Raw genomic sequence first — 56,826 nt, 5'->3', positions numbered from 1 at the left:
CGTGAGAGCCAAGCCTTGCCAGTACACTTTCCAGCAACTGCAGGAAGGCTTTGACTCTGGCAGGCACATACCTTCGTGTGGGCGTAACGGCCCACACTGACAACTGCTCGGGCTCCGCGTCAACCAGTTCGATCTCGATCAAAACGCCCTCTCGCAACTGTTGGATGACGTCCCAATACGCCAGCTGTGCGATTCCAAGCCCTTGTATAGCGGCGGTCCTGACCGCATCGACACTATTGGTGCTAACGCGTCCATTCATACGGCGATGCTGAAGTTCGCCATCGATCATGAACGGCCACCAGGGCACTGCCATGCAGGATGATACATTGGTGCTCATCCAGATCAGCCAGGTAGGCCGGTCGGCCATGCCACTGCAGGTAAGCTGGCGAAGCACAGATCACCCTGGGGTTAGCGTTGATGCGCAGCTGTGTCGCAACAGCGAACACCACACCCAACAGCGCCATGATAAACGGAAAGACGAAACCGGGATCGATGGACTCGGCAAACGCACCGACACTGTTTATGTGGGGCAACAATGTGTAGGCCAGCAAAGGTCCGCACAGCACGATCAACACCACCGGCAACTGCATGCCCAGCATGATGGTCACTGTTCCCTTGTAGGTGATCTCTGGATACCCGCAGGTGAGGAGACCGGAATGCCCATGTAGTTGGCGATGGCATGAGAAACAATTGTGCCTTCAAACAAAAAGTAAAAGATGAAATTTATTGCGTATATCAATTCAGACATGAACGTGATTGACCAGAAGACCAGAGAGATGACCATATCCAGAAATCGAAAAAACCAGGATCATTCCTCTTTCTCAAGCGCTTATCGACGAACTTTCCCTTTACAGAACCACCTTCGACCTGCCAACAAAAATTCAAAAAAACGAAGGCATCCCTCTATTATTAACGGCCAGCAGTAAGTACAAGAGACTTAGCAGTAGCGCGGTGGTTTATTGTATTTCCGCCGTTATGAAGAAAGCTGGCGCACTCGCTCGGCTTGAGAGGGCTCATCATCTTGCAGGATTGTTAAATCAGGCATCTGCCTATTGGCTTCGTCACACTCACTTGCGAAATCTTGCTGAAGATGGCGGTGAATTCCTATCGATCAATCGGTTCGCTGGACATTCAAACCTAGAAACAACGAAAAATATTTCGACATTGATTAGTGCTAGCTCCTACACCCTAGAAATTACTCCTGGTTATTCTATCGACTGTCTTTGATCAACGAAGCACTCACAAAACTCCACTTAAAGATCATTCGATTATGGTGCGAGCAAAAACGCGCTCGACTGCGTGGTCTCCATTTCAAGTTTTTAGATAATTTGGTCTCCACATCAATAACTTCCTTCAAAAAAAGCGAACGAAATCATTTAGCAAGCCTCATGGCGCGCACTAATAAAAATTTATAACCTATTGTTTTTCTCGGTATAACATTATTTGATTATTTCAAGTTTTTAGTTCGGAGCGCTCTGGCCTCGATCATTCTACTGCAACTCGTGCTTGGACCTCAGCGATGTAACCCAGGACAAACGGATCCTGAGAACCGCGCTCCTTGTAATAGCCGACCACGCTGGCCAGCGTCCACCTCGACAGCCTCATCAGAACCAGGATCGCTTGGAAAAACGTTAACAGGTAGCGCTACGGTGTCGACTTTGTAGGTCTCGCCGGATGTACCTTGATGCTGGTCAGGTACGGAAATAAAGCTCTTGAGCAGGATTTCCATGCCAATCGCGGCACTGACGTTGGGCAACGTGCGGCAGATTCTGCGCGTCCAGAACCTCAGCAGCTTTCAGGTAACTATGGGCGCTTTGAAGCATCCAGTTCGGAAAGTGACTCATTGCTTACTCCCTTAAGGCTGCTGCAGCGATGCCAGCTAATTTTCGCAGGCACGAAAACGGGATGGGAATTGATCATCAACCTCCTATCTCTTTGATAATATTGATAGATAACTACACTAAATGGTTGTTTAGTTTAGTTATTAGTTTGCCTCGCACCGTTTTGCTATTCATACAGTGTTTCTACCCGCCTCTGTTGTGAACTGCCTGAGCTTTCCAGGACACGCCTTGCACGCTGAAGGGGTCGCAACTTAATAAAAACCGATGCCCTTTCTGGTCCCTGTAACTAAAGTCAAAACGACCAGTTACTTCGCTGCCATCGAATCCAACTCTCCGAATATTGACTTCTGCTGCAGTCACCGTGTAAGGCACACCTCCGATTTCACCTAGGTCGAACCACGCATAGGTGTCGCCAGGGTCCGGCGCCAAGTAATAATCAGCAACCTCAAGTTTTCTGCCACGAATGAACAAAAACTGCCTCCCATTACCTCGCGAAGCCTCGATAGAGAAGTAATCATCACGATTAATGAACACAAAATCCGTCATCGTCACCCTATGAAGTACCTCGGTACTAAAATCGAACAGTTTCATTTCCATATATCCTGATGCAGACGAGCGCGCGCGTTTATCTTTCGTGGCAGTGTGACGTTCAATTTGTTCAACATTCATGATAATTACCTGTCTCTAGTAGCACTCAAGATTCCACCCGAAAATAGAATTAAAAAGCGACCACAACAACTAACAACTCTGCTAGCTGGACATAGGTTCTTTTTCAGCAGATTCTCTAGAGTTTTAATGCGCTCGTAAAAATACGAACTGTGCCTGACACGCAGTCATCAACAGGTAGGACCAGCGGGAGTCGGTCGGCGAAAGCATGCAGCCCGATCCCCGCGATACTCATCTTCAAGACGAGCGACAAGCTCAGCGACTGTCGTGACTTGGTCGATGTTCCCTACCCCCTGCCCGGCCGCCCAGATGTCCTTCCAGAGTTTGAATCTGTCATGGCCCCCGGTGCCCACGCCGGGCTTCTCCACTTTCGGCAAATGGTCCGGATCCAACCCGGCGCGGACGATGCTCTCTTTCAGGTAGTTGGCCGGCATGCCGCTGATGTGCCGATATAGCCGAGGTCGGCGCCCATGATTTGTGCGGCAAACAGGTCCTTGCCGCTGGTCAGTGCGCCGGACAGCAGCACAGTGCCTGCATAAAAGCGGCGAATTTCGTTGAAATCGTTCATACGAACTATTTGTGCTCTGCCTGGCAACGCCCTGTCCAACCGAGCGCCCTCAACACCAGACCGGTGTAGTAAACGATCACCTCATCCACTCCCATCCGCCCGTCTTCCCGATACCAGGCGCAGGCCTGGGTCAACATGCCGAAGACAATGCGCGCCATCAGCTTGGGCTCGTCGCAGCGCAAGGAACCTTCGCGAATGCCCTGCTCGAGGATTTTTTGCAACGTGCCCAGGTAAGCGCGACGTGCCTGGGCAACCATGACCAGTTCCTCGTCATCCAGGCTGCGCAGCTCCATGTTGCCCAGCAGCGCCTTGTCCTTGTTGCCCAGATGATGGCGTACATGAAATGCCACGAATGCCTGCACGAGGCTGTCAGTGCCGACGTTCGCCGGGCAGCTCCTGGCCCAGGCGTCCGCCAGTTGTTCGAAGTACTCCAGGACCAGGGTCAGCAGCAGTTCCTGCTTGCCTTTGTAGTAGAGGTACAACACCGAGACATTGACCCCTGCTTCCCTGGCCAACTGGCGAAGGCTCATCGACTCGTAGCCTCCCTGCGCGATCAGCTTGATCGCCGCCAGGCGAATTTTTTGCTCGGTCATGTTCATGGTAATGGCCTGGAGTTTGCTGACAGATGACCAAGCCTAATCAACGGTCACTGCGTTGGCTGTAGATCAAACGAACCAACCGCACAGACCGCCCGGCAACTACGACCATTGGCGGTTCGCCGCTGCCCGGACAAGGCGATATAGTGCCCCGGTGGTCGCATCGGCGCTGGCTTGACCGTCACCCGTGCGGCACACTCGACAGAGCTCGTTAGAATGGAAGTCGCATGAACCTCGACACCGAACGCCAGCCTGGCGTTAAGCCCACAACAAAAATATACAAGGCAAAGCTTCAGCCACCTGTCACGGTCACCCATCATTTGCAGCGCACTCATCTGCTGGAACAAATCCAGCAGGCCGGCGCGCCACGATTGGTGTTGATCAGGGCTGCAGCCGGTTTTGGCAAAACCACGCTGATGCATCAATACCGGACACAATGCCTGGACAACCAGCGCGCTGTGGTCTGGCTAAACCTCGATCTGGCGGACAACGATCTGCAGCGCATGGTGACCCACCTGCGGGCAGCCTTCAGCGACCTGTTGCCTGCGCTGGAGACGGCCACGACCGAGGACAGCAGCGAGCTGGTGTTCGACCTGCTGGAGGCGATTGCCGAGCTGGACCTGCCCTTCTCCATTCTGCTGGACGAGTTCGAGACCATCCAAAGCCCACCGGTACTGGATTTCATCCAGCAATTGATCGAAGCCTTGCCGCCCCACGGCCTGCTGATGATGACCTCGCGAACAGCTCCGGACATCGGCCTGGGGCGTATCAGGGCCCGCGGTCAACTGCTGGAGATCAGGCCGGCTTCCTTGCGATTTTCCCTCGAGGAAGCAACCACCTTCCTTCGCGACAAACACCAACTGCACCTGCGCGACAAGGATATCGCGACCCTGCATCGCTGCACCGAAGGCTGGGTGGCGGCGATCTTCCTCGCCACCCTGTCGTTGCATGGTCGCTCCGATCATGCCGCCTTCGTCGCCTCCTTTTCCGGATCGAATCTGGAGCTGGCCGAGTACCTGACCGATGACATCCTGGTTCATCAAAGTGACGCCTGCCGACAGTTCCTGATGCAGACCAGCGTCCTGCCGCAATTGTCCGCCCCCCTGTGCGATGCCGTCACCGGCCGCCAGGACAGCCAGCAGATGATCGACTTTCTGGAAAAATCCAATCTGTTCCTGTTTCCCCTGGGCGACGAACGCCACTGGTACCGCTACCACAGCCTGTTCGCCAGTTTCCTGCGCGATGCCCTGGAACGACAGCAGCCAGGGCTCGCTCGCCAACTGCAGCGCCGGGCCGCCGACTGGTACCTGGCAGACGGCAAACCGGTCCCCGCCATCGAGCTGTTGTTGAGTGCAGGCGCGGAAACCGAAGCCGTCGCCGAAATCTCGGCCCATGCCAACAGCCTGATGGAGTCGGGCCGGGCACGCCTGATGTCACGCTGGCTGGAGCACATTGATGCGTCCGTGCTGGACGATCACCCGAATCTGATCCTGACCCATGCATGGGCCCTGGCGTTATGCCGGCGCTTCAGCGAAGCCATCGAGGTCGTCAACCGTTTCCTCGAGAGCGGCCCCCAGGACAACCAGCAGCAACGCTGCGCACTGGAAGCCGAATCCATCCGCTGCATGCTGTTCGCGATGACCGGGCAAATCGAAGAATGCTGCAGCGCAGGCCTGCAACTGATAGATCGCCTCTCGGCGCAGCAGTCCTTCCAGTACGGCGTGATCGCCAACTCATTGGCCTACAGCCTGATCTGCACCGACCGCTACGACGAGGCCCGCAGCGTCTTGTCCCGGGCCATACGCGCCACGTCCAGCGATCCGTCGAACTTCATGCGCTGCATCACCGATTGCATCGAAAGCATCATCGACCTGGTCCAGGGCCGCCTGGGCAATGCACTGGCACGCTTGCAGGATTCCCGAGAACGACACTGGGACGGCGCCACCCGCGAAATCGTCGCCGGCAAACCCTCGTTCAACAGCACCCTGGCCCAGGTCCTGTATGAAATCGATGCCACCGGCGATGCCGAACGAATTCTGCTCGAAGCGCTGCCCTACAGTCGCAACAACGGTTCGCCGGACGCGATGATCGCCAACCATTTGCTGATTTCCCGACTGGCGTACATGCACGATGACAAGGAAGGCTGGCAGCGCTATCTCGCGGAGCTGGAGCACAGTGGACGCCAGAGCGGCTCTTCCCGGGCCATTTGTTGCGCCTGGCTTGAGCGTGCCCGTGTCGCCACCCTGGAAGGTCGCCTGGACAATGCCGAACAGGATTTGCGTACGGCCGACCTGCACGGCGACTGGGAACGCCCGGGCGTTTCCATGCACACCACGGACGTCGATACGCCATCAATCGCACGCCTGCGCCTGCGCATCGCCCAAGGTGATTGCGCGGCGGCTGCCCAGGCATTGGCCCAGGCCATTGACCTTGCGCAGGGGCAGCAGCGCTATCGTCGGGTACTCAAGCTGAGGTTGTTGCAGGCCATGGCACTGGACGGCCAGGGCGACGCAAAAGCCGCCTTCGAGGCGCTGACCACGGCGCTGCGTTTTGCCAGTCATGAAGGTTTCCTGCGGACCTTTATCGATGAAGGCCCGAGACTGGCCAACCTGCTGCATCGCTGGAATACGCAGTACCAGGCACGTGGGGCGGCGAATGGTATCGACGGGGGGTTTCTGGTGACGCTGCTGGAGCGCTGCAAACGCTCGGACGATGCAGCCAAGGCCCTGCATGCCGCGGATAGCGACATCGAGATTCTCACGGCCCGTGAGATACAAGTGGTTCAATTGCTGGCGGCCGGGCTGCGTAACCGGGCCATCGCGGAAAAAATGTTTCTTTCCGAATTCACCATCAAGTCGCACTTGCGCAACATCAACGCCAAGCTCGGCGCCCAGGGGCGTACCGAGGCCGTGGCGATCGCGCGGCAGAAGGGTTTTCTCGACTGAGATCGGCATTCGCCGCAGAGCGCGGCCGCAAGGAGCGCGGCCTGCCATTCTCGACCACTCAGTAACGAGCACCAGCCTTGTGGAGGGATTTATCCCCTTGCTACAAGGCAGGTGTTCGTCTGAGGATTTTTCAAGCGCTTAAGCGATGGCGCCACCTGCCCTCAACCGGGCGATGTCACCCTGCCCCAACCCCAGCCCTTGCAGCACGCTGATCGTGTGCTCACCGGTCCGCGGCACTGCCCCCGCCTGCGATGGCGTGCGACTGAAGCGCGGAGCCGGTGCCGGGCACGGGGCGCCATTGACTTCAATGAAATTATTGCGTGCCACATGGTGCCGGTGGCGGGACGCTTCAGCGAAGTCCAGGACCGGCGCGACACAGGCGTCGCTGCCTTCGAGCAACTGCGCCCACTCGTCACGGCTACGGGTGAGAAACAATGCCTCCAGCTTGCTGCGCAACGCCGGCCATTGCTGGCGATTCCATTGCTCGGCGAAATCCGCATCGGTAATCCCGCACAGTTCGAGCATCAGGTGGTAGAACTGCGGCTCCACCGGCCCCACCGACACGAACTTGCCATCGGCGCAGGTGTAGCAACCGTAGAAGTGGGCGCCACCGTCGAGCAGGTTGGCCTCGCGTTCATGCTGCCATTTTCCCGAGGCGAGAAAGGAGTGATACATCGTGGTCAGCAGCGAAGTGCCGTCGCAGATGGCCGCATCGATTACCTGGCCCTTGCCGGACTGACGGGTCTCATGCAAGGCACTGACAATGCCCAGTGCCAGCATCATGGCGCCGCCCCCCATGTCCCCCACCAGGTGCAGCGGCGGTGTCGGAGCCCGGTCGGCGTGGCCCATGGAATGCAGGGCGCCGGTCAGGGCGATGTAGTTGATGTCGTGGCCGGCCGCCAGGGCCAGAGGCCCATCCTGGCCCCAGCCGGTCATGCGGCCGTAGATCAGCCGTGGGTTGCTCGCCAGGCATTGTTCGGGACCCAGCCCCAAGCGCTCCATGACACCGGGCCGAAAGCCTTCGATCAGAATGTCGACGTCCTCGACCAGCTTCAGCAGGACGTTTCTGGCGCCCGGTTTTTTCGGGTCGATGGCGATACTCTTTCGCCCCCGGTCCACCATCGACCCGCCTGGGCCCAGCACGCCCGGAATCAGGCGATCGACGCGGATGACTTCGGCGCCCATATCGGCCAGCAGCATGGCGCAAAAAGGCGCCGGGCCGATGCCGGCCATTTCCAGGACTTTGAGCCCTTGTAAGGGTCCTGCCATTTCAACTCTCCAGTGTTTGTTCTTGTAAGGCCAACAGGCGTTGCGCGTGACTGAGAACCGGGGCATCGATCATCTGCCCGTCCAATTGGAACGCTGCTTGAGTGGATTGCGCGGCCACCAGTACTTTGCGCGCCCACAGCAATTGGCTTTCAGTGGGTGCAAGGGCCTCGTGCACCGTCGATACCTGTTTGGGATGGATGCACAAGGCACCGCCAAACCCCATGTCACGGGCGCGACCGAGCGCCAGGCGCAAACCGTCAAGGTCATCGAACGCCGGGAACACCGTATCCAGTGGTGCGACCAGGCCATTGGCCCGCGAATGCAGCAACACCGCCAGGCGCACCTGGTCGAGCACGCCTTCAGCGACGATGCTGCCTGTGTTCAAGCCAAGGTCGAGCCCCAGGTCCAGGGCACCGAAGGTCAGGCGCTCGACCCCCGCCGACGAAGCAATCTCGCCAAGGGCGAGCAATCCCCTGGCACTCTCGATGATGGGCCAGACCGGTTTGCCGATGGCCGCGACGCGCGCCACTTGATGGGCGCTTTCAGCCTTGGGCAACACAATGCCGGCCACACCGTCGTGGCGCTGGCAGAAACTCAGGTCCGCCTCGTGCTCGGCATGTTCGGCGGAATTGATGCGCACCAGTAACCGAACCTGCGCGGACCTGGCGAGAAACTCGCCGAGCAGCTCACGTGCCTGCCGCTTCAAATGTTCTTCGACGGCATCCTCGAAATCGACGATGACCACATCGGCGCCACAGGCCAGGGCTTTGGAAAAACGCTCGGGCCTGCTGCCCGGCACGAACAGTGCCGAGCGGGCATTTGCAAAAGCCATTGCATGACTCCTCGATAAAGGGGTTAAACAGCACCGGTCCGACGCAGGCGCTCGATGTCGCTGGCGGCATATCCCAACTCGGCCAGCAACCCGTCGGTGTGCTGACCCAGGCCCGGTACGCCATCCATTCGCGGTTCGAATGCGCTGTTGCGCCCCGGCGGCAACAAGGCCGGCAGTTTGCCTGCCGGGCTGTCGATCTCACGCCAGCGGTTGCGCGCCTTGAGCTGCGGATGAGCCCAGACTCCGGCCATGTCATTGACTTGGGCGTTGGCGATCTGGGCGGCGTCCAGGCGGGCGATCACCTGCCCGGCGCTGAGGGGTGCAAAGGCCTCGATGATTGCACCACGCAAGGCTTCGCGATGGCTGACCCGCAGGCTGGTGCTGGTGAAACGCCCATCGTCGAGCAACGCCGGACGCTGCAATACCTGCTGGCAGAACAGCGTCCATTCACGGTCGTTTTGCACGCCGAGCATCACCGTCCCACCGTCGCCGGTGGGAAACGGCCCGTAGGGGTAAATGGTCGCGTGCGCGGCACCGGCGCGTGCCGGTGGCGTGGCGCCTTCGAAGGCGTAGTACATCGGGAAGTTCATCCACTCGACCATGCTTTCCAGCATCGATACATCGATACGGCTGCCCTCCCCGGTCCTGCTGCGCAACAGCAGGGCCGAGAGAATGCCCGTGTAGGCATACATGCCCGCCGAGATGTCGGCGATGGAGCAACCGGCCTTGGCCATCTCCTGCTCTCCCGGCCCGCCGGTCACCGACAGAAAGCCGCTCTCGCTCTGGATCAGCAGGTCGTAGGCCTTCTTGTCCTGGTAGGGGCCACCTTCGCCATAGCCGGAAATATCGCAGACGATCAGTCGCGGAAAGCGTTCGTGCAAGGCGTCGAATCCCAGGCCCATGCGCGCGGCGGCGCCGGGGGCGAGGTTCTGCACCAGCACATCGGCCTGCCCCAACAACTGTTCCAGCACGGCACCGGCCTCTTGCTGCTTGAGGTCCAGGGTCAGGCTTTCTTTCGAGCGATTGGTCCAGACAAAGTGCGAGGCCAGGCCCCGGGTACGTTCATCGTAGCCACGGGCAAAATCCCCCGACCCCGGGCGCTCGACCTTGATCACCCGCGCGCCCATGTCCGCCAACTGGCGGGTGCAGAATGGCGCGGCAATCGCATGCTCCAGGCTGATCACGGTGATGCCGTCCAGCGGCCGTGGTGCGTTAGCCAAATCGTCCATGGGCTTACTCCGTCAAACCGCTGAGGTTGGCGGTCGCGCGAAGCGCCCAGACCCGGTCGATCAACACGCGGGCGCGCCGGGTGTCGGTGTCGCCGGCAAAGGCCAGCAAGCGCTCGAACTTGTCTTCCAGTTCCGGCCGCGACAGGGTGTTGCCCGGGTCGCCCTTGGGCTCGTCGATGGCGGCCGTAAACTCGCGGCCATCGGTGGTGCAAACCTCCACCCGGCCCAGCCAGCGTTGCGGATAGGCGTCGTCGACCTCGGCGTCCAGTTGCATGCGGGTCTTCACACGCACAGCGGCAACATTCGGGTCAGTCAGGGCGAACCGATCGAACTCCGGCAAACCGGCCTTGCCATGCACGGCGATCAGGCCCAGCACCGCCCCCATGGAGAACTTGGCCTGGTGCACGGTTTGCGGGACATCCACGCGCCCCAGTACATCGATTGCCGCCTGATGAACGCGGGTAGTGATGCCGGCGATATGCTCGTGCTTGAGGTTCTCGCGTTGCATCAGGTCCAGCAAAGCGTCGGCGGCCGGGTGGGTATGACGGCAGGACGCATGGAACTTGAACGAGGTTTCCAGCAATGCCCAGCGGCTGCCGAGGCGATCGGACAGGCATGCCGGTCGAGCGTCACTCGACATGCCGGCGGCCATGCCCTGCTCGCCTTCAAGGATATTGCGCGCCCCGGTCAGGCCATCGGCCGTGAGATAGGCCGCCAGCAACCCGTCCGCCGCCGCCTTGGCGGTGTGCAGTTGCTTGGAATCGGCGGCGTCACGCAAAAACTCCCACAAGCCGGCGGCCTGGGTGCCGGCACTGCCCAGCAAGTTGATGAATTGCTCCTGGTCGAAGTTCATCAGCTTGCCCACCGCCACGGCGGCCGCGAGGGTGCCGACGGTGGCCGTGGTGTGAAAAATCCGATAGTGCGAACGGCCCAGGAACTCGCCAATGCGGATGCCAGCCTCGTACCCGGCCACCGAGGCCAGCAACAGTTCCCGGCCAGTCTTGCCCAGATCCTGTGCGGCAGCCAGCACCGCCGGGAACACCACGGTCGCCGGGTGCAGTACGGAACTGTTGTGCAGGTCGTCCTGCTCGACCAGATGGGAGGACGCCGCATTGACCAGGGTCGCGAAACAGGCCGAAGTGCGTTGACCGCTCACCACAATGGTGGACGGTCCGGTGCCAGGCCCCATCAATTCGGCATAACGTTCGAACAACGGGATCGGGTGCGCACCCTGGCTGGCCAGGGCCGAGCCCAACCAGTCAAGGAACAGGTCTTCGGTGCGGGCCAGCACCGCATCAGGCAGATCGTCATAACGCAATTGGGCGAGGAACGCCGCCAGTGCTTGAGTGTGGTTCATCGGTGGGTCCTCAGAAGCTGCGCGGCAGTTCGAGCAAGTGCTCGGCGACATAGGAAAGAATCAGGTTGGTCGAGATCGGCGCCACCTGGTAAAGGCGGGTCTCGCGGAACTTGCGCTCCACGTCGTACTCACAGGCGAAACCGAAGCCGCCGTGGGTTTGCAGGCAGGCGTTGGCCGCTTCCCAGGACGCCTTTGCCGCCAGGTACTTGGCCATGTTGGCGCTGGCCCCGGCATTGCGCCCGGCGTCGTATTCCTCACAGGCGCGCCAGCGCATCAGGTCCGCCGCTTCGATCTCGATATGCGCCTCGGCAATCGGGAACTGCACACCCTGGTTCTGACCGATCGGACGGCCGAACACCACGCGGTCACGGGCATAGGTGCTGGCCTTCTCGATGAACCAGCGGCCATCGCCGATGCATTCGGCGGCGATCAGGGTGCGCTCGGCGTTGAGGCCGTCGAGGATGTATTTGAAGCCCTTGCCTTCCTCACCGATCAGGCTCGAAGCCGGGATCTGCAGGTTGTCGAAGAACAGCTCGTTGGTCTCGTGGTTGACCATGTTGGCAATCGGCTGCACGGTCAGGCCGTTGCCGATGGCTTCGCGCAGGTCGACCAGGAAGATCGACATGCCTTCGGATTTTTTCTTCACCTCGGCCAGCGGCGTGGTGCGCGCCAGCAGGATCATCAGATCCGAATGCTGTATGCGCGAGATCCAGACCTTTTGTCCGTTGATGATGTATCTGTCGCCCTGGCGCACTGCCGAGGTCTTGATCCTGGTGGTGTCGGTGCCGGTGGTCGGCTCGGTCACGCCCATCGATTGCAGACGCAGTTCGCCCGAGGCCAGGCGTGGCAGGTAATTGCGCTTCTGTTCTTCGCTGCCGTGACGCAGCAGCGTAAACATGTTGTACATCTGCCCGTGGACGGTGCCGGAATTGCCGCCGCAGCGGTTCACCTCCTCAAGGATCACCGAGGCTTCGGCCAGGCCAAGGCCGGAACCGCCGTACTCGACCGGGATCATCGCCGACAACCAGCCGGCCTGGGTCATGGCGTCGACGAAAGCCTCCGGGAAGCCCTTCTCTTCATCGATCTTGCGCCAGTAGGCGGCATCGAACTGCGCACACAGGGCGCGTACACCCTCGCGGATGGCCATGATTTCTTGTTCTTGTGTAGAGGACAGCATTGCTTCAACTCCCAACTGCGGCGCAATGGCCAGGTGTGTTCGAGAACTTACTCAAAGTGAATTTCGCTGGATTGGGCCAGCCCGCTTTCGCTACCGGCCCAGGTTTGGGCGATGCCGGTGCCGGTGATCCGACCGCCGACTTCGAAGGCGCGGGGTGCGATCAACGGACGCAAACCGCGGAAAGAGAACTGTCGCAGGCGTGCGTCCGGGTTGGCGCGACAGAACGCGGCCACCGTCAGGGTGGCGATCAGCGGGCCGTGCACCACCAGCCCCGGATAGCCCTCGACCGCCGTGGCGTAGGGTTCGTCGTAATGGATGCGGTGCGCGTTGCAGGTCACCGCCGAGTAACGGAACAGCGTCACTGGCGAGGGCACGAACGTTTCCTGCCAGTCGCCGGCGATCAGCGGCTGATTGCTGCTGAGTTTGGGTGGCGAAGGCTCGCGGTAGACGATGTCCTGCTCTTCGCTGATCGCCAGCCGACCGTCCTGGCGGTAGTCATGCCGCACCGTGACAAACAGCAGCTTGCCTGTGGTACCGGCCTTTTCTTCAGCCTTGACGATGGTCGACCGGCGGGTGGCCTTGATGCCGACACGCAGTGGCTCGAGGAACCGCACCCGGCCCCCGGCCCACATGCGGCTGCGCTTGGCCGGGGGCGGCAGGAACGCGCCGTCGTGCGGGTGCCCGTCTTCACCCAGCCGGGCAGTCTCGATCGGGCACTGGAAAAATGCCCAATGCCACAACGCTGGCAGCGCTTCTGTCGGTTGTATGAGCGGCTGCCCCAGTGTCGCGGCGATGCGCGCCACCTGGCTCGGATCGATCAGGTCGTCGACCTCTTCGGTGCGGCCTGTCCAGGCATCATTGGTCAAGTTATCCATAAACGATTCTCTTGTCGTAGTAGTCAAAGGCGCGGTCAGAGCAACAACCCGAGGGCCTGGGCACGCATCACCGCCAGGGTGCGACCGCTGACGCCCAGCTTGTGGTTGACGCTGCGCGCATGGGTCTTGACGGTGTTGAGTGAAATGAACAGCTGCTTGCCGATTTCCTTGTTGGTCAGGCCTTGCGCCAGCAGCTTGAGGACGGCGGTTTCCCGAAGGGTCAGCAGGGAAGATTCAACGGGCGTCACCATTGCCGGAGGCGAGAGATCGTGTGGCGCGCCCAGCAGCTTCAGCCGTTGTGCCTCCAACGCAGGCTGGAACAGGTGCTCAGGGACATTCCCGCGCTGCATGATTCGCTGGGCGTCGCGCAAGAGCATGGCGGCGCGTTCACTGTCACCACGCCGGGCCGTCAGTTCGGCCTGGATGACCAGAACCCGCAGGATCCAGGGGTCACCGACTTCCATGGCGAGGCGTTCGCTGGCGTGCAGGTTCTCTGCGCATTCATCCAGGCGCCCAGCCAACACATGCAGTTCCGCCCGCAGCAGGTGCAATCGGCCTTTCAGCAAACGGTGCTGGCTCTCCAGGCCACGTGCATGCTCGAAACTGCGCAGCAGCAATGCTTCGGCCTGGGTCATTTCACCCCGCAGCATCAGCAAGCGGATGGCATCGACATCCATCAACAATTCGCAGGTCAGGCTGCCGTTGCGCCGCCCGATTTCGGTGGCCTTGTGCAAGTGATCCTGAGCGGTCGACAGGTCGCCATCCGTCATCGCCATCCGCGCGAGCATCGAGTGACACAGGATCGAGGAGCGCCAGTCCTGCGCCGGCAAATCCGCGATCGCCTCGTGGCAATGGGACCTTGCCGAAGCGGTATCACCACGCAACGCTGCCAGCGCCCCGTACAACGCCTGGACATTGGCAAGCAAGCGCAAATGCCGACCCTTGTCCGGCAAGGGCAAGAACTTGCCCAGGTTATCGATACAGGTTGCCGCTTCATCCAGGCGCCAACTGATCAGCAACGCCCGGGCAAACAGGCATAACAAACGCGGCGTACTGTGCAGCAACTCTTGAGGAATCTGTTCTTTCCAGTTCAGCAGCGCAGCGAGGTTGCATTCGCTGAGCAGCCATTCAAGGCTGATGTGCTCCAGGTAACTGGCGGCGACATCCGGTCTGCCGGCCAGCAGTGCCAGCTCGATTGCCGCATTGGGTTGGCCCAAGGCATGGTAGATGCGGCAGGCACGCAGGCGCAGGAGTTTCTGCGCACTGTTGCCCAGCATGCCCGACAGGGTCTGGGCCACCACGGGCAACAATTGGAACCAGTCACCCTCCCCTTGGGCCGGTAAGAAAAAGGAATGAGCCTTTTGCAGGCGCATGAACAACCGCGCGCCCTGTTGTCCCTCCCAAAGCTGCTCACACAGTTGCGCCGAGCATTTGGGCAGCTGTGCCAATTCGATGAGCGCCGCGCAATCCTGCCCGTCCAGCCGGCTCAGCCATTCGCGCTCCAGATAATCCCTGAGCCACGTGTGCGCGATGTGCCGGTCATCTTCGTCATTTTTTCCAGCGGCCAGAATCAGGCGAGTGCCTGCGCACCAGCCCCGGGTCCGTTGCCACAGGGCTTCGGATTGCGCCAACGATGCCTGTGGCGACAGGCGCAGTTGCAGGCAGCGTTGCTCTTGCGAGGTGAACGCCAATGACCGGGCATCCAGCTCGAGCAGATCGTCGGCCAGCAACAGTCGCGGCAGGTTCCAATCCGGTCGCTGTCGGCTGGTGACATACAGTTGCAACAAGGTCTGGGATGGCCAAGGAGACGGCCGATCAGTGCGTTGAGTGCGTCGCAGGCGTTGACCGGGAAATCATCGAGTACAAGATGCAGTTGCGAACTGCGAAGGCGAATTTGCTCCAGCAACGCCTGTTCACTGTCCACCGCTCCGGGCGCCGAGCCCAGGGCCGTAGAGAGCCGGGCCAGGAACTGATCGACCGACAGTGGTCGTGCGCCCAGTTCCAGCCAGACAACATCATCGACCGTCGACTGGCAGAAGTACTCGGTCAACAACGAACTCTTGCCATAACCCGCTGGCGCCCAGAGCAGGACCAGGCGCTTGGGCTGTGCAGCCAAACGCTCAATCAGCCGGGGGCGTGGCATGTGCGCTGAAGGCAAGTCCGGCGCGGTGGAATACTCGGTAAGGGCTGCGGCCCTGTCGACGTTGATGGATAACATTGCGCAGATCTCTTGCGGGTGATTAACCGCGGGCTGCCAGAACAAGGGTCGCTCGAACCGGCAGTCGGCAGTAGAGATATACGCAAGGGGGAAAAACGATGTAGAGCCGCAGCGGTCATTTACTGATCATCCCCGGCATCACACATCCAGCATCCATGTCGCCTGACAACCCGCCTTCGCGGGCAAGCCCTAATGCCAGTCAGTTAAGGAAATTGTAGGAGCGAGCACGCTCGCGATGGACTGGAGAACGCCGCGGGGTGCCAGGCTTCCAGCGTTATCGTTGACGACCATCGCGAGTGAACTCGCTCCTACAGAGACCTCAATTGCTTAACTGACCGGCGTTAGGGCTTGCCCGCGAAGGGTCCAGTGCCGCAGATGATCAGTTGACTCAGCGAACGCCTGCGTTGCGCAGGGCCGCCGGGGTGAAGTCGGCCATTTTCGGCGTGGTGTTGTAGGCAATGGCTCGCTTGGCTTCGTTGCTCAAGCCCTGGACGATGTAACGCCCGGCCATGAGGTCATACAAGGTGAACCCGGCATAGTTGGCGATACCTTCCTTGTAATCGTTGATCGCGAAGCCCTCGCCTACACGCCACAGCTGGCCGCGACCGTCATAGTGATCGACTTCGACAGCGGTCCAGGTGTCCTCATCGATGTACAGCGTACGCTTGGCATAGACATGCCGCTCACCCGGCTTCAAGGTTGCCTCGACTTGCCACACGCGGTGCAGCTCATAGCGGGTCAGGTCCTGGTTGATATGCCCGGGCTTGATGATGTCGGCGTATTTGAGCGAAGGCGAATACAACTTGTAGTTGTTGTAGGGAATGTACATTTCCTTCTTGCCCACCAACTTCCACTGATAGCGGTCTGGCGAGCCGTTGAACATGTCGGCGTTGTCGGCCGTACGCATGCCGTCGGCGGCGGTACCCGGGCCGTCATAGGCCACTTGCGGTGCGCGTCGCACGCGACGTTGGCCGGCGTTGTACTGCCAGGCCATGCGCGGTTCCTTGACCTGGTCGATGGTCTCGTGCACCAGCAGCACGTTGCCGGCCAGACGTGACGGCGCCGTCACTTCCTGTTTGTAGTAGAACAGGATGTTTTCGCTCTGCGCCCCATCGCCGCCCGGCATGTATTGCGGGAACGCCACATCGTCAGTGACTTCGACGATGGTGAAGTCGCCGTTGGTCTGCGGCACGGCCTGCGCCAGTTCGCGATGCAGGTTTTTGCCGCGATAGCGGGTCATGTGATTCCACACCACCTCGACACCGGACTTGGGGATCGGGAACGCATAGTAGTGCGAGACAAAATTGCTCAGGTCATTGCCGTCGTTTTCTGCCTGGGTGCTGACCGCACTCTTTTTCACCGCCTCGTAGACTTCCTGTGGCGAAGACGCGGTACGGTGGGTCTTGTACACCGGAATCCTGTAGGTATCCGGATAGCGTTTGAACAGGGCCATCTGGCCCTCGCTCAGCTTGTCCCTGTACTGCTCGGCGTTGGCAGCGGTAATGGTGAACAGCGGCTTCTCATCAGCGAACGGGTCACCCAGGAAACCCTTGCTGTCGATGGGGGCCGCATCGGCCTTCAAGCCCCCGGTCCAGGCCGGGATGCTGCCGTCGGCGTTACCCGCCTTCTCACCGCCCAGCGGCGTCAGGGTGGTGCCCAGTTTTGCCGCTTCATCCGGCGACACGGCCGCCAGCACGCTGGTGGTCACAAGTGTCAGCGCCAGGGCACCGACGCGCAGCATTATTGTTGTTTTCATATGCTTGTTCCTCATTTAGAAGTTCACGCCGAAGCTGAGCGCGACGTAGTCACGATCGACGTTGGTGTTGAAGTCGCCGCCGAAGAAGTCCGTGTAACTGAGGCTGGCGGTATAGGTGCTGCGGTAATCGGCATCCAGGCCGACGCTGATGGCCTTGGAGCCCTCTTCGAAGTTCGGACCGTAGCCCTGCACGTCATGGGACCAGGCCAGGTTCGGCGACAGGTTGATGCCGGCGATCACGTTCGGGTAATCGAGCTTGGCGCGGGCGCGGTAGCCCCAGCTGTTACTGGTGTAGAAGCCATCGTCGTTGCACTCTTGCGCCGGGTTGCTGGCGGTCGCAGTGCCCACGGCCGTACCCCGGCAAGCAGCGGCGGCGGCCCCCAGCAGTTCGCCGGAACCAAAGACCGGATTGCGGCCGAAACGCACGCCGCTGCCATCGGCCTTGTCCAGGCCACCGATATGGTTGTAACCCACCTCACCGATCAGGGTCAGACGGTCTGCCCCCATGACCTGGTCGAAAAACCGGGTCGCGGTGACCTGGGCCTGGGTGACGGGCATGCGCTTGTAGCCATTGACTTCGGTGCCCAGGGTGTTGGCGGCGAATCCGGAAGTGATCAGCGGCGAGGTGGCCGTCAGCGTCGCCGCGCCGAGCAGGTCAGTCGTGTTGATTTGCAGTGGCATGTTCGGTCGGTAGCTGACTTCACCTCCCACAGAGGCACCGCCTACGCTCGTCTGAAAGCTCAGGCCATAGAGGTGGATGTCTTCGGGGTAGTCGATGAAGTAGGTGGCGCTGCGTACGCCGGCAAACGGATTGGCAGCCGATGCCCTGACAGTGCTCTGGGTGACACTCAGGTAAGGGTTGCGGCTGTGGTAGTTGATGGCATAGGCGCCCAACTCGGTATCGTTGAGCTCTGGAATGAACCAGCGCAGGGCCACGCCGTACTGACCGCCGTCGCGGGCGTCGTTGTCCTTGCCACGGGGAATGTAGGCATCGTCCAGGCCGGCCGCTACAGCCGCCGCACCGCCTGTATTCTTCGCTACACCCGGCGCCAGGTCCCGGCCTGCGGCGACCAGACGGTCATTGCAGCCTTGGGCGACCGGATCGGAACCGAAGAAAGTCCCGCAGTTGTCGACCACCGATTTGTCCCACTCCAGCTGGTAGAAACCTTCGGCGGTGATGTTTTCGCTCAGGCCTTGGGACAGGTAGAACATGTTGACCGGGATCAGGCCTTCCTTCACCTCGGCACCGGGACGGCGCAACGCCGCCACGTCGATCGGGTTGATGGTGTTGATCGAGTTACCGATGAAGGTACTCTCCCCCCAGCTCACCACCTGCTTGCCCACGCGCACGTTACCGGCGCGCTCGCCAAGGCTGTAGTTGTGGTAGATGAAGGAATCGAGGAACTGGGCGCCCTTGGACCGCGCAGCCTCGTCACGCCCCTTGTCGGAGATGTCGTAGAAATGCTGGTGACCGTCCTCTTGCTCAAAGTCGTACCAGTACTTGCCACGCACGAAGACACCACTTTCGCCGTACTTCAATTCCAGGTCGTGGGTGCCCTTGAAGATGGTCGAAAAGTTCTCGCCGGCACGGAAGTTCAGGCGGTTATCGTCAGAGGTACGCGATGAGCCAGTGGCTCCAGTGACGCCCTGGCTGTTGAAGTTGGAAATGAAGTGCTTGTCCGGATTGGTCGTCGACCAGCTACCACCGATCGACAGCGACGAGTCGAATTGCCCCTCGACTTCCCCCATGTTGAAACCCACGGCCTGAGCCTGACCGGCCAAACCCAAAGCGACGGCGATTGCCAGCGCATGCGGCGGAAACGGCCCGCGTTTTTTTGTTTTTATTGTGGTCATGCGGCTCTCCAGCAGAAACATAAACTTGAGTGGAGTCGCAATCCTATTGAGCGGGTTCGGGATATATCACTGCCCGGATGGGCGATTTTTCGTCTCACCCCTTTGGTGGCCGGTGGTGAATTTGGCGGCCTTTCGAGTGCCGTCTGGAGCAAGCCTGTTACCGCCAGTTACATCGTTATCAATGTCCCTTCTTCAGCAGCCCTGCCCCGCTGTTCCCTGCACAGTTTTTGGCCCCTGAAGCCAAACTCACGGCGGCATTCGCTCCCTATCCTAGGTCGTCCGCTTTCAGGTCACCCATCAAACAACAACAATCAAATCGGAGTCTTCATGTCGATTTCTGCCAAACCGGCTTTGTTACTCAGCCTGCTTGCAGCGCTGGTCGCGCAACAGGTTCATGCCACCGAACAGGCCGTCAGCAAACCCGCCAGCGCCATCACCACGGCGAAGAATGCCGAGGTGCTGAAAAACCTGCCCTTCAGCGACCGTACCGACTATGAGTCCGTCAGCCGTGGCCTGATTGCCCCGTTCACCGGACAGATCAAGAACGCCAGTGGCCAGGTGGTCTGGGACATCGATGCCTACAAGTTCCTGGCCAGGGAAAAGCCGGCCGACTCGGTCAACCCGAGCCTGTGGCGCCTGGCCCAGTTGAACGTACATGCGGGTCTGTTCGAAGTCGCGCCGAAGATTTACCAGCTGCGTGGCATGGACGTGTCGAACATGACCATCATCGAAGGCGATGACGGTCTGTTCATCATCGATCCGTTGACCGTCACCGAAACCGCGCGCGCAGCCCTGGACCTGTACTTCCAGCATCGCCCGAAAAAGCCGGTGGTCGCTGTCGCCTACAGTCATAGCCATGCCGACCATTTCGGTGGGGTGCGCGGTGTGGTCGACGAGGCGGACGTCAAGGCCGGCAAGGTGAAGATCTACGCCCCGGTCGGCTTCATGGAACACGTGGTCAGCGAGAACGTGTTCGCCGGCACTGCCATGGCCCGTCGATCCCAGTACCAGTTCGGTTCGTTCCTGCCACGTAGCGAGCAAGGCCAACTGGAAGCCGGCATGGGCAAGACCGCCCCTACCAACGGTTCGTTGACGATCATTGCGCCCACCGACCTGATCAGCCAGACCTACGAGACGCACAAGGTCGCCGGCTTCGACGTCGAGTTCCAGCTGACACCCGGCACCGAAGCCCCGGCGGAGATGAACTTCTTCCTGCCGCAACTGCGTGCTGTCTGCATGTCGGAAAACACCACGCAGATGATGCACAACATCCTCACCCCGCGCGGCGCCCTGGTGCGTGATGCCAAGGCCTGGAGCGAATACATCGACGCCAGCCTGGCGCGCTACGGTGACAAGGTCGACGTGATGTTCGTTTCGCACAACTGGCCGACCTGGGGTGGCGAACGCATCCGCGGCATGCTCGCCGACCAGCGCGACATGTATGCCTTCCTCAACGACCGTACCCTGCACCTGATCAACCAGGGCAAGTCACCGACAGAAGTGGCGCAGAACATGCAAAAGCTACCGGGTGACCTGGACCAGAAGTGGTACACCCGCGGCTACTACGGCTCGCTCAGCCACAACTCCCGTGCGGTTTACCAGCGTTACATGGGTTTCTACGACGGCAATCCGGCCAACCTTGACCCGCTGCCGCCGGTTGAAGCCGGTCAGCATCTGGTCAACGCCCTGGGTGGCGCCGATGCCGTGATCAAGCTGATGCAAGCTGCCATCGCCAAGGGCGACTACCGTTGGGCCGCGCAACTGGGTAACAATCTGGTGTTCGCTGCCCCTGACAACAAGGAGGCGCGGGACCTGCAAGCCGATGCCCTGGAACAGCTCGGTTACCAGGCCGAGAACGCCCTGTGGCGCAACATCTACCTGACCGGTGCCATGGAGCTGCGCAGTGGTGTACCGCAATACGAAGGCGCCAGGGCCAAGCCTGATCTGGTCAAGGCCATGACTCCGAAAATGTTCTTCGACTACCTCGCCGTGCGCCTGGACAGCGAGAAAGCCGTGGGACACGACATGGTCCTGAACTGGGTGTTCAACGACCTGCAACAACCCTACGCCCTGACCCTGCGCAATGGCGTGCTGACTCACCGCGACGGCATGAAGAACGACCAGGCCGTGCTCACCGTGAGCATGGACAAGACCACCCTGGACAAGATCAGCCTGCGTGAGCTGGATTTCCCGACGGCGATCAAACAAGGCGCGATCAAGCTCGAGGGCGATGGCAAGAAGTTGGGTGAACTCCTGTCGATGCTCGACAGTTTCAACGGGCAGTACAACATCGTCACTCCTTGATCACTGGACGCAAACGATGACGCGGGACACCTGTATACCCGCGTTGTCTGAACGTTTTTTCGCGAGCATGCTCGCTCCTACAGAATTCCTGCCTGACCCTGTAGGAGCGAGCACGCTGGCGATGGACGCCAACGATGACGCGGGACACCTGTATGCCTGCGTTGCCTGAATGCTTTTTTCGCGAGCATGCTCGCTCCTACAGGTTTGGTGGTTTGCATTCCTTCAACTGCCCCGCCGGGATGGCCAACAACAGCACCAACGCGCCGATGCAACTGATCACCGCAATACCTGCCGCCGCTGCCGAAGGAGTCAGGCACAGTGGAAGACCCATCGAGGGCACGCCTGCGATGGGCTTCACAGCGACTCTTACAGGGTTTGTTCCAGTTCAGGCACAGCCTCGAACAGATCGGCCACCAGGCCATAATCGGCGACCTGGAAGATCGGCGCTTCTTCGTCCTTGTTGATCGCAACGATCACCCTTGAATCTTTCATACCGGCCAGATGCTGGATCGCCCCGGAGATACCCACGGCGATGTACAGCTGTGGCGCAACGATCTTGCCGGTCTGGCCGACCTGCATGTCATTGGGAACGAAACCGGCGTCGACCGCCGCGCGGGAAGCGCCGACACCGGCGCCGAGCTTGTCGGCCAGCGAATACAGGTGCTTGAAGTTGTCGCCGTTCTGCATGCCGCGGCCGCCGGAAACGACGATCCGGGCAGCGGTCAACTCGGGACGGTCGGACGTGGCCAGTTCTTCACTGACGAAGGACGATTGACCGGCGTCGTGGACAGCCTCTACCCGTTCAACGGCAGCCGAACCACCTTCGGCTGCCACGGCGTCGAAACCGGTGGCACGCACGGTGATCACTTTCACTGCGGCGTTGGACTGAACGGTAGCGATGGCATTGCCGGCGTAGATCGGACGCTTGAAGGTATCCGGCGATTCAACCGTGATGATCTCGGAGATCTGGTCGACGTCCAGTTGCGCAGCCACCCGTGGCAGGATGTTTTTGCCGTTGGAGGTGGCGGGTGCAAGTACGTGGCTATAGCCTGCCTCATTAACCAGCGCGACGACCAGCGGTGCCGTGTTTTCCGGCAATTGGTTGGCATAGGCCGCGTTGTCGGCGACCAGCACCTTAGCAACACCCGCAATTTTCGTCGCCGCTTCAGCCACGGCGCCAACGTTGGCACCGGCGACGAGGACGTGGATGTCGCCGCCCATTTTCACGGCGGCAGCCACGGTGTTCAGGGTGGCCGAAGCCAAAACCTTGTTGTCGTGTTCAGCGATTACCAGGACGGTCATTCAGATCACCTTCGCTTCGTTTTTCAGTTTTTCGACCAGTTCCGCGACCGACTTGACCTTGATGCCCGCGCTGCGTGCCGTTGGCGCTTCAACCTTCAGGGTCTTGACGGTGGATAGCGTGGATACGCCCAGTGCGTTGGGCGTGACAGTTTCCAGCGGCTTCTTCTTGGCCTTCATGATGTTGGGCAGCGACGCGTAACGCGGCTCGTTCAGACGCAGGTCAGTGGTGACGATGGCCGGCATGCTCAGGGCCACGGTTTGCAGGCCGCCGTCGATTTCGCGGGTGACGGCCACGGTGTTGCCGCTGACCGCCACTTTCGAGGCAAAGGTGCCCTGACCGTAGCCGCTCAATGCGGCGAGCATCTGGCCCGTCTGGTTGTTGTCACTGTCGATGGCCTGTTTGCCGATGATCACCAATTGTGGTTGTTCCTTGTCGACCACAGCCTTGAGCAGCTTGGCCACGGCGAGAGCATTCAACTCGTCATTCGACTCTACGAGAACACCACGGTCGGCACCCAGTGCCAGCGCAGTGCGCAGTTGTTCCTGGGTGGCGGCCGGGCCGATGGACACCACCACGATTTCGCTGGCGATACCCTGCTCTTTCAAACGCACGGCTTCTTCCACGGCAATTTCGCAGAACGGATTCATGGCCATCTTGACGTTGGCCAGATCGACACCGGTGTTGTCCGCCTTGACGCGCACCTTCACGTTGAAGTCGACCACGCGCTTTACAGCGACCAGGACTTTCATAAGAACTCTCCAAAAAAAAGTGGCCCCACAGGAAATACCTCCCCCTGTAGGAGCGAGCACGCTCGCGATGGATCCCCAGACACCGCGGGGCGTCAGGCTGTCAGCGTTATCGTTGACCACCATCGCGAGCGTGCTCGCTCCTACAGGGCTGGCGTTATCCGATTGTGTAGGAGCGAGCATGCTCGCGATGGATCCCCAGACACCGCGGGGCGTCAGGCTGTCAGCGTTATCGTTGACGACCATCGCGAGCGTGCTCGCTCCTACAGGGGGTGGCGTTATCCCATTGTGCAGGAGCGGGCATACTCGCGATGGATTCCCGGACACCGCGGGGTGTCAGGCTGTCAGTGTTAGCGTTGACGACCATCGCGAGCGTGCTCGCTCCTACAGGGGGTGGTGTTATCCCAACGGTTCAGGCGACCTGCATCAATTTGCTGTAGGCCTTGAGGTGGTGGTCGTCGTCGCCGAACTGGTGGCTGATCATCACCAGGTGCTTGGCGTAGTGTGAACCCACGTACTCATCGGTCAGGCCGATGCCTCCGTGCAACTGAATGCTCTGCTCGCAGACAAGACGACCGGCGCGGGTGACGATGAACTTGGCGGCGGCCAGGGTGCGGCTGCGCTCTTCGCTGTCCGGCTGATCAGCCACACAGGCGGCCAGCATGGCCATGGAAGTGGCCTGGTCCAGTTCGGTGCGCATATCGACCATGCGGTGTTGCAGCACCTGGAACTTGCCGATCGGTTGACCGAATTGCTTGCGTTGCTTGAGGTAGTCCAGGGTCAGGTCGCAGGCGGCGGCCATGGCGCCGGTGGCTTCGGCGCACTGGGCCGCGATGGCCCGCCCTTGCTGGTAGCGCAGGGCAGCCAGGGCCTGGCCGTTTTCGCCCAGCAAGGCATTGGCTTCGATAAAGACGTCGTCCAGGTACAGCTCGCAACCCTTGAGGCCATCGGCCGTCGGGTAGACGCGGCGTTTCACGCCCTCGGCTTGCGGGTCGACCAGGAACAGGCTGATACCCTCTTCATCCCGGGCATTGCCCGCCACCCGCGCCGACACCAGGATCAGGCTCGCGCTTTGGCCTCCGATGACCGCCACCTTGCGACCGCACAGCCTGAAACCGCCCTCGACAGCTTCGGCACGGGTCTGCACGTCATTGAGGTGGTAATGACTTTGCGGCTCTTCGAAAGCCACGGCCAGTTGCAGTTCAGCGCTGGCGACCTGCCCCAGCAGGTCATTTTTCTGCGCTTCGCTACCCAGTTGCTGGATCAGACCGCCGGCATAGATCACCGATTGCAGGTAAGGCTCCAGGCACAGGCCACGGCCCAGTTCGGTCATGATCAGCATGGTTTCCACGCCAGTGCCGCCAAATCCGCCGTACTGCTCGGCGAACGGCACCGAGGTCAGGCCCAGCTCGCCCAGGGTCTGCCAGAAGGCCTCGCCATGGCCCAGTTCCGTATGGCGAAATTTCTCCCGCTGCTCGAAGCCATAGGCATCGCGTACCAGCCGTGCAGCGGTGTCCTGCAGCATTTGCTGCTCTTCAGTCAATTTGAAATCCATGATCGGAGCGACCTCATTACAGTTCGAGAATCATCTTGGAAACGATGTTCTTCTGAATTTCGTTGGAGCCGCCGTAGATCGACAGCTTGCGCATGATGAAATACTGGCTGGCGACGGTTGAGCTGTAGTCGGTGTGCAGCTCGTCTTCGCCGAAGGCCTTCTCCAGTTCGTCTTCCAGGAACGGCAACGCGTATGGGCCGACGGCTTTGCGCAACAGGTGGGTAATGGCCTGGCGGATCTCGGTACCCTTGACCTTGAGGATCGAACTTTCCGTACCGGGCACGCCGCCTTCGCTGCTGGTGGCCAGGATGCGCAGGTTGCTCATCTCGGTGGCCATCAGTTGCATTTCCACTTCGGCGATCTGCGCTCGGAACAGCGGGTCTTCAATCAGCGGACGGCCGTCGCACAGCTCGCGACCGGCAATGGCCTTGAGGTGCTTGAGCAAGGCTTTGGACGCGCCGATGCCGGCAAGACCGGTACGCTCGTGGGTCAGCAGGTACTTGGCGCAGGTCCAGCCCTGGTTCTCTTCGCCCACCAGGTTGGCCACCGGCACACGCACGTCGTCGAAGAACACTTCGTTGACTTCATGATCGCCGTCCAGGGTGATGATCGGCCGCACGGTCACGCCCGGCGTCTTCATGTCGATCAGCAGGAAGGAAATGCCACGCTGGGCCTGTGCATCCGGGTCGGTACGTACCAGGCAGAAAATCCAGTCGGCGTGCTGGGCCATGGTGGTCCAGGTCTTCTGGCCATTGACGATGTAGTGGTCGCCATCACGCACCGCGCGGGTTTTCAGCGACGCCAGGTCGGAACCGGCACCCGGCTCCGAATAACCCTGTGCCCACCAGTCGGTGGAGTCGAGGATGCGCGGCAGGTAATGGGCTTTCTGCTGCGGGGTGCCGAACTTGATGATGACCGGCCCGACCATCACCACGCCGAACGGCAGCACACGTGGCGCGCCGTAAGCGGCGCACTCTTCGTCGAAGATGTGTTTGTGCACCACGCTCCAGCCTTTGCCGCCCAGCTCGACCGGCCACATGGGGGCATACCAGCCGCGCTTGTTCAGCGTTTGCATCCAGCTGACGTTATCGGCCTTGGACAGACGCTTGCCAAGCTTGACCTTGGCCGCCACATCGGCCGGCAAGTTCTTGTGCAGAAAATCGCGCACCTCCTCACGGAAGGCGAGCTCATCGGGGGTGAAATGGATGTCCATCAAGACTCCTCGAGCAGTGTGTAGGAACACCTGGCAGGGTGAATGCCAAGGGCTTTGCAGCGGGCATCGAGTATCGGCCTGCCCTTTTTGAAACGCTCTAGATCGTTCGAACCAATTTGCAGGCGCGTGCTGCTCAGGCCTGGCGATACTGCCGGGGCGTGAGGCCATACTGCTTTCGAAACGCCCGGGTGAAATTGCCGGGCTGGCTATAGCCCATCAGGCTGGCGATGTGCTCGATGGGATGGGTGGAGCTTTTCAGCCACAGCCGTGCCTCGGCCAACCCCTGGTCTTCGCAGGCAGAGATCGGTTGCAGCGACTGCCAGTGTTCGAGCATGGTCCGATGGAAGAACTCGTCGGCTTTTACATGGCGCCATTGAAGGGCTTCGAGCGGGACCTCGAAGGCCGGCGAAGACGCGTACTCATAGGCCACCCCCCACTCATCCAGCGCCTCGGTGCATTGCTGTTGCGGTGTGATCCAGACCTTTTGCAGCAATTGCCCGGGTGCCTTGCCCACGCGGCGCGCCAGGTTGCGCAACAACGCCGACAAGGCCGCATCGAGCCAGAAGAAATGGGGGGCCGGCTGCGGTACCCGAAGGGTAAAAACCACCGATTCGGCGGTTTGCCGCATCTCGAGTCGCATGCGTTCGGTGAGCAACGGCAGGAACTGCTCCAGGCAACGCAAGCCTTCGGCCAGGGTCGGCGCCGAATCCATCAGGATGTTCAAGCCGTGCAGGCCGTTGGCGGTCAGGCGGTGGGACATGTCGCAGCCCATGCGCCTGTCGCCGCTGGCGCGCTCGCAGAGCTGGCAAAGCAATTCAAGGTGCTCATGGGGCAACTTGTGCAGTGGGTCCGAAAGCTGGCTGCGGCCGATACCGGCCTCGAGCAACAGTTGCGAGCTGTCCAGGCCCCGGGCAGACGCATGATCGAGCAACAGGCTGATCAGGGTGCTGGAAACGGAGAACGTTTTTGTCATTGTGATCATTCTCTTGTCTAGCGCTTTTGTGGCTTGGCGAACCGCTCGCGCCAGGCGCCAGGGCTGCTGCCATACCAGCGCTGGAAGGCGCGGGAAAAGCTGGAAAGGTCGCGGTAACCGAGCAGGTCGGTCACTTCGATCAGATTCAGGGACGAGCCCTTCAACAAGTCATAGGCCCGGTAACGACGGTATTCATCGAGCAGATCGCTGTACTGTCCGCCCTGGGCCTGCAAACGACGACGGGCGGTTCGCCGCGTGATGTGACGACGGCTGCAGAACGCCTCCAGTGTCGGTCCATTGGACAGCTCAAGGGCGATCTGATCGCAAACTTCGGCCAGCAGTGTGGGCCGGCTGCGCTGGTCGATGTCCGCGATCAACGCCTGCAACCGCGACACCAGTGCTTCGTCGCGACGGGTCACTTCGCGCACGAACAGGTCGCGGTCGAAGTGCAAGGCATGCCAGGGCTGTTCCCAACTGACCGAGGCTTGCAGGGCCGTTGCATGACGTGAAGCCTCGGTCAGCGCACTGTGGGCGAACGACAGGTGCCGCAAGGGCAAGCCGGGCTGACCGCAACTCAACATCTTGCGGCGCACCAGCGCGCACAACCCGGCCATCACGTAGTCGACCATCTGAGGCGCCGCCTTGAGGCTGCCGCAGTCATACAGGCGCACCTGCGCCTCATCCCCGCGAAACACCACTTCGCTGCGAAAATGCCCCTGGAATTCGGCCATGTAACGCACCAGATGCTCGAACCCGCGCTTGAGCGAGGACTCCGCATCAAACAGATAGCTCAAGCCGTTGGGTTGCCTGGACAGCAGGTCCAGTCCCAGTTCGAGGCCAATGCCGGGATCGCCGCTGTATTCGACGGCCAGGTCCCAGAAGCGCCGGGACATGAGGATCGGCACTCGCACCAGCGGCGTCCTGATTTCTTCGAGGCTGCGCTGGAACACCGCTTCGATCCGCTCTACGGCCAGGCCTCGACGCAACAGCCCTTCGATGGCCGGCAACAGGGTGGGCAGGTAGACGGTGTTGGGTGGCACTGCCGGCGATGGTTTGATCTGCGGGTGCATGACGTCGGTCCTGAAAGGCGGACCTTGCAGCAGCGTTGCTCCTGCAAGGAGGGTGTTCGGCTTGACGTCGAGTATCCCGCCCCGCCCGCCCACTGGCTCTAGATCGTTCGAACCAATTTCAGGACCAGCCGGATCAAAGCACCGCTTCACTGCCCAGGAACGCCGTGACCTGACTGGACAGCGTCCCGCCGTTGCCGTGCAGCAACGCGACATCGGCCTTTTTCAACTGCCGTGCGCCGGCGTTGCCACGGATCTGCGTCACCGCCTCGACGATCAGGAACAGCCCGTACATGCCCGGATGCACGCAGGACAATCCGCCACCGTTGGTGTTCACCGCCAGGCCGCCACCCGGTGCGATGTGCCCGCCCTGGACGAAACGCCCACCCTCGCCCTTCGGACAAAAGCCCAGGTCCTCGAGGAACAGGATGGTGTTGATGGTGAACGCATCGTAGAGCATCACCAGGTCGACATCGGCGTGCTTGACCCCGGCCATCTCCATGGCCCGTGGCGCACTTTCCGAAGCGGCAGTGACGGTCAGGTCCGGCATGCAGACCACCGAGCGGTGCCACTGGGCGCCGGCCGCGCCGAGGAAGTACACCGGTTTTTGCGGCAAGTGCCGTGCCCGATCCGAACGCACCAGTACCACCGCCGCGCCGCCGTCGGTGACCAGGCAGCAGTCGGCGGAACTCAACGGATCGCTGACCATGCGACTGGCCATTACGTCTTCGATGGTCAGCGGCCCACGGGCGAACGCCTCGGGGTTGAGGTTGGCCCAGCCACGCGCCGAAACAGCCACCTCGGCGAGCATTTCGCGAGTGGTGCCGTACTGGTGCATGTGCCGGCTGGCCGCCAGCGAGTACGAGGTGATCGGGTGCCGTGGTTTGTAGAACGATTCGTGCCACTGAGGCTCGCTCATCGACACCAGGCGCCCACCCGCCGTACGTTGGTTGGAGCCGTAGCAGACCAGCGCGGCATTGCACAGGCCGGCCTCCAGCGCCAGGGTCGCTTGCAGCAGGTGCATCTCGAAACTGGAACCGCCGACGTTGGTGCCGTCGACGTATCTGGGCTTGATGCCCAGGTATTCAGCCACCGACAGGGTCGGGAAGGCATGGGAACTGGTGGCGGCGAAAATGCCGTCGATGTCCTGCAGCTCGAGGCCAGCATCGGCAATCGCCTTGATCGAGGCCTGGCCCAGCAGTTCGATGGCGCTGAAACCTTTCGCTTCACCGCAACCGGCGGTACCGATGCCGACAATGGCGGTCTTGCCGCGAATCGCTTCATTCATGCTGTGACTCCTTGTTCAATCGGATCGAAGACGACGATGGCCACGCCCTCTTCCTCGACAATGCGTGCGCGGACCCGGCTGCCGATTGGCGCGGTTTCCTGGCCTTCGATGCGCGACATCATGCGCGGGCCTTCGTCCAGGTCGATCAACGCGACGTTATGACTGCCGTGGCGGGCGCGGTTGACGGTGATGGCATACACCGTGCCGGTGCCCTTGGCGGGAACCCACTCCAGATCGGTCTCGCCGGTGCCCGGGATCACCACCCGCGGGTAGAACACATAACGCCCGGTGGAACGGCTGCGCTGGATCATGAAACGGCTCTGGGCGAGGAAGCTCAGGTACTGGGCCTCTGGCCCCATTTCGCCTTCGATGGGCGTGGTCGTGTCGGTCATGCAAGGCTCCTGACTCAAGAAATGGATAAATGCGGATCACGCCTGTCCGTGCAGGGAGCGCGTGCTCTGGATGAAGGTGGCAGTACCGCGCGCCACCAGGCGCTCACCGTCCATCAATGAGCAGCTGGCGTTGCTCAGGCGTCGGCCCAGCTTGTGGATCTGCACATGGGCTTCGATCCAGCTGCCCTCGTGGGCCGGACTGATGTAGTCCAGGTTCAGGTTGATGGTCGCAGGCGGCAATTGGCTTTCCGACATCAAGCGAATGACCGTTCCAAAGGAGGTGTCGGCCAGGGTCGCGAGCATGCCACCGTGGGCAATGCCCAAGGGGTTCAGGTGCTGCGGCAGAATTCGCGCGCCCAGCACCAGGCGCGTGTAATCGACGTACACCGACTCGCACATCTGCACAAAGCCGACGCGCAACCTCATGGGTTCAAAACCGACGGGGACCTTGTGCTCGGCCATCCGCGCCCGCACGTCTTCACTCAGGTGGATAGCATTCATGTCGATCGAATCCTCACTTCAGTTGACCCAGGCCCGGGCCATGTGCAAGCGCTCTCGGCATTCCTCGACCATCCGTTCGATCAGCTCCTGGCAGCTGGGCACATCGCTGATCAGACCGACACATTGGCCGGCGGTGACGATGCCAGCGTCCGGCATGCCCTCCTCCAGCGCGGCGCGGCCACGGGCGCCGGCGACCAGATGGCGGATGTCCTCGAACTGGGCGCCACCGCGTTTCTCGATGCCCACGACTTCCTCGGAAATCGGGTTGCGCAAGACCCGTGCGGTGTTGTGCAGGGTGCGGAAGATCAGGCGGGTGTCACGCTCGCTGGCATTGACCAGCGCCTGCTTGATGTTGTCGTGGATGGGCGCCTCGAGGGTGGCGCAGAAGCGCGTACCCATGTTCACGCCTTCCGCACCCAGGGCCAGGGCCGCCGCCAGGCCGCGGCCGTCGGCGATGCCACCGGAAGCCACCACCGGGATTTGCAATTGGCGGGCCGCCAACGGAATCAACACCAGCCCCGGTACATCGTCTTCACCGGGGTGACCGGCGCATTCGAAGCCGTCGATGGACACCGCGTCCACCCCCAGGCGCTCGGCCGACAAGGCATGACGCACGGCAACGCACTTGTGGATCACCTTGATCCCGGCGGCCTTGGCCCGGGCAATGTGCTCGCCGGGGTTGTTGCCGGCGGTTTCGAGGATTTTCACCCCACTCTCGATGATCACATCCAGGTACTGCGCATAAGGCGGCGGGTTGATCGACGGCAACAGGGTGAGGTTGACCCCGAACGGCTTGTCGGTCATCGACCGGCAGCGCTCGATCTCTGCGGCCAGCGCCTCGGGCGTTGGTTGGGTCAGTGCGGTGAGGATGCCCAGGCCGCCTGCGTTGGAAACGGCGGCGGCCATCTCGGCACGACCCACCCACATCATGCCGCCCTGGATGATGGGGTAACGGATGCCGAACAGTTCTGTGATCCGTGTCTGCATGCTGTTGTCTCTCCAAAAAATGTACGAACGCCCCACCCTGTAGGAGCGAGCACGCTCGCGATGGAGTCATGGACACCGAGGGGTGTCAGGTTTCCCGCGTCATCGTTGACGTCCATCGCGAGCTTGCTCGCTCCTACAGGACAAGGGGTGACGGTTCAGCGTTGAATCAGCGAAGCCACGATCTGCTTGACCTGCTCCACGAACGGCGGGCGCATCAGGTCCGGGCCATCCGCCGGGCGGAACACCGCCCTGGCGTGGCTGAAGGTGCGGAAACCGTCCTGACCGTGATACGCGCCCATGCCGCTGGGGCCGACGCCACCGAACGGCAGGCTCTCGACACCGACATGGCGAATCACATCGTTGAGGGTCACGCCACCGGAGACGGTACGGTTCAGCACGAAGGCTTCCTCGACCGGATCGGTGCCGAAGTAGTACAGGCCCAGCGGACGCGGATGGGCATTGATGTACCTCACCACCTCTTCGATGGATGCGTACGACTTGACCGGCAACAGCGGGCCGAAGATCTCGTCCTGCATGACCGCCAGCTCATCGCCCGGATTGATCAACAACGTCGGGGCGATCTTGTGATGGGCCTGGCCGCTGAAGTCTTCGTTGGCCGGGTTCAGTTCGACCAGTTCGACGCCGGCTTCACGGGCTTCATCGAGGTACGCGTTCAGGCGCTGGAAGTGCCGCGCGTTGATCACCGAGGTGTAATCCGGGTTGGCCAGCAACGTCGGGAAGTAACCGGCCAACACGGCCTTGGCCGCGGCGACGAAATCGGCCAGCGATTCCTCGGGTACGAACACGTAGTCCGGCGACAGGCAGATCTGCCCGGCGTTGTGCATCTTGCCGGTGATGATCTTGCTCACCGCCGCCTTGAAGTCCGCCGAACGGGAAAGAATGGTCGGTGATTTACCGCCCAGCTCCAGGGTCACCGGCACCAGGTTTTCCGCCGCCGCGCGCATCACGTGCTTGCCGACGCTGGTGGCGCCGGTGAACAGCAAATGGTCGAACGGCTGGGCGCAGAACGCCTGGCCGACTTCTGGCCCGCCGAGTATCACGGCGACTTCGTCTTCGGCGTACACCGAGCGCACCATCCGCGCCATCAGTTGGGAAGTCTTGGGGGTGAATTCCGAAGGCTTGATCATCACCCGGTTGCCCGCCGCCAGCGCACCGGCCAGGCCGCCGAACGCGAGGTTCACCGGGAAGTTCCACGGGCTGACGATGCCGACCACACCCAGCGGCTGGTATTGCACCCAGGCTTCGCCGCGCTCGCTATGGCGCGGTTCCGGCTGCATCCAGCCCGCCAGTTGCGCCTTGGTCTGCTTAAGGGTCATCAGTGGCGAGAGCACTTCGGTGACCCGGCTGAAATCGTGACTGCGATGACCGAAGTCGGCAGCAGCCGCTTCGACGATTTCGTCCTGGAAGTCCACCAGCAGGCCGATTGCGCGGTCGATCAGTTCGATACGCTGTTCGGCGCTCCAGGTGCTATTGGCCAGGTGTGCCGCACGCTGGCAGTCCAGGGTGGCACGAATGACTGCGACACTGGGGTTTTCAGGGATGCTCATCATTGAACCTCTACTGGTGAAGGTTGCGGCCATTGGTAGCGCGGCGCTTCCTTGCGGGCAAAACGCGCCGAAGCGTCACGGGTATAGCTGGAGCCGAGCAGCACGGCCTGCGCTGCCGCCTCGGCGTCGAGCTGCGCTGCCAGGTCGTTTTCAAAGGTGCGGCCCAACAGGCGCTTGGTCATGAAAAACGCGGCGGTGGACATGTTGGCCATGCTGCGGGCCAATGCTTCGGCGCGAGCGCGGAAGCGCTCCACCGGGTGCACTTCCAGCGCAATGCCAAGGGCCAGCGCTTCCTGGGCACCGACTTCACGCGCCGAATAGAGCAGTTCCTTGGCCCGCTGCAAGCCGACGACACGCGGCAAGGTGAAGGACGCCCCCAGGTCCGGGCCCAGCCCCACTCGGGCAAAGGCCATGCAGAAGCGTGCCCGCTCGGAGGCGATGACGAAGTCCGCGGCCAGCGCCAGGCTGAAACCGGCGCCGAAGGCCACGCCATCCACCGCCGCAATCAGCGGTTTGTCGAAGTCGGCCATGGCGCTGAGCAAGCGGTTGTTCTCGACCATGCTCGCGCGCACATTCGTCGCCTCGACGGAGCCGCCCATGTTGTTGACATCGCCGCCTGAGCAGAACGCATCGCCGGCACCGGTCAGCAGGACAGCACGAACGTCGGGGTTGCGGCGCAAGTGGAGCAGCGCGTCGAGGAGTTCGGCAAACATCTGCACGGTCAGCGCGTTCTTGCGTTCGGGACGGGACAGGGTCAGCGTTGCCAGGCCGTCATCGATCGTCAGTTCAATGGTAGAAGGTAGAGTCGTCATCGCTTTTCCTCGGGACGGCGCACTTACAGCGTGCGCGCGACCAGCTCCTTCATGATTTCGTTGGAACCGCCGAAGATCTTGGTGACGCGCGAGTTCATGTACATGCGAGCTATCGGGTACTCGACCATGTAGCCGTAGCCGCCGTGCAGCTGCAGGCACTCATCGATGACCTGGCAGTTCTGCTGGGTGCACCACCACTTGGCCATGGCCGCGGTTTCCGGGCTCAGTTCACCCTTGAGTACCTTGACCATGCAGTCGTCGACGAAAGTGCGGGCGATGGTAGCGACGGTCTGGCACTCGGCCAGTTTGAAGCGGGTGTTCTGCAGGTCCAGCAACGACTTGCCGAAGACTTTGCGATCACGGGTGTAGTTGACCGTTTCCTCAATGGCACGCTCCATGGTGGCCAGGGCGCCCAGGGCAATGATCATGCGTTCCTGGGGCAACTGCTGCATCAGCTGGATGAAGCCTTTGCCTTCTTCCGTGCCCAGCAGATGAGCGCACGGCACGCGCACGTCGTCAAAGAACAGCTCGGTGGTGTCCTGGCCGCGCTGGCCGATTTTTTCCAGGAAGCGCCCACGGCGGAAACCTTCCAGGTTCTCGGTTTCCACGACGACGATCGACACGCCCTTGGCGCCCTTCTCCGGATCGGTCTTGACCACCACCAGAATCAGGTCGGCGTGGTAGCCGTTGGTGATGAAGGTCTTGGAGCCATTGATCACGTACTCGTCGCCATCACGCACGGCGCGGGTCTTGATTGCCTGAAGATCGGAACCGGCACCCGGCTCGGACATGGCGATGGCCCCGATCATTTCGCCACGGGCCATTTTCGGCAGCCACTTGAGCTTCTGCTCTTCACTGGCGTAGCGCAGCAGGTAGTGGGCCACGATACCGCTGTGCACGTTGGTGCCCAGGCTGGTGCTGATCGCCCGGCTTTGCTCAAGGGTGATGATCGCATCGTGGGCGAAGGTGCCGCCGGCGCCACCGTACTCTTCCGGAATGCTCGGCAACAACATGCCGAACTCGCCTGCCTTCAGCCAGATTTCACGGTCGACGTGGTGTTGCTGGCCCCAGCGTTCTTCGTGGGGCACCAATTCTTCGGCGATGAAACGGCGGATGGAGTCCTGGAAAATCACCAGGTCATCGGTGATCCACGGGGATTGGTAGGCAGTCATGGGCATTCCTCAGGGGTACGCTGGCGTTGAATTCATGGAGTTATGGCTCGCCTGCACCGCGCAACGCCCTTGGGCGCTGCACGGCAGGCTGGGAGCGGATGCTTAGAAGTTGCTGCCTGGACCGCCACCGCAGTACAGGGTCTGCCCGGACAGGTAGTTCGATTCCGGCAGGCAGAACAGCACGACCGAACCTGCGGCCTCTTCCGGCTTGCCCGGACGGCCCAACGGGATCGCGGTGCTCGCCGCATCCAGGCGAGCCTGTTGCACGCCCACCTTGATTTCCCGGCCTTCGATGTTGACGGTCTTGCTGTCCTCACCGGCCAGGGCCTGGGTCAGACGGGTATCGATCAGGCCGAAGGCCACGGCGTTGACGTTGACCTTCAGGCGGCCCCACTCCTTGGCCAGGCACTTGGTCATGCCGAGGATGCCAGCCTTGGCCGAGGAGTAGTTGGCCTGACCGGCGTTGCCACCGGCGGCGCCGGAGGAAATGTTGACCACCTTGCGGAACACTTCGCGGCCTTCGGCGGCTTCTTTCTTGGCCAGGGCGCTGATGATCGGCTGGGCCGCGCGCAGGATGCGGAACGGTGCGGTGAGGTGGCACTCGATGATCGCGTCCCATTGGTCGTCGGACATTTTCTGGATCACGTTGTCCCAGGTGAAACCGGCGTTGTTGACGATGATGTCGATGGTGCCGTAGGCGTCCATCGCGGTTTTCAGGAAGCGGTCGGCGAAGTCCGGCGCGGTGACGCTGCCGACGCAGGCGACGGCATCGCCGCCGGCAGCGCGGATGTCGGCCACGGTCTCTTCGGCGGGTGCCTGGTCCAGATCGTTGATAACCACCCTGGCGCCCAGGGCGGCCAGTTGCAGCGCGACATTGCGCCCGATGCCACGGCCGGAACCGGTGATCAGGGCGACTTTACCTTCGAGTTTGTTGTGCATGTTGTTCTCCTTTGAATTCAAGCGGCCAGCGCAATGACGGCTTCGCCAGACAATTTGATGTCACCCGCCTGGTTGCGGGTGGTGATTTCCAGGCGCACTGTTCCAGTGGATGGGTCTTTCTCGACGACCTTGCCCGAGCAGTTGATGGCATCGCCGACCTGAGTGATCGATACGAAACGCACCGAGAAATGGCGGATGGCCTCTTGTGGAACCCAGTTGGTCAGCAGGCGCCCCAGGTAGCCCATGGACAACATGCCGTGGGCGAACACGTCGGGCATGCCGGCCTTCCTGGCGAAGTCCAGGTCGACGTGGATCGGGTTGTGGTCGCCCGAAGCGCCGCAGTACAGCGCCAGGGTCAGGCGGCTGATCGGAGCGGTGGTGAACGACGGCAGCTCGCTGCCGATGTCCAGGTCTGCCAGATTGATGCTTTGCATGTACGGCTCCTTAACCGTTGCGCACGACGAGGCTGTTGCGCAGTTCCGCCACCAGCTCTCCGGCTTCGTTGGTGACGCGGGTTTCGCGCACCACGAACTCCAGGGCGCCGCCCTTTTTGTCGTAGATATCGACGATGCGTCCTTCGAAATTCAGGCGCTCGCCGGCAAAGGCCATGCGGTGGTAGGTGAAGCTCTGTTCACCGTGCAACACCTTGCCGATGTCGATGCCCAACAGGTCCATGGTCGCGCGTGGGTTGGGCGCGTCCATGTCCAGGCAGAACAGGAAGGTCGGCGGCACCGCCAGGTTCGCATCGCCCCTCACGCGGGCCGCGTTGAGGTCGGTGTAGCGTTCGTCGCCCTGGCCGATGGCCTTGGCGAAAAAGCGCAGGCGGCCGGCTTCGACTTCCACGGTGTGGCGCGATACCACAGTGCCGATATGGCTTTTATCGATCATGCGCAGGTCTCCGTTGGCTATCGTTGATTACTGACGCTGGTACAGGGTGACCACGCAAGCACCGCCCAGGCCCAGGTTGTGCTGCAGGCCAAAGCGCACGCCCTCGACCTGACGGGCTTCGGCGGTGCCGCGCAGTTGCCAGGTCAGTTCGGCGCACTGCGCCAGACCGGTGGCGCCCAACGGGTGGCCCTTGGAAAGCAGACCACCGGACGGGTTGGTGACCACGCGGCCGCCGTAGGTGTTGTCGCCGTCGAGGATGAACTTTTCGGCGGTGCCTTCCGGGGTCAGGCCCAGGCCTTCATAGGTAATCAACTCGTTGGCGGTGAAGCAGTCATGCAACTCGACCACACCGATGTCCGACGGGCCGACGCCGGCTTGCTCGTACACGCTCAGGGCGGCGCTGCGGGTCATGTCATAGCCAACCACCTTGCGCATGTCGGCTTCATCGAAGGTGCTGTTGCGGTCGGTGGTCATGGCCTGGCCGGCGATGACGACTCGGGTGTCCAGGCCATGCTTCAAGGCGAAGGCTTCGGAACAGATGATGGCTGCAGCGGCACCGCAAGTCGGCGGGCAGCATTGCAGGCGGGTCATCGGGTCGAACACCGTTGGCGAAGCCATGACTTCTTCCAGGGTGATCGGGGTGCGGAACACCGAGTACGGATTGTTGGCCGCGTGACGGCGCGCCTTGACCGAGATACGGCCGAAAGTTTCCGGGCTGATGCCGTATTCACGCATGTAGGCACGGCCCGCACCGCCAAAGAACTGTGCGGCACGCGGGGCTTGCTCGTCGTAGCCCTGCACCTCGGCCATGACTTTGGCGAAGCGCTCCATCGGGCCCGGACGGTCGGTCCACGCGCCTTTGAGGGCGCCCGGGACCATCTGTTCGAAGCCCAGCGCAATGGCGCAGTCGATGGCCCCGCTTTCGACGGCCTGGCGCGCCAGGAACAGCGCGGTGGAGCCGGTGGCGCAGTTGTTGTTGACGTTGATCACCGGAATACCGGTCAGGCCCACGCCGTAAATGGCCGCCTGGCCGGAGGTGGAATCACCGAACACGTAGCCGACATACGCCTGCTGTACCAGGGCGTAATCGATACCGGCATCGGCCAGTGCACGCTTGGCCGCCGCAGCGCCCATCACCGGGTAATCATCGCTCTGCCCCGGTTTGCTGAAAGGGATCATGCCGACGCCGGCAACCACAACTTTATTGCTCATGTTTCACTCCTGAGGGATGGATGGCTGACGGGTATCAGTTGACGGCCCGGGCCCGGTCTTTCCAGTAAGGTTCGCGCAGGTCGCGCTTGAGGATCTTGCCGGCGGCGGACAGCGGCAGGCCGCTGGCGAACGCCACGGTTTTCGGGCATTTGTAGCCGGCGATGTGCTGGCGGCAATGGTCGATGAGCGGGATTTCGCCCAGCTCGGCACCCGGCTTGAGCACCACCACCGCGTGGACCGCCTCGCCCCAGCGGTCGTCGGGGATACCGATCACGGCGCACATGGCGATGGCCGGATGGCGGGCGATGACGTTCTCGACTTCGGCCGAGAAGATGTTCTCGCCGCCGCTGACGATCATGTCCTTGAGGCGGTCGACGATGAACACGTAACCCTGTTCATCCATGTAGCCGCCGTCGCCGGTGTGCATCCAGCCGCCACGCAGGGTCCTGGCGGTTTCTTCCGGACGGTTCCAGTAGCCCTTCATCACGTTGGCGCCACGCAGGATGATTTCGCCAACGGTGCCACGCGGCACCTCGTTGTCGTGCTCGTCGACGATGCGCAGGTCCACGCCCAGCAGCGCACGGCCAACGGAACGCACCAGGCCGCTGACACGCCCTTCGGGTCCATGGTTCTGATGGGGGTTGAGGCAGATCACCGGGGACGTTTCCGTCATGCCGTAGGCATGCATGAACTCGCAACGGGGCAACGCATCGATGGCACGTTCCAGCACCGTCAAGGCAATCGGCGAAGCGCCGTAGGCAATCCGCTGCAGGCTGCTCAGATCGAACTGTCCGAAGTCCGGGTGCATGAGCAGCGCTTGCAACATGGTCGGCACCAGCAGGGTTTCATTCACCCGCTCACGCTCGATGGTTTGCAGCATTTCCAGCGGTTCGAACGCCGGAATGAAGCAGTGGGCTTCGCCGGAAACCAGTTGGAACACGACCCGGGCCATGGCGGCGGTATGGAACATCGGCGCCACATGCAGGGTCGTGGAGTTGCGCACGATCGGGTGCTCGGCCATGCGCATGATCGCCGACGACCACAGGTTCAAATGGCTCTGCATCACGCCCTTGGGCAGACCGGTGGTACCACCGGTGTACATGATCGCGGCAATGTCGTCGCCACCGCGATTGCAGTCTTTCATCGCTTCGTTTTCAGCGATCAACTGCTCGAACGACAGCATGCCTTTGGGTGCCGGTCCATCGCCGACATGGATCAGCAGTGGCGGATACTTGGCCGTCGCACAGATGGCTTCGGTCATCGGCAGGAAGTTGTCATCGACAAACAGGATACGGGTGTCGCAGTCGTCCAGGGAGTAGACAATCTCTGGCACGCTCCAACGGATGTTCACCGGGTTGAGCACACCGCCGCCCCACCAGACCGAGAGCATGAATTCCATGTAGCGGTCGGAGTTCAACGCCAGCATGCCGATGCGATCGTTATCCTCCATGCCCAGGGCGCGCAGGCTACTGGCCAGGCGGGAGACGCGGTCGCCTATCTGGCGATAGGTGCGTTGCCGACCGCGGAATGTCGTCGCGATCCGGTCCGGGTTCAGTTGCAGGGATCGGTGCAGGCCTTGTGTCAAATACATACATGCCTCTGGAAGTACTTATTGTTATCAGGTTCGCAGTCGCTCGACTCACTACGATCTTAGGGAGATGCGGGGGGCGGTTCTTGGTTCGAAGGAGGTAATTTGCGGCGTATTCGATGGCTAGTTCGAAAGGACCAGAGATCGATTGCAAAGCCGCTGCCGCGCGCTGCGACAGCGGCTTTGCATTAGCCCGCGAGGGTCGCTTCGGATGCCTTGTGCACCTGGCCATTGGCCGAAGCCCGGATCAGGTCGGCCGCTTTCTCACCGATCATGATTGCCGGGGCGTTGGTGTTACCGCCTACCAGCGTCGGCATGATCGAGGCGTCGGCCACCCGCAGGCCTTCAACCCCGCGCACGCGCAGTTGCGGGTCGACCACCGAGTCCTCATCGCTGCCCATGCGGCAGGTGCCGACCGGGTGATAGACGTTGTCGGCCCGGCGACGAATCATCGCGCGTACGTCGTTGTCGTCGCTGCCATCGAGCTTGAGGTGGCCGTAGTGCAACGGTTTGCCACCCAGTTTGGCCAATTGCCGTTGCTTGAGGATGCCGTTCACAAGGTGCACGCCCTTGAGCATCACCTCCATGTCGCGCTCATCGGCCAGCAGGTTGGTCTCGATCACCGGCGCGTCGCGCATGTCCGCCGAACGCAGGCGGACCTCGCCACGACTGTGGGGGCGTAGCACACAGACATGGCAGGAATAACCATGGCCGTAGTGGAACGTGCGGCCGTGGTTGTCCCCCGCCGACATCACGAAGTGCAACTGCACGTCCGGCTCGGCCAGGTTCGGGTCGGTCTTGAGGAACGCGCCCGCCTCAGTGAATGTGCGGGTGAAGAGGCCGGTGCGCTGCTTCCTGTACTTGAACCATTCGTAGGCGTAGCGCAGCGCGCCGCGGATCGAGACGCCGAACAGGTCGGTGTTGAACAGGCGCTTGTGCATGATCAGGTCGGCATGTTCCTGCAGGTTCTTGCCGACTTGCGGCGCGTCATGCACGACGCTGATGTTGTGCTCTTTCAGGTGCGCGGCAGGTCCCACGCCCGAAGCCAGCAACAGTTGCGCCGAACCGAAGGTGCCGGCGCTGAGAATGATTTCCCGGCGTGCGTGCAGCACATGCTCCTGACCGTTGCGCAGCACTCGCACGCCCACGGCACGCTTGCCGTTGAACAGGATGCGCAGCACCTGGGTGTCGGTCAGCACCGTCAGGTGGTCGCGACCGCCGTTGTTGGCGGCATCGGCGGCGTTGCCCTTGTGCAGGTAGGCCCGCGCGGAGTTCCAGCGCTCGCCGTCTTTCTGGGTCACCTGGAAATAACCGACGCCTTCCTGTCTGGGGCCATTGAAGTCGTGGTTGTACGGGTGCCCCGCCGCTTCGGCCGCTTCGATGAAATTACGCATGACACTGCACGGCGAGCGAGGATCGACCACATGCAGGGGACCGCTGCCGCCATGCAGCTCATCGTCGCGACCGGCGACCCGCTCATTGCACTCCGAGCGCTTGAAATACGGCAGCACATCCTTCCAACCCCAGCCGTCACAGCCCAGGCTCGCCCAACGGTCGTAGTCCGACGGCGTGCCGCGCAAGTAGAGCATGCCGTTGATCGAGGAACTGCCTCCCAGCCCACGACCGCGCGGCAGGTAGGACGCGCGGTCGGCCAGGGAGGCTTGCGGCACGCCTTCATAGGCATAGTTGCGCGTACCGGCGCGGGGTATGGAAGTGATCAGCCCGACAGGCACGGTCACCGCCGGGCTGTGGTCGTGACCACCGGTTTCAAGCAACGCGATGCGCTCGCTGCCACTGTCGGCCAGCCGGCCGGCCACGGCACAGCCGGCCGAGCCGCCGCCAATCACGATGTAGTCGTAGGTGTTTTCCATCGGCGGTTCCTTTCTTGTTATTGAGGAGCCGCGAGTATTAGTGGTCGGGTGTTTCCCGCCATCGTTCCTTCGAACCATTTGGAGGGTGTAAATAGAGGACTTTGGGCAATGACAGTGAACCTGTAGGAGCGAGCAAGCTCGCGATGGTCGTTAACCTGACAGCCCACGGCGCTCTCAGGTCCATCGCGAGCGTGCTCGCTCCTACAACAGTGTGGCGTCGCTCGGCTAGTTCAACGGCTGGCGGTAGCGTGCCGCACGCCAGAGGTTTTTCGATTCTTCAGTCAGATGGCGCAAGCCACTGCGGTCCAGCATGCGTTCCGACTCCTCTTGCACCACGGCCAGCACAGCGGCCTCGTCGACGGCGCGTACGACATGGTTTTCCATCAGGACCTTGCCATCGACGATGGTGGTGCACACGTCTGCGCCGTTGGCGAAGCAGGTGACACGGTGGACCGGCATGTTCATCGGCATCAGGTGCGGCTTGTACAGGTCGATCAGAATGATGTCGGCCTTCTTGCCGACTTCCAGCGAGCCGATCTCATGTTCCATCGACAGTGCCCTGGCGGCGTCGATAGTGACCATTTCCAGCACTTTGCCCTGGGGCAGGATGTCCGGGTCGCGGAAATGCCGGCGGTGGTAATGCATGCACTGGAACATGTGGCGGAACATGTCGTAACCACGGTCCGGAGCGGCGCCGTCGGAGCCGATGGCGACGGTTACATCGGCCTCGATCAGCTCCGGCACCGGGCAGCGCCCCAGGATCGACATGATGGCGCTCGGGTTATGCACGATTTTGGTCTGTGTCTCGCGGCACAGGGCGATGTCTTCCTCGGTCAGGTCAATGCAGTGCGACATGAAGGATGTCGGGCCGAGCAGCCCCAGTTCGCGGTGGGCCAGCGCCAGCGTACCGGCGCGGTGTCCGTCCTGGGTGAACGTGAGGCCATGGCGCTGGGCCAGGGCCAGATAGTCCTGTGCCTGCTGGCGGAACAGCGGTGCCAGTTCACGGTGCTCGGGTGAGTATTGTGGCGCGTACACCGGCAACGTCAGGGCTATGCGCACCCGACCGTCACCCATGCCGTCGCAGCTCCTGGCGATTTCTTCGCAGACCTCGAACATGGTCTCGAAACTGACCTCGCGGCGAGTGGGCGGTTCGCTCGACCAATCCACGTAGCTGTGCGGCGCTGGCGGCCGCGACGGCCCGACGGCCACCACCGAGCGGGTGCCGATGTCGGCAATCGCCCGGGCGTGACGTTGCGCGTAGACCGGGTCGTCGACCCGCATGATCGAATCGCCCCCACCCAATAGCGACACGCCGGTGGTGGTCCCGCATTTGAGCCGTTCCAGCGCCGACAACCGGGCATCGGCCTCCCAGAACCCGACGCCGGAGGCCGAGGTGTAAATGGTCTGGCAAGCCTCCATCCAGGCATCGCCGTCCGCGCCGCCAATGGTTTTCAGCATGGCGTGGCCGGCATGGGCGTGGCTGTCGATCAAGCCCGGGAGCACCGCTTTGTTGCGCGCGTCGATGACTTTTTCCGCCGTGAAGCGAGCCCGTAGTTCATCCGTGCGCCCCACCGCGACGATGCGGTTGCCGAGCACGGCCACAGCGCCGTCGTCGATGACGCGCCGTTGATCGTCCACGGTGATGACCACGCCGTGCTCGATCAGCAGGTCTACTGTTGAGGGGGCGTTCGAGTCGTAGTGATGTGTCATACAGGGCATCCGATTCAAGCTGGGGGGAAATTGGAAAACGTTCGCGGGTCACAGGCGGCTGTGGAGCACGCTGCCATTTTTCGCCACGACGACTCCGCGGCTGATCACGGTCCGCGCCAGCGGACGAGCCACCACGGCTTCACTGAGTGTCTGTGCCGGCAGCAGCAACAGGTTGGCGGTTTGCCCCGTTGCCAATCCGTGATCACTGCGCCCGAGTGCCCTGGCCCCATTGCTGGCGGCGGCTTCGAACGCTGTGCAGATTTCAGGGTCCGTGCGCATGCCGCAGCGCAAGGCGAGCAGCATTGCGCGTTCGAGCATGTCGCCATTGCCCATGGGGGTCCAGGCATCCCGGATGCCATCTGAACCGAGGCAGACGTTTACCCCCGCCGAGAGCAGCTCGGTAAAGGGTGGAATGGCAATGTCGGATGGCGCCGTGGTCATCAGGGAAACTCGATTGGCCGCCAGGCGTTCGGCCAACGGCAGCACTTGCGCCCAGTCTTTCATGCCCAGGCAAAAGGCATGGCTGATCATGACTCGCCCCTGACGCTGATAGCGTTCGGTGAAATCAACGATGCGGGCGATCTGCCAGAGCCCCAGCTCGCCACCGTCATGCAAGTGGATATCGATACCGCGATCGAACTTGTCCGCGAGCTCGAACAGGATCGAGAGGTGCGCAATCGGATCATTGTCTATGCCGCAGGGGTCCAGGCCCCCTACCACCTCGATTCCCAGCCCCAGGGCTTCGCGCATCAATGCCTCTACCCCTGGGCGGTTGACCAGGCCAACCTGCGGGAAGGTGACGAACTCCATATCGACCAGGTCGGCATAGCGTTCGCGCAGCTCCAGCATGGCCTGCACATGCTCGATCCCCAGCTCGGGATCGGCGTCTACATGACAACGGAAGGTCAGCGAGCCGCGAGCGATGCATTGCTCGAGCAAGGCACCCGCCCGCTCGGCGATGGGCGATGTCAGTTCACGCAGGATTTGCCGTTCGTTCGCGATGCGCGCCTTGAGGTTCGGGCCGGCACTGTGCGGCCGCCAGGGTTGTCCCCACAGGGTCTTGTCCAGGTGGATGTGGCTCTCTACCAGTGACGGCACGAGAATCTGGCCTTGCCCGTCAAGGTCCGCGTCAGCGACCGGGTTGCCACTGGCCGGCTGACGATGGCCGATACGACCCTCGGTAATCTGTATGTCTTCGATTTCGCCGCCATAGGGGCGGACATTACGCAACCAGAACGAATTGATCATTTGTACCTCATCACTGTTTGAGCGAGCCCCCGCCGCCGATTAGCCAACGGGGCGCTCTTTTAGGCGTCACCCAAGGGCTACTTCAAGTTGCCGGCAAGGAACTGCTTGAGGCGCTCACTTTTGGTGTGTTTGAACAGCTGCTCCGGGTTGCCTTCTTCCTCGATTTTGCCCTGGTGCAGGAAAATCACGTGGTTGGACACTTCGCGGGCAAAGGCCATTTCGTGGGTCACCACCACCATGGTCCGCCCCTCTTCGGCCAGGGACTGCATCACCTTCAGCACTTCGCCGACCAGTTCGGGGTCGAGTGCCGAGGTCGGCTCGTCGAACAGCATCACTTCCGGCTCCATCGCCAGGGCCCGGGCGATCGCCACACGCTGCTGCTGGCCGCCGGACAGGTGTGATGGGTACTTGTTCTCCATGCTGGCCGGCAGGCCGACTTTGGCCAGGTACTTGCGTGCGCGGGCCACCGCCTCGTCGCGACCGAGGCCAAGTGCATGCATCGGCGCCTCGATAACGTTTTCCAGCACCGACATGTGCGCCCACAGGTTGAAGTGCTGGAACACCATGGACAGCTTGGTGCGCATGCTTTGCAGCTGCTTCTGGTTGGCCACTCGCAGCCCGCCGTTCTTGTCCTTCTCGGTGCGGATTTCCTCGGCGTTCACCGTAATGCGCCCGGCGCACGGTTGTTCGAGGAAGTTGATGCATCGCAAGAACGTACTCTTGCCCGAACCCGAGGAACCGATGATGCTGATCACATCGCCGGCCTTGGCCTTGATCGACACGCCCTTGAGCACTTCGTGGTTGCCATAGTTCTTGTACAGATCGTCTACGGTCAGTTTGTACATGGTGTTGACCCTGGGTTTGCGGCCTTCAGGCGGCCTGTGGTTTCAGGAAGGCCAGCCAGCGGGTTTCACCGCGACGAAATAGCCAGACAAGCGACAATGCAACCGCCGCGTACAACAGTGCTGCGATGAAGAAGGCCTCGAACGATGCATAGGTCGCCGAGTTGACGTCGCGGGCGACCTTCAGCAGGTCGGGAACCGTGGCGGTAAATGCCACCGAGGTTGAATGCAGCATCATGATCACCTCGTTGCTGTAGTACGGCAGTGCGCGACGCAGCGCCGAGGGCAGGATGATGCGCCGGTACAGGTTGAACTTCGACAGGCCGTAGGCCCGCGCCGCCTCTACCTCGCCATAGGGCACCGACCTGATCGCACCGGCGAAGACTTCCGTGGTGTAGGCGCAGGTATTGAGCGCGAACGCCAGCACCGTGCAGTTGAAGCCTTCGCGAAAGAACATGTCGAGGAACTCGTGCTCGCGCACCACACTCAGGCTGTAGACACCGGTGTAGATGATCAACAGCTGTATATAGAGCGGCGTGCCACGAAACACATAGGTGTAGAACCAGACCGGAATCCGGATGAACCGGTTTCTCGACACGCGAGCCACGGCCAGCGGCACCGACAGTACGAAGCCGATCGCGACCGACAGCACCAGCAGCCACAAGGTGATGGCCAGGCCGGAGAAGTTGGCGCCGTCCGACCACAAGTACGCTTGCCAGTATTCCTGGATAATTTCGATCACAGCTCAGCCTCCCGGATGCCGACGGAATAATGCTGCTTGAGCCAGATCAGGACGCCGTTGGAGACCGTGGTGATGAACAGATAAATCAGTGCGCCGATCACGGTGAAGTAAAACAGCTGCATGGAGCTCTTCCCGGCATCCTGGGTGGCCCTGACGATATCGGACAGACCGATGATGGACACCAGTGCGGTCGCCTTGATCATGACCTGCCAGTTGTTGGCAATGCCAGGCAAGGCAAAACGCATCATTTGCGGGAATAAAATACGCGAGAACGCCTGCCATGGGCCGAGGCCATAGGCCATGGCCGCCTCTGTCTGTCCGCGCGGCACCGCCTGGAAAGCACCCCGGAAGGTCTCGGTGAAGTAAGCGCCGTAGATAAACCCGAGCGTCGCGACACCCGCGAGGAAGGGATCGATATCGATCTGATCCATGCCAAGCCCTTCAGTGACATGGTTGAGGACTATCTGAATGCTGTAGAACAGCAACAGCATGGTCACCAGATCCGGAACACTGCGTATCAGCGTGGTATAGAGGGTGGCGATATTGCGTAGCCACCGATTGCCCGACAACTTCGAACTGGCGCCTGCCAGACCGATCAGTACCGCGGTCAGCAGCGATAACATGGCCAGCTTCAGCGTCATCCAGGTGCCACTGGCGATCAGCGGCCCATAGTCTACCAAGGACATTACTTTCTCCTTGAACAGGATAGTTGTGCCAACAGGCCTACCTTGTTCAATCATGTTTTTCTTGTTTTTGAATGCCGCATCAATCTGCCTGCGCTGACAGGGGGAGCCGGCCCGCCGCCAACGCATCGAGATCAATCAGTTGTACACATCAAAGGAAAAGTACTTATTGGAGATCGTCTGGTAAGTGCCGTCCGCGATGATCTCGGCAAGCGCCCCATTGATCTGTTCGCGCAGTTCATTGTCTTCCTTGCGCAAACCGATCCCCGCACCCACGCCGAGGGTTTTCGGGTCGCGCAACTCGGGGCCTGCGAATGCAAAGTCACGTCCGTTCTCGGTTTTCAGAAAACCCAGGTCGGCCTGGACCGACGATTGCAGCGCGGCATCCAGGCGACCGGCCTTCAAGTCCTGGTAGACCATGTCCTGGTTCTGGTAGGTCATGAGGGTGACGCCTTTGGGTGCCCAGTAAGCCCGGGCATAGGTTTCCGACGTCGAGCCCTGCTCGATCCCTACCCGCTTGCCTTGAAGGGATTCGGGCGTTGGCAGGAGATCCGAGCCTTTTTTCGCTAGCAGACGCGGCAGGACATTACTGATCTTGTCGGAGAAAGCGATTTGCGCCTGGCGTTTCTCGGTCACGCTCATGGAGGAAAGAATGCCGTCGAACTTCTTCGCCTTCAGCGCCGGGATGATGCCGTCGAAGGAGTTCTCGACCCATACGCATTTGACCTTCAGCTTTTCGCAGATGGCATTGCCAAGATCGATGTCGAAGCCCACCAGCGTGCCATCGGGTGCCTTCGACTCGAACGGCGCGTAAGTGGGGTCAACGCCAAAGCGAATGACTTGCAGGTCTTTCGCGTACACGCCGCTGGCGGCCAGGGCCAGAACAACTGAAACAGCAAGCTTCTTCATATCAATCTCCGTAGGCACAGTGATACTGGGGGGTTGGAAGTGGTCGGTTCTGTTTGGGTTTTTTGTATTTGTTCAACCTGGATCACAACGCTTGCATGCTGTGTCGGTAGCTCGCCGGGGAGAATTTGTACGTCAGCACCGCCATCGCGCCGAGCACCCCGATATGCAACCACCAGCCGGTGGTGAAGCTTGCGCCTGAGTCCCGCAGCCAGCCGATCAGCCAAGGGGCACTCGATGCGAGCAAAAAGCCGATCCCCTGAACGAAGGCCGCCAAAGTCCCGGCCGCCTGTGCGCTGGACAAATGGTCGAGGCTGACGATCAGGCTCAGCGAAAAGAACCCGCCAAGGCCGAAACCGGCCAATGCGACCCACAACCACGGCGCTGCGTTGGGGGCCAGGGCGAAGCCGGCGAAACCCGCTACCTGCAGGGCGATCGTCAGCCATAAGGCAGCGCGCCGGTCAACGCTGCGGCGGGCGAGCATCGGCATGGCGAACGCCGCCGTCGCCTGAAACATCGCCAACCACGCAAGCAGGTTGCCCGAGGCGTGCAGGCTCATGCTCTGCTGCTGGTAAAAGGAAGGCAGCCAGGCCACCAGGCTCGAGTAACCGCTGTTGGTCAGCCCAAAGTACGCGGCCAACTGCCACGCACGCCGATTCCTGAAGAAGCTGGAGGTTTTGACCGGTGCTGGTGCGCTGGCGACGATGGGCGCTGTGCGTGGCGCGAACACCAGCCAGAGCAAGAGCACGGCAAGGGCCGGCAACGCCCAGATGGAAAGCCCTGACCTCCAGCCGCCATACGCATTCAGCCAGGTGCTTGCCAGCGAGCCAAGCGCCCCGCCACCGACCAATGCCGCCGAGTACAGCCCCATCGCCATCGCTATCCGATCAGGAAACCAGCGTTTGGCGACACCCGGTATCAAGGCCTGGATCACAGCCACGCCGATGCCGGCGATACCGGCGCTGGCGATCAACTGCGCGCCGTTCTGGACCACGGCCCGGGACGCACAGCCGAGCATCAAGAGCAACAATGCGCCGGCCAGCGCCCGCTTCTCGCCGAAGCGACGTGCGATACCGATGCCAATGAAGGCGATCAGGCCCATCAGCACGAAGGGCAAGGTGGTCAGCATCGCGGCGCTGCGAAAATCCAGGCCGATGTCGGCGCGCACCAGATCGAGCACCGGACCTACCGAAGTCAGGAATGGCCGCAGATTCAAGCCCAGGAGCACCAGGAGTACCAGTGCGGCCAGTGATACCTCACCCGCGCGCGACAGGTCCGTCTCCTGCGCCAGCGTCACGTCACTTGTCATCGCATTTACCTTGGGAAATCTGGTCAAAAGGCCGTATCAGCTGCCGTTCCGCAAGATTAAGAGCAGGTGCTATCATTCGGAAATGAAATGTTCGAATGGCTATTAGTGGGAAACGTAATGACTTCGACACTGATCGATCCGTTGCTGCTCAAGAGTTTCGTCGCCGTGGTCGAGAGCGGCAGCTTCACCCGCGCCGGTGAGCGCGTGCACCTGAGCCAGTCGACCATCAGCCAACAGTTGAAGCGGCTCGAGGAGCAACTCGGCTGCGAGCTGGTCAACCGCAGCGGACGCTACGTGGTCACCACCGAGGACGGCGAACGCTTGCTCGGCTATGCGCGTCGGCTCCTGGGGTTGATGGAAGAGGTGGTGGAAGATCTGCGCAAAGGCCAGGCACAGGGCGAGGTGCACATCGGCGTGCCAGAGGACTTCGCGTCAGACTTGCTGACGCCGACGCTTGGCGCCTTCGCCCGTGCGCACCCGTCGATAAGGCTTGAGATCAGCAGTGGCCTGAGCAACACGCTATGGCAACAGTTTTGTGCCGGCGACTACGACCTGGTGCTGGTCAAGCAACGCCCGGGACAGGTCGTGGGGCACGCCGCCTGGCCCGAACCGCTCGCCTGGTTCGACAGCCTCAACGAGCCGACGTACGAGCGCGACCCGCTGCCACTGGTGGTGTTTCCGGTTGGCGGCCTGTACCGCGATGAAATGATCCACGCACTGGAGAGCGCCGGCCGACGCTGGCGTATCGGCTACAGCAGCGCGAGCCTCGCGAGCGTGCGCTCGGCGGTCGCCGATGGTCTTGGTGTCAGCGTGCTCCCTGCGCGACTGGCACTGCCCGGCCATCGACGATTGGGCGTGGCCGAATCCTTCCCTGAACTGGCGGCACTGGAAATCGCACTGCACCTGCGCCCCGACGCACCACGCCGGGTGATCGATCTGGCCGAACAACTGAAAAGGCTGTGTACCCAGGTGACCGGCCATGTCGGCTGACGCAGCAAAAAATTCAAGTTCCGTCCCCCTGAAACCAAGCCAGTGTGAGCGGCAACAACATCTGCTCAGTCTCGGCTAAGTTTCGCTCCGTATCCTCTCCCTTGCGCGAAATTCGGCGCTGCACAGGAGAGGCAACCCGCCCATGAAACCCATTACAGCCGGATGGCTCAACAAAGTACCCGAAGTGACGCTGTCATTCTGGGTGATCAAGATCTTTTCCACGACGGTGGGTGAAACCGGCGCGGACTTCCTCGCTGTCGATGCCGGCCTCGGCCTGGGCTGGACCAGCCTCGGCATGGCGACGTTGCTGGCCATCGCCCTGTTCATCCAGCTACGCAAGACCGCCTGTTCGCCCTGGATCTACTGGCTGACCGTAGTGCTGGTGAGCATCGTCGGGACTCAGCTCACCGACATCCTGACCGACGTACTCGACGTCAGCCTGTACACCAGCACGGTGGTGTTTTCCGCCCTGCTGGCACTGAATTTTCTGATCTGGTACCGGGTGGAACACAACTTGTCGATCCGCGAGATCGTCACGCCACGACGGGAATGGTTCTACTGGACGACCGTGCTCTGCACCTTTGCCCTCGGTACGGCCGCCGGTGACCTGGCCACCGAAGCACTGGGTCTGGGCTTCACCCTCGGTGCGGTGATTTTCGCCGCGCTGCTCGCCGCGATCCTGGTGGCCTGGCGCCTTGGCGCGAATGTGGTGCTGTCCTTCTGGATCGCCTACATCCTGACGCGGCCGTTCGGTGCCTCGCTGGGCGATTTGCTGACCCAATCCAGGACTTACGGTGGCTTAGGCATGGGCGCCACCTGGACCAGCGCGATATTCCTGTGCGTCATCGTCCTGTTGGTTGCTGTCGCGCAGATGAGCGTCGGCAACCGCAATTCCATCACTGAGTAACCTTTCAATAATCCATCAAGGAATCGTCATGCGCCCTTTTCAAAACATCATTCGACACGTCGCCATTGTCTCGTCGATCTTCCTGCTCAGCATCGCTGCCGGTTGCTCGAAACCCGCCGACAAACCTGCTGCAGGCGCGTCCTCCGCAGCGATGAGTGCCCAATCCGGTTCGAAACTGGGCGATCTCTCCGAATTCCGCAACATCGCCGCCGACGTTGCCACACTCGTCGATAAAAACGACCTGCCAGGCGCGAAGGCCCGCATCAAGGACCTGGAGAGCGCCTGGGACTCGGCCGAAGCCGGGATCAAGCCCCGTGCCGCCAGCGACTGGCATGTCGTGGACAAGGCCATTGACCGCGCGCTCGACGCCTTGCGTGCCGGCAGCCCGCAACAGAGCGACTGCAAGGCCCGCATGGACGAACTGATGAAAGCGTTCGATTCGATGAAAGGCACGCAATAACCGGGCGGACAAACACCGGTACAGGTGCTTCAATACAGGCGCGACGGCCATGACCGCCGCGCTTTTTTTCGGAGCGGGACATGCGCATATTGCTGGTCGAAGATGACCTGATGATTGGAGACGCGATCCAGGGCGCGCTGATGGATGCGAGCTACGCGACCGACTGGGTGAAAAACGGCCTGACCGCGCTCTCGGCGCTGGAGACCCAGCCCTACGACCTGGTGCTGCTGGACCTCGGGCTGCCGGGCAAGGATGGGCTCGAGGTACTGGACAGCATTCGCGCCCGCAACAACCCGGTGCCGCTGTTGATCATCACGGCCCGGGACAGTCTCGATGACCGTCTGCGTGGCCTTGACGGTGGCGCCGACGATTACTTGCTCAAGCCTTTCGACATGGCCGAACTGCTGGCCCGCATGCGCGCCGTGTTGCGCCGCAAAGGCGGTAGCGCACAGTCACTGCTGGACAACGGCGTGGTGAGGCTGGACCTGGTGTCGAAACAGGCCAGTACCGTCGACAACCCCGACGTGCAGTTGTCCAGCCGCGAATTCGCCCTGTTGCAGGCATTGTTGATCCGCCCGGGTGCGATCCTCTCGCGCAGGGAACTCGAAGACCGCCTCTACGGCTGGGGCAATGAAGTGGAAAGCAACGCCGTGGAGTTTCTGATTCACTCGCTACGACGCAAGCTGGGCAACCAGGTCATCAAGAACGTCAGGGGTCTGGGATGGATGGTTTCAAAAAGCGCTTGAGCGATTCGGTCCAGTTACGGCTGTCGGCCGCACTGTCCCTGGCCATCCTGGTCGTTGCGCTGCTGGCCGGTCTGTTCGCGTTCGTCTCGGCCCTCGACGAGGCCCATGAAATGCAGGATGAAACCTTGCGCCAGGTGGCCATCCTGTTCGATCGGCAGCAGATGACCCTGCACTACCCCGCGGCAGAAAGAATCGCGGGTGACGACGAAGAATCCAGGGTCATCGTGCAATACCTGACCGACAGCAACAAAGCCGTCGGCAGCGACGACAACGTCTTGCCACTGCCCTTCCCCACGACGTTGGCCGACGGTTTGTCGACCCTCAAGATCGCTGACGAAGACTTTCGCGTGCTGACCCGCACCACCGCTCGCGGCGAGCGCATCGTGGTCGCCCAGGAGACCGGCGTGCGCGACAGGGAAGCACGGGAAAGCGCCTTGCGCAGCCTGTTGCCGTTTCTCATTCTGTTTCCGGTGCTGTTGCTGGTCGTGGGCGATCTGGTGCGTAAGCTGTTTCGTCCCATTGCCACCCTCTCCGATGAAATAGACCGACGGGACCAACAGGCCCTGCACCCTATCGACGAACAGCATCTGCCCACCGAGGTCCGCCCTTTCGTTGTGGCCATCAATCGCCTGCTGGCGCGAGTCGCGCAGTCCATGGAAACCCAGCGGCGCTTCATCGCCGACGCCGCCCACGAACTGCGTTCACCCATGACCGCCCTGTCGCTGCAAGCCGAGCGACTGAAGGCCACTGCAATGCCGATCCAGGCCACCGAGCGTCTGCTGCCGCTGTCCCGAGGCATAGAACGCAGCAGAAAGCTGATCGATCAGTTGTTGGCCCTGGCCGCCGCGCAATCGAACGCCGCGCGGTCACAGACCACGATCTCGGTGCTTGGGATTTATCGACGAGTGCTGGAAGACCTGTTGCCCCTGGCGGAGCTCAAGAACATCGATATCGGTGTTGAAAGCACCGAAGACGTACAGCTCGTCATCGACGAAATGGATCTGTTGATCCTGGTGAAGAATCTGGCGGACAACGCGATTCGCTACACGCCTTGCGGTGGACGCGTCGACCTGTCGGTAGCGCGGGTACGGGACACTGTGATCCTGCAAGTCAAGGATTCCGGTCCGGGAATTGCCAGCGACGAACAAATGCGCGTATTCGATCCGTTCTACCGCGGTGCAGATACCGAGGAAACAGGCTCCGGGCTGGGCTTGTCCATCGTCAGGGCCATCGCCGAGCGTACGGACGCATGCGTGCGCTTGAGTTTCTCGGACGAGACGACTCAGCGCGGGTTATGTGTGTCGATCGAGTTTAGAAGCGTCGCTGGCTGAACCCCTGTGTATCACAGTGTGTCAGCGCTTCTTCTCGATACACAGGCTTTCATCCGGCCGACGATTGGACACAGGCCAGATACGTTGGCGCGATTCAATACAAGCAAGGTTCAAAGGGGTACAGACCGGACCCCTGACCCATGGCTGGTAATGGAGACTTCCCATGAAGATCGCACTGCGCAACAGCAACATCGGCAAGACACGCCGCCACCTGGCCGGCCCTTCGATCCTCGCGCTGACCCTGTTCGGCGTACTCGGCGCGGCCCACGCGCAACCGACAGCGTCCCCTGCCGCAACCACTCAGGCGGCGCCCTCGCCATTCGGCCCGCTCAAGCATGTCAACGCCGGGTTGCTGGACGTGGCATATGCCGAGACAGGCCCGGCGAACGGACCGGTGGTGATCTTGCTGCACGGTTGGCCGTACGACATCCACAGCTATGACGAGGTTGCGCCGTTGCTCGTCGCCAAGGGCTATCGGGTGCTGATGCCCTATGCACGCGGCTACGGCGATACGCGATTCCTCTCCGAAAAAACCTTGCGCAATGGCCAGCCGGCTGCGCTGGCCAGTGATGTCATCGACTTCATGGATGCCCTGGAGATCAAGCAAGCGGTGCTTGGTGGTTATGACTGGGGCGCGCGTTCGGCCGACATTGTCTCGGCATTGTGGCCGGAGCGGGTCAAGGCGCTGGTCTCGGTCAGCGGTTATCTGATCGGCAACCAGGCGGGCGGCAAGAACCCGCTGCCACCCAAGGCGGAACTGCAGTGGTGGTATCAGTTCTACTTCGCCACCGACCGCGGTCGCGCCGGCTACGAGAGAAACACCCATGACTTCGCCAAATTGATCTGGCAATTGGCTTCGCCGAAATGGGCGTTCGATGACGCCACCTTCGACCGCAGTGCCAGGGCACTGGATAATCCCGATCATGTCGACATCACCGTGTTCAACTATCGCTGGCGCCTGGGCCTGGTCCAGGGCGAGAGCCGCTACGAAGCGCTGGAGCAGAAACTGGCCACGGCGCCGTCCATCAGCGTGCCGAGCATTACCCTTGAAGGTGATGCCAACGGCGCTCCGCACCCGGCCCCCGAGGATTACGCCAAGCGCTTCACTGGCAAGTACCAGTTCCGTCTGATCGAAGGCGGCGTCGGCCACAACCTGCCGCAGGAAGCTCCGCAGGCGTTCGCCAAGGCCGTGATCGATGCGGATCATCTTTGAGGGCTAACCGACAATTGCAGGCGATTGCCGCATAACCACCCTCATCGCCACGGTCCCTTGCAGGGGCAAACATTGAGCTATCTTTTCAGCAACTCGCCTGCATTCGGCGACTGCTATCTAGGTAAGGAAGCGCTATGATTCGTTTGCCTCGGCACCCTGCCCTCTTTGCCCTGACCTTCGTCAGTGTGTTCATCGCCCCTCCCTTGCTGGGTGCCCAGAAAAAAGCAGTCGAAACCATCGTCGCCAACCCGGTCACGGGCCCGGTATCAGGGCCCGTTGCAGGCACCCAAGTGACCGAGCCGTACGTACGCATGATGGCGCGCGAGGCGTACTTCTGGGCCTGGCCGATGGCCAATATCTTCAATCGTCGCCAAGCGTTCAAGAACCTGCCCGAGCCCGGCTTGATGGGAGGCATCGTGCCCGTGGCGCCGATCAATCGCTTGTCGATGCTCAGCGACTACATCGACCCGGCCGAGCGGTTGGTGGCCTGCCCGAACCAGGACGTGGTGTACGGCGCCGGCAGCATCGCCCTGGACATTGAACCGGTGGTGCTGCAAGTGCCGGACTTCAACGGTCGCTTCTGGGTGTACCAGGTGGTCGACCTGCGCTCGGACAGCTTCGCGGAACTTGGGAAAATGTATAACACCCAGCCAGGTTTCTACCTGTTGGTCGGCCCGGACTGGAACGGCAAGGTACCGCCTGGCATCAGACGGGTGTACCGGGCGCGCACGAACACCGGGTTCGTGATCCCGCGGGTCTTCCAGGATGACACCGCCACCGACCGCCTGGCCGTTCAGCCGGCCCTGGCGGGCATCGACATGTACCCACTGTCGCAATACGACGGCAAGGCCAAGAGGCGCGACTGGAATAAACAACGGAAATTCCCGGCCCAGGCGGCCGAAGGCAATGGCGAAACCAAATGGGTGAACCCGGAGACGTTCTTCGACGATCTGCCCGCCCTGCTCAAGGATGCCAAGCCATTGCCGGGCGAAGAAGCCCGCTACGCGCAAATGGCCGCCCTGGGTGCCATCGCCAGAGCCGACCCGCAACTGCGCGCCGCGATGATCGACGAGGCGAAAAAGACCGACAGAGAAGTCATCGACCCCCTGTTGCAGTTCCGCAACTACGGCCTGCAATTGCCCAATCACTGGAGCACCGTAAGCAACGGCGCAGCGTTCGGAACCGACTATTTCACCCGTACCGCCGTCGCGCGCTCGAACATATTCGTCAATCAGCAGAAAGAGACCAAATACTTCTACCAGGACCTGGATGAGAATGGCCTGCGCCTCAACGGCCGATACCGCTACAGCGTCACGTTCGCCAAGGGCAAGCTGCCGCCGGTCAAGGGCTTCTGGTCGCTGACGCTGTACAACGAACAACACTTCTTCGCCCCCAATGACCTCAAGCGTTATTCCATCGGCACCAAGAACAAGTCCCTGCAAACCAACCCTGACGGCTCGTTGACCCTATACGTGCAAAGCGAATCACCGGGCAAGGACAAGGAAAGCAACTGGCTGCCATCGCCCAAGGACGCCGAATTCTCGTTGTACATTCGCGCCTACTGGCCGCAAGCCGATGCCCTCGACGGCGACTGGACGCCACCGGCAGTAATGAAAACCAATTGAATGGCGCCCGGTTGGAACTGGCATGGGGCAATGCTGCAATTGAAAACTGGATAAACCTGTTGTTTCGACCAACCGCCATCGCGAACATGCTCGCCTGTAGGAGCGAGCACGCTCGCGATGGTCGTCAACGATGACACTGGCTGTCTGACACCCCGCGGTGCCTGTGCTTCCATCGCGAGCATGCTCGCTCCTACAGAGGATCTGTGCCTGTAGAAGCGAGCAAGCTCGCGATGGTCGTCAACGATGACACTGGTTGCCTGACACCCCGCGGTGCCTGTGCTTCCATCGCGAGCGTGCTCGCTCCTACAGAGGATCTGTGCCTGTAGGAGCGAGCAAGCTCGCGATGGTCGTTAACGATGACACTGGTTGCCTGACACCCCGCGGTGCCTGTGCTTCCATCGCGAGCGTGCTGAACTGGCCTAATGATCCCGGACACCTCTTAAGGGCGATATGATTCGCCCAATCAGGAGGTTCCATGCAAGAGCGAAAGACCTATACCCGCGAGTTCAAGCAACGTGCTGCCAGCATGGTTCTTGATGACAACTGCTCGAT

Annotated in this window: 52 protein-coding genes and 2 pseudogenes (1 of these 54 only partly in view); 11 read left to right on the top strand and 43 right to left on the bottom strand. The window is 61.4% G+C overall.

Annotation, left to right across the window (positions count from 1 at the left end; translation table 11 throughout):
- Both CAG47_RS29415 and CAG47_RS28600 read right to left on the bottom strand, forming a co-directional pair.
- Positions 1-259, bottom strand: the 5' portion of a protein-coding gene (locus CAG47_RS29415) for a LysR substrate-binding domain-containing protein (RefSeq protein WP_371917227.1). The gene continues 5 nt to the left of window position 1, outside the view; the window shows 259 of its 264 coding nt (coding positions 1-259); it begins with the start codon at positions 257-259; its stop codon lies beyond the left edge, outside the window.
- On the bottom strand, positions 243-608 hold the full coding sequence (locus CAG47_RS28600; protein ID WP_158091325.1) for a hypothetical protein: 366 nt from the start codon (positions 606-608) through the stop codon (positions 243-245). Before CAG47_RS28600 ends, CAG47_RS29415 begins: the two co-directional genes overlap by 17 nt.
- 184 nt (positions 609-792) lie before the next feature.
- Here CAG47_RS28600 and CAG47_RS29410 point away from each other — a divergent pair, with 184 nt between their 5' ends.
- Positions 793-1,227 (top strand): site-specific integrase, encoded by a 435-nt coding sequence (locus tag CAG47_RS29410; RefSeq protein ID WP_085726559.1) that lies wholly within the window; start codon positions 793-795, stop codon positions 1,225-1,227.
- Between the two features lie 464 nt (positions 1,228-1,691).
- Here CAG47_RS29410 and CAG47_RS29075 read toward each other — a convergent pair whose 3' ends face one another.
- The 4 genes from CAG47_RS29075 to CAG47_RS19945 all read right to left on the bottom strand — a co-directional run bounded on the left by CAG47_RS29075 (position 1,692) and on the right by CAG47_RS19945 (position 3,674).
- Positions 1,692-1,844 (bottom strand): hypothetical protein, encoded by a 153-nt coding sequence (locus CAG47_RS29075; protein ID WP_256577486.1) that lies wholly within the window; start codon positions 1,842-1,844, stop codon positions 1,692-1,694.
- A gap of 180 nt (positions 1,845-2,024) precedes the next feature.
- Positions 2,025-2,510 (bottom strand): hypothetical protein, encoded by a 486-nt coding sequence (locus CAG47_RS19955; RefSeq protein ID WP_143515890.1) that lies wholly within the window; start codon positions 2,508-2,510, stop codon positions 2,025-2,027.
- Positions 2,511-2,922: 412 nt separating this feature from the next.
- Positions 2,923-3,075 carry a hypothetical protein gene (locus tag CAG47_RS28765; protein ID WP_177409044.1) on the bottom strand — a complete coding sequence of 51 codons (153 nt, stop codon included), beginning with the start codon at positions 3,073-3,075 and terminating at the stop codon, positions 2,923-2,925.
- A 5-nt stretch (positions 3,076-3,080) separates the two neighbouring features.
- The gene (locus tag CAG47_RS19945; RefSeq protein ID WP_085726557.1) at positions 3,081-3,674 is read right to left on the bottom strand and encodes a TetR/AcrR family transcriptional regulator; all 594 of its coding nucleotides are present in this window, start codon (positions 3,672-3,674) and stop codon (positions 3,081-3,083) included.
- 224 nt (positions 3,675-3,898) lie between these two features.
- Here CAG47_RS19945 and CAG47_RS19940 point away from each other — a divergent pair, with 224 nt between their 5' ends.
- The gene (locus CAG47_RS19940) at positions 3,899-6,616 is read left to right on the top strand and encodes a LuxR C-terminal-related transcriptional regulator (RefSeq protein WP_085726556.1); all 2,718 of its coding nucleotides are present in this window, start codon (positions 3,899-3,901) and stop codon (positions 6,614-6,616) included.
- A gap of 138 nt (positions 6,617-6,754) precedes the next feature.
- Here the strand turns inward: CAG47_RS19940 and CAG47_RS19935 are convergent, their stop codons facing one another.
- From CAG47_RS19935 to CAG47_RS29400, 8 genes and pseudogenes are all read right to left on the bottom strand, one after another.
- Positions 6,755-7,885 (bottom strand): CaiB/BaiF CoA-transferase family protein, encoded by a 1,131-nt coding sequence (locus tag CAG47_RS19935; protein WP_085726555.1) that lies wholly within the window; start codon positions 7,883-7,885, stop codon positions 6,755-6,757.
- A gap of 1 nt (position 7,886) precedes the next feature.
- A complete protein-coding gene (locus tag CAG47_RS19930; RefSeq protein ID WP_085726554.1) occupies positions 7,887-8,717 on the bottom strand; it encodes a CoA ester lyase in 831 nt (276 codons plus the stop codon).
- A 23-nt stretch (positions 8,718-8,740) separates the two neighbouring features.
- A complete protein-coding gene (locus CAG47_RS19925) occupies positions 8,741-9,946 on the bottom strand; it encodes a CaiB/BaiF CoA-transferase family protein (RefSeq protein WP_085726553.1) in 1,206 nt (401 codons plus the stop codon).
- Positions 9,947-9,950: 4 nt separating this feature from the next.
- Complete coding sequence (locus CAG47_RS19920; RefSeq protein ID WP_085726552.1) at positions 9,951-11,303, bottom strand: MmgE/PrpD family protein; 1,353 nt, start codon at positions 11,301-11,303, stop codon at positions 9,951-9,953.
- Positions 11,304-11,313: 10 nt separating this feature from the next.
- Positions 11,314-12,480 carry an acyl-CoA dehydrogenase family protein gene (locus CAG47_RS19915; protein ID WP_085726551.1) on the bottom strand — a complete coding sequence of 389 codons (1,167 nt, stop codon included), beginning with the start codon at positions 12,478-12,480 and terminating at the stop codon, positions 11,314-11,316.
- Positions 12,481-12,527: 47 nt separating this feature from the next.
- Positions 12,528-13,355, bottom strand: a complete 828-nt coding sequence (locus CAG47_RS19910; protein ID WP_085726550.1) for a MaoC family dehydratase N-terminal domain-containing protein — start codon at positions 13,353-13,355, stop codon at positions 12,528-12,530.
- A 35-nt stretch (positions 13,356-13,390) separates the two neighbouring features.
- Positions 13,391-13,579 (bottom strand): annotated as a pseudogene (locus CAG47_RS29405) (LuxR C-terminal-related transcriptional regulator); the annotation flags it as partial.
- Positions 13,580-13,627: 48 nt separating this feature from the next.
- A pseudogene (locus CAG47_RS29400) lies at positions 13,628-14,632 on the bottom strand (ATP-dependent transcriptional regulator); the annotation flags it as partial.
- A gap of 518 nt (positions 14,633-15,150) precedes the next feature.
- Between CAG47_RS29400 and CAG47_RS19900 the strand changes: the two are divergent.
- Entirely contained in the window at positions 15,151-15,507 is a 357-nt protein-coding gene (locus tag CAG47_RS19900; protein WP_085726548.1) for a hypothetical protein, read from the top strand.
- A gap of 454 nt (positions 15,508-15,961) precedes the next feature.
- Here CAG47_RS19900 and CAG47_RS19895 read toward each other — a convergent pair whose 3' ends face one another.
- Both CAG47_RS19895 and CAG47_RS19890 read right to left on the bottom strand, forming a co-directional pair.
- Positions 15,962-17,329, bottom strand: a complete 1,368-nt coding sequence (locus CAG47_RS19895; RefSeq protein ID WP_085726547.1) for a DUF1329 domain-containing protein — start codon at positions 17,327-17,329, stop codon at positions 15,962-15,964.
- 15 nt (positions 17,330-17,344) lie between these two features.
- A complete protein-coding gene (locus tag CAG47_RS19890; protein WP_085726546.1) occupies positions 17,345-19,183 on the bottom strand; it encodes a DUF1302 domain-containing protein in 1,839 nt (612 codons plus the stop codon).
- Positions 19,184-19,510: 327 nt separating this feature from the next.
- Here CAG47_RS19890 and CAG47_RS19885 point away from each other — a divergent pair, with 327 nt between their 5' ends.
- Complete coding sequence (locus tag CAG47_RS19885; protein WP_085726545.1) at positions 19,511-21,487, top strand: alkyl/aryl-sulfatase; 1,977 nt, start codon at positions 19,511-19,513, stop codon at positions 21,485-21,487.
- Between the two features lie 196 nt (positions 21,488-21,683).
- On the opposite strand, the gene CAG47_RS29060 is transcribed toward CAG47_RS19885, so the two are convergent.
- The 27 genes from CAG47_RS29060 to CAG47_RS19750 all read right to left on the bottom strand — a co-directional run bounded on the left by CAG47_RS29060 (position 21,684) and on the right by CAG47_RS19750 (position 49,002).
- Positions 21,684-21,818 (bottom strand): hypothetical protein, encoded by a 135-nt coding sequence (locus CAG47_RS29060; RefSeq protein WP_256577485.1) that lies wholly within the window; start codon positions 21,816-21,818, stop codon positions 21,684-21,686.
- Positions 21,819-21,853: 35 nt separating this feature from the next.
- Positions 21,854-22,789, bottom strand: a complete 936-nt coding sequence (locus CAG47_RS19880; RefSeq protein ID WP_085726544.1) for an electron transfer flavoprotein subunit alpha/FixB family protein — start codon at positions 22,787-22,789, stop codon at positions 21,854-21,856.
- Positions 22,790-23,539, bottom strand: a complete 750-nt coding sequence (locus CAG47_RS19875; protein ID WP_085726543.1) for an electron transfer flavoprotein subunit beta/FixA family protein — start codon at positions 23,537-23,539, stop codon at positions 22,790-22,792. It lies immediately after the preceding gene.
- Between the two features lie 409 nt (positions 23,540-23,948).
- Entirely contained in the window at positions 23,949-25,091 is a 1,143-nt protein-coding gene (locus CAG47_RS19870) for an acyl-CoA dehydrogenase family protein (protein ID WP_085726542.1), read from the bottom strand.
- Positions 25,092-25,107: 16 nt separating this feature from the next.
- Positions 25,108-26,304, bottom strand: coding sequence for an acyl-CoA dehydrogenase family protein (locus tag CAG47_RS19865; RefSeq protein ID WP_085726541.1), 1,197 nt, complete (start codon positions 26,302-26,304; stop codon positions 25,108-25,110).
- A 133-nt stretch (positions 26,305-26,437) separates the two neighbouring features.
- Positions 26,438-27,277: an AraC family transcriptional regulator ligand-binding domain-containing protein gene (locus CAG47_RS19860; protein ID WP_158091323.1), complete on the bottom strand. Its 840-nt coding sequence runs from the start codon at positions 27,275-27,277 to the stop codon at positions 26,438-26,440.
- Between the two features lie 17 nt (positions 27,278-27,294).
- Positions 27,295-28,347, bottom strand: coding sequence for an AraC family transcriptional regulator (locus tag CAG47_RS19850; protein ID WP_158091322.1), 1,053 nt, complete (start codon positions 28,345-28,347; stop codon positions 27,295-27,297).
- A 133-nt stretch (positions 28,348-28,480) separates the two neighbouring features.
- A complete protein-coding gene (locus CAG47_RS19845; protein ID WP_085726538.1) occupies positions 28,481-29,632 on the bottom strand; it encodes a thiolase in 1,152 nt (383 codons plus the stop codon).
- Complete coding sequence (locus tag CAG47_RS19840; protein ID WP_256577484.1) at positions 29,629-30,024, bottom strand: Zn-ribbon domain-containing OB-fold protein; 396 nt, start codon at positions 30,022-30,024, stop codon at positions 29,629-29,631. Before CAG47_RS19840 ends, CAG47_RS19845 begins: the two co-directional genes overlap by 4 nt.
- A gap of 36 nt (positions 30,025-30,060) precedes the next feature.
- Entirely contained in the window at positions 30,061-30,525 is a 465-nt protein-coding gene (locus CAG47_RS19835) for a PaaI family thioesterase (RefSeq protein ID WP_085726537.1), read from the bottom strand.
- 18 nt (positions 30,526-30,543) lie between these two features.
- Positions 30,544-31,533 carry a nitronate monooxygenase family protein gene (locus CAG47_RS19830; RefSeq protein WP_256577490.1) on the bottom strand — a complete coding sequence of 330 codons (990 nt, stop codon included), beginning with the start codon at positions 31,531-31,533 and terminating at the stop codon, positions 30,544-30,546.
- 134 nt (positions 31,534-31,667) lie between these two features.
- Positions 31,668-33,080, bottom strand: a complete 1,413-nt coding sequence (locus CAG47_RS19825) for a coniferyl aldehyde dehydrogenase (protein ID WP_085726535.1) — start codon at positions 33,078-33,080, stop codon at positions 31,668-31,670.
- The gene (locus tag CAG47_RS19820; RefSeq protein ID WP_085726534.1) at positions 33,080-33,892 is read right to left on the bottom strand and encodes an enoyl-CoA hydratase/isomerase family protein; all 813 of its coding nucleotides are present in this window, start codon (positions 33,890-33,892) and stop codon (positions 33,080-33,082) included. The genes CAG47_RS19825 and CAG47_RS19820 overlap by 1 nt, the downstream gene beginning before the upstream one ends.
- Before the next feature lie 23 nt (positions 33,893-33,915).
- Positions 33,916-35,064 (bottom strand): acyl-CoA dehydrogenase family protein, encoded by a 1,149-nt coding sequence (locus tag CAG47_RS19815; RefSeq protein ID WP_085726533.1) that lies wholly within the window; start codon positions 35,062-35,064, stop codon positions 33,916-33,918.
- Positions 35,065-35,166: 102 nt separating this feature from the next.
- The gene (locus CAG47_RS19810) at positions 35,167-36,003 is read right to left on the bottom strand and encodes an SDR family NAD(P)-dependent oxidoreductase (protein WP_085726532.1); all 837 of its coding nucleotides are present in this window, start codon (positions 36,001-36,003) and stop codon (positions 35,167-35,169) included.
- Positions 36,004-36,020: 17 nt separating this feature from the next.
- The gene (locus CAG47_RS19805; RefSeq protein WP_085726531.1) at positions 36,021-36,437 is read right to left on the bottom strand and encodes a MaoC family dehydratase; all 417 of its coding nucleotides are present in this window, start codon (positions 36,435-36,437) and stop codon (positions 36,021-36,023) included.
- 10 nt (positions 36,438-36,447) lie between these two features.
- The gene (locus CAG47_RS19800; protein WP_085726530.1) at positions 36,448-36,891 is read right to left on the bottom strand and encodes a MaoC family dehydratase N-terminal domain-containing protein; all 444 of its coding nucleotides are present in this window, start codon (positions 36,889-36,891) and stop codon (positions 36,448-36,450) included.
- Positions 36,892-36,918: 27 nt separating this feature from the next.
- Positions 36,919-38,103, bottom strand: a complete 1,185-nt coding sequence (locus CAG47_RS19795; RefSeq protein WP_085726529.1) for a lipid-transfer protein — start codon at positions 38,101-38,103, stop codon at positions 36,919-36,921.
- A 34-nt stretch (positions 38,104-38,137) separates the two neighbouring features.
- Complete coding sequence (locus CAG47_RS19790; protein ID WP_085726528.1) at positions 38,138-39,694, bottom strand: long-chain-fatty-acid--CoA ligase; 1,557 nt, start codon at positions 39,692-39,694, stop codon at positions 38,138-38,140.
- Positions 39,695-39,879: 185 nt separating this feature from the next.
- Positions 39,880-41,562, bottom strand: coding sequence for a GMC family oxidoreductase (locus CAG47_RS19785; RefSeq protein WP_085726527.1), 1,683 nt, complete (start codon positions 41,560-41,562; stop codon positions 39,880-39,882).
- A gap of 225 nt (positions 41,563-41,787) precedes the next feature.
- On the bottom strand, positions 41,788-43,272 hold the full coding sequence (locus CAG47_RS19780; protein ID WP_085726526.1) for an amidohydrolase family protein: 1,485 nt from the start codon (positions 43,270-43,272) through the stop codon (positions 41,788-41,790).
- Positions 43,273-43,320: 48 nt separating this feature from the next.
- Positions 43,321-44,520, bottom strand: a complete 1,200-nt coding sequence (locus CAG47_RS19775) for an amidohydrolase family protein (RefSeq protein ID WP_085726525.1) — start codon at positions 44,518-44,520, stop codon at positions 43,321-43,323.
- Between the two features lie 77 nt (positions 44,521-44,597).
- The gene (locus CAG47_RS19770) at positions 44,598-45,365 is read right to left on the bottom strand and encodes an ABC transporter ATP-binding protein (RefSeq protein WP_085726524.1); all 768 of its coding nucleotides are present in this window, start codon (positions 45,363-45,365) and stop codon (positions 44,598-44,600) included.
- A 25-nt stretch (positions 45,366-45,390) separates the two neighbouring features.
- Positions 45,391-46,104 carry an ABC transporter permease gene (locus tag CAG47_RS19765; protein WP_085726523.1) on the bottom strand — a complete coding sequence of 238 codons (714 nt, stop codon included), beginning with the start codon at positions 46,102-46,104 and terminating at the stop codon, positions 45,391-45,393.
- Entirely contained in the window at positions 46,101-46,790 is a 690-nt protein-coding gene (locus CAG47_RS19760; RefSeq protein ID WP_085726522.1) for an ABC transporter permease, read from the bottom strand. Before CAG47_RS19760 ends, CAG47_RS19765 begins: the two co-directional genes overlap by 4 nt.
- Positions 46,791-46,925: 135 nt before the next feature.
- The gene (locus CAG47_RS19755; protein WP_085726521.1) at positions 46,926-47,696 is read right to left on the bottom strand and encodes an ABC transporter substrate-binding protein; all 771 of its coding nucleotides are present in this window, start codon (positions 47,694-47,696) and stop codon (positions 46,926-46,928) included.
- 82 nt (positions 47,697-47,778) lie between these two features.
- The gene (locus CAG47_RS19750) at positions 47,779-49,002 is read right to left on the bottom strand and encodes a cyanate transporter (protein ID WP_085726520.1); all 1,224 of its coding nucleotides are present in this window, start codon (positions 49,000-49,002) and stop codon (positions 47,779-47,781) included.
- A 117-nt stretch (positions 49,003-49,119) separates the two neighbouring features.
- Here CAG47_RS19750 and CAG47_RS19745 point away from each other — a divergent pair, with 117 nt between their 5' ends.
- The 7 genes from CAG47_RS19745 to CAG47_RS19715 all read left to right on the top strand — a co-directional run bounded on the left by CAG47_RS19745 (position 49,120) and on the right by CAG47_RS19715 (position 56,274).
- Complete coding sequence (locus tag CAG47_RS19745) at positions 49,120-49,992, top strand: LysR substrate-binding domain-containing protein (RefSeq protein WP_085726519.1); 873 nt, start codon at positions 49,120-49,122, stop codon at positions 49,990-49,992.
- A gap of 142 nt (positions 49,993-50,134) precedes the next feature.
- Positions 50,135-50,899, top strand: coding sequence for a hypothetical protein (locus tag CAG47_RS19740; protein ID WP_085726518.1), 765 nt, complete (start codon positions 50,135-50,137; stop codon positions 50,897-50,899).
- Positions 50,900-50,927: 28 nt separating this feature from the next.
- Positions 50,928-51,359 (top strand): hypothetical protein, encoded by a 432-nt coding sequence (locus tag CAG47_RS19735; RefSeq protein ID WP_085726517.1) that lies wholly within the window; start codon positions 50,928-50,930, stop codon positions 51,357-51,359.
- Positions 51,360-51,439: 80 nt separating this feature from the next.
- Positions 51,440-52,105, top strand: a complete 666-nt coding sequence (locus tag CAG47_RS19730) for a response regulator (protein ID WP_085726516.1) — start codon at positions 51,440-51,442, stop codon at positions 52,103-52,105.
- Positions 52,081-53,436, top strand: coding sequence for an ATP-binding protein (locus tag CAG47_RS19725; RefSeq protein WP_085726515.1), 1,356 nt, complete (start codon positions 52,081-52,083; stop codon positions 53,434-53,436). The genes CAG47_RS19730 and CAG47_RS19725 overlap by 25 nt, the downstream gene beginning before the upstream one ends.
- Positions 53,437-53,599: 163 nt before the next feature.
- On the top strand, positions 53,600-54,649 hold the full coding sequence (locus CAG47_RS19720) for an alpha/beta fold hydrolase (protein ID WP_085726514.1): 1,050 nt from the start codon (positions 53,600-53,602) through the stop codon (positions 54,647-54,649).
- A gap of 134 nt (positions 54,650-54,783) precedes the next feature.
- Positions 54,784-56,274 (top strand): DUF1254 domain-containing protein, encoded by a 1,491-nt coding sequence (locus tag CAG47_RS19715; protein ID WP_085726513.1) that lies wholly within the window; start codon positions 54,784-54,786, stop codon positions 56,272-56,274.
- Positions 56,275-56,826 lie beyond the last annotated feature (552 nt).

This window comes from Pseudomonas sp. R37(2017), assembly GCF_002113375.1.
Taxonomy (GTDB): Bacteria; Pseudomonadota; Gammaproteobacteria; order Pseudomonadales; family Pseudomonadaceae; genus Aquipseudomonas.
The sequence above is the reverse complement of the archived record's forward strand: the minus strand, read 5'-3'. Positions and strand labels throughout refer to the sequence as shown.

Bases quoted from the DNA above. Each gene is read 5' to 3' on its own strand.
- CAG47_RS29075 (WP_256577486.1), bottom strand. From the start codon at position 1,844: ATGAGTCACTTTCCGAACTGGATGCTTCAAAGCGCCCATAGTTACCTG.
- CAG47_RS19955 (WP_143515890.1), bottom strand. From the start codon at position 2,510: ATGAATGTTGAACAAATTGAACGTCACACTGCCACGAAAGATAAACGC.
- CAG47_RS28765 (WP_177409044.1), bottom strand. From the start codon at position 3,075: ATGAACGATTTCAACGAAATTCGCCGCTTTTATGCAGGCACTGTGCTG.
- CAG47_RS19945 (WP_085726557.1), bottom strand. From the start codon at position 3,674: ATGAACATGACCGAGCAAAAAATTCGCCTGGCGGCGATCAAGCTGATC.
- CAG47_RS19940 (WP_085726556.1), top strand. From the start codon at position 3,899: ATGAACCTCGACACCGAACGCCAGCCTGGCGTTAAGCCCACAACAAAA.
- CAG47_RS19935 (WP_085726555.1), bottom strand. From the start codon at position 7,885: ATGGCAGGACCCTTACAAGGGCTCAAAGTCCTGGAAATGGCCGGCATC.
- CAG47_RS19930 (WP_085726554.1), bottom strand. From the start codon at position 8,717: ATGGCTTTTGCAAATGCCCGCTCGGCACTGTTCGTGCCGGGCAGCAGG.
- CAG47_RS19925 (WP_085726553.1), bottom strand. From the start codon at position 9,946: ATGGACGATTTGGCTAACGCACCACGGCCGCTGGACGGCATCACCGTG.
- CAG47_RS19920 (WP_085726552.1), bottom strand. From the start codon at position 11,303: ATGAACCACACTCAAGCACTGGCGGCGTTCCTCGCCCAATTGCGTTAT.
- CAG47_RS19915 (WP_085726551.1), bottom strand. From the start codon at position 12,480: ATGCTGTCCTCTACACAAGAACAAGAAATCATGGCCATCCGCGAGGGT.
- CAG47_RS19910 (WP_085726550.1), bottom strand. From the start codon at position 13,355: ATGGATAACTTGACCAATGATGCCTGGACAGGCCGCACCGAAGAGGTC.
- CAG47_RS19900 (WP_085726548.1), top strand. From the start codon at position 15,151: ATGGCCAAGGAGACGGCCGATCAGTGCGTTGAGTGCGTCGCAGGCGTT.
- CAG47_RS19895 (WP_085726547.1), bottom strand. From the start codon at position 17,329: ATGAAAACAACAATAATGCTGCGCGTCGGTGCCCTGGCGCTGACACTT.
- CAG47_RS19890 (WP_085726546.1), bottom strand. From the start codon at position 19,183: ATGACCACAATAAAAACAAAAAAACGCGGGCCGTTTCCGCCGCATGCG.
- CAG47_RS19885 (WP_085726545.1), top strand. From the start codon at position 19,511: ATGTCGATTTCTGCCAAACCGGCTTTGTTACTCAGCCTGCTTGCAGCG.
- CAG47_RS29060 (WP_256577485.1), bottom strand. From the start codon at position 21,818: ATGGGTCTTCCACTGTGCCTGACTCCTTCGGCAGCGGCGGCAGGTATT.
- CAG47_RS19880 (WP_085726544.1), bottom strand. From the start codon at position 22,789: ATGACCGTCCTGGTAATCGCTGAACACGACAACAAGGTTTTGGCTTCG.
- CAG47_RS19875 (WP_085726543.1), bottom strand. From the start codon at position 23,539: ATGAAAGTCCTGGTCGCTGTAAAGCGCGTGGTCGACTTCAACGTGAAG.
- CAG47_RS19870 (WP_085726542.1), bottom strand. From the start codon at position 25,091: ATGGATTTCAAATTGACTGAAGAGCAGCAAATGCTGCAGGACACCGCT.
- CAG47_RS19865 (WP_085726541.1), bottom strand. From the start codon at position 26,304: ATGGACATCCATTTCACCCCCGATGAGCTCGCCTTCCGTGAGGAGGTG.
- CAG47_RS19860 (WP_158091323.1), bottom strand. From the start codon at position 27,277: ATGACAAAAACGTTCTCCGTTTCCAGCACCCTGATCAGCCTGTTGCTC.
- CAG47_RS19850 (WP_158091322.1), bottom strand. From the start codon at position 28,347: ATGCACCCGCAGATCAAACCATCGCCGGCAGTGCCACCCAACACCGTC.
- CAG47_RS19845 (WP_085726538.1), bottom strand. From the start codon at position 29,632: ATGAATGAAGCGATTCGCGGCAAGACCGCCATTGTCGGCATCGGTACC.
- CAG47_RS19840 (WP_256577484.1), bottom strand. From the start codon at position 30,024: ATGACCGACACGACCACGCCCATCGAAGGCGAAATGGGGCCAGAGGCC.
- CAG47_RS19835 (WP_085726537.1), bottom strand. From the start codon at position 30,525: ATGAATGCTATCCACCTGAGTGAAGACGTGCGGGCGCGGATGGCCGAG.
- CAG47_RS19825 (WP_085726535.1), bottom strand. From the start codon at position 33,080: ATGAGCATCCCTGAAAACCCCAGTGTCGCAGTCATTCGTGCCACCCTG.
- CAG47_RS19820 (WP_085726534.1), bottom strand. From the start codon at position 33,892: ATGACGACTCTACCTTCTACCATTGAACTGACGATCGATGACGGCCTG.
- CAG47_RS19815 (WP_085726533.1), bottom strand. From the start codon at position 35,064: ATGACTGCCTACCAATCCCCGTGGATCACCGATGACCTGGTGATTTTC.
- CAG47_RS19810 (WP_085726532.1), bottom strand. From the start codon at position 36,003: ATGCACAACAAACTCGAAGGTAAAGTCGCCCTGATCACCGGTTCCGGC.
- CAG47_RS19805 (WP_085726531.1), bottom strand. From the start codon at position 36,437: ATGCAAAGCATCAATCTGGCAGACCTGGACATCGGCAGCGAGCTGCCG.
- CAG47_RS19800 (WP_085726530.1), bottom strand. From the start codon at position 36,891: ATGATCGATAAAAGCCATATCGGCACTGTGGTATCGCGCCACACCGTG.
- CAG47_RS19795 (WP_085726529.1), bottom strand. From the start codon at position 38,103: ATGAGCAATAAAGTTGTGGTTGCCGGCGTCGGCATGATCCCTTTCAGC.
- CAG47_RS19790 (WP_085726528.1), bottom strand. From the start codon at position 39,694: ATGTATTTGACACAAGGCCTGCACCGATCCCTGCAACTGAACCCGGAC.
- CAG47_RS19785 (WP_085726527.1), bottom strand. From the start codon at position 41,562: ATGGAAAACACCTACGACTACATCGTGATTGGCGGCGGCTCGGCCGGC.
- CAG47_RS19780 (WP_085726526.1), bottom strand. From the start codon at position 43,272: ATGACACATCACTACGACTCGAACGCCCCCTCAACAGTAGACCTGCTG.
- CAG47_RS19775 (WP_085726525.1), bottom strand. From the start codon at position 44,520: ATGATCAATTCGTTCTGGTTGCGTAATGTCCGCCCCTATGGCGGCGAA.
- CAG47_RS19770 (WP_085726524.1), bottom strand. From the start codon at position 45,365: ATGTACAAACTGACCGTAGACGATCTGTACAAGAACTATGGCAACCAC.
- CAG47_RS19760 (WP_085726522.1), bottom strand. From the start codon at position 46,790: ATGTCCTTGGTAGACTATGGGCCGCTGATCGCCAGTGGCACCTGGATG.
- CAG47_RS19755 (WP_085726521.1), bottom strand. From the start codon at position 47,696: ATGAAGAAGCTTGCTGTTTCAGTTGTTCTGGCCCTGGCCGCCAGCGGC.
- CAG47_RS19750 (WP_085726520.1), bottom strand. From the start codon at position 49,002: ATGACAAGTGACGTGACGCTGGCGCAGGAGACGGACCTGTCGCGCGCG.
- CAG47_RS19745 (WP_085726519.1), top strand. From the start codon at position 49,120: ATGACTTCGACACTGATCGATCCGTTGCTGCTCAAGAGTTTCGTCGCC.
- CAG47_RS19740 (WP_085726518.1), top strand. From the start codon at position 50,135: ATGAAACCCATTACAGCCGGATGGCTCAACAAAGTACCCGAAGTGACG.
- CAG47_RS19735 (WP_085726517.1), top strand. From the start codon at position 50,928: ATGCGCCCTTTTCAAAACATCATTCGACACGTCGCCATTGTCTCGTCG.
- CAG47_RS19730 (WP_085726516.1), top strand. From the start codon at position 51,440: ATGCGCATATTGCTGGTCGAAGATGACCTGATGATTGGAGACGCGATC.
- CAG47_RS19725 (WP_085726515.1), top strand. From the start codon at position 52,081: ATGGATGGTTTCAAAAAGCGCTTGAGCGATTCGGTCCAGTTACGGCTG.
- CAG47_RS19720 (WP_085726514.1), top strand. From the start codon at position 53,600: ATGAAGATCGCACTGCGCAACAGCAACATCGGCAAGACACGCCGCCAC.
- CAG47_RS19715 (WP_085726513.1), top strand. From the start codon at position 54,784: ATGATTCGTTTGCCTCGGCACCCTGCCCTCTTTGCCCTGACCTTCGTC.